We start from the raw sequence: 57254 nt of genomic DNA, 5'->3' as shown, positions 1-57254 counted from the left end.
GCGATGCGGTAGATGCAAGTGCCATAGCCTTTTTCATCCAAATCAAAAACTCGGCATTGAATAGCCCAGCGTTCGGCCATAACCTTACGCATGAGGGTGCGAATAAAGCTAAGTCGGCAGGCGTGCAGGCTGCCAAGGCGCTCTAGTTGCATGACTTCGCTGGCAGGTCTTCGCGATACGCGGCCGGTTTCTGGGCGTGGATTATCGGCTTGCGTGCTAACAATTCGCTTAACGGCGGTCATACCTCGCTCCTCTTTTCTGGGGCTAGGGCGTGCTCAAGGAATGATCGCCAATTACCGCCCATTAAGGCATCGACTTCCGAGGGGGTAAATCCGCGATCCCGTAGGCCCTGCTCTATTTTTGGGAAGTCCGACACTCCGCGCAACCAACTCAGCGATGCCGGCCAATCTGGTTTTTCCTCAGAACCTTCGCCGTAATCCATCACTCGCGCCCAATTTCCATTGCGCATCCACGTCAGAACCTCAACCGGTTGATCTTGGCAAAGGTCAGTGCCAATGGCTAGATGTTGGACACCCATAATTTCGACCGCCTCTGCCACCATTTCGGTGAACTGCTCTAACGTGGTCTCTGAGCCATTGGGTAAATGAAAGGGGTAGCAACTAAAGCCCATCAGTCCGCCTGATTCCGCAAGCGCCCGCATTACCCGATCTGATTTGTTGCGCGCCGTTTGTCGGGCGGTTTGTGGGTTTGCATGTGAGACCACTGTCGGGCGGCTTGAAAACTCAATCGCCTCGAGCGTTGAGCGCTCGGCGGTATGCGAGGTATCAACCACCATGCCAACGCGATTCATTTCTCGAATTACTTCGCGTCCAAACTTGGTAAGCCCTGAGTCTTGTTGCTCCGCATAGCCTGTACACAGCAACGACTGGTTGTTGTACGACAGCTGCATGATATGAACATTGAGCTCCTTGAGCACAGAAACTAGGTCGACCGAATCCTCGATGGGCGAACAATTTTGAAGCCCTAAAACGATGCCTGTCCTTTTTGTTGCTCGAGCATAGTCAATATCCGCCGCGCTTCGAACGGGTACGATCAAGTCGGCATGTTCTACGAAATAGCGGTGCCAGGTGCCGATGTTGGCAAGAAGCTCGCGGGTATTTTCCCAGTATGTGGCGGTCACATGGACTGCATCGAGCTCTGCTTCGCGCATTTGCTCGAAGATCCGGCGGCTCCAATTGCAGTACTGCAAGCCGTCAATTCTGAATCCGCTAGCCACGGCCCCATCCTTTACCAGCCTGCACATAGCTGGTTTTAACCTGAGTATAAAATTCGCGGGCATATTGTCCTTGCTCACGCGGGCCGTAACTCGATTCGCCACGGCCGCCAAATGGCACGTGATAATCGGTGCCGGCGGTTGGCAAGTTAACCATTACACACCCAAAGCGCGCGTTCCGACGAAAGGTATTAGCCGCTGCCAGCGATTGGGTGATGACTCCGGCTGTCAGCCCAAAGCGTGTGGCATTGGCTGTGGCCAGTGCCTCGTCCGCATCTTTTACACGAATCACGCAGGCAATTGGGCCGAACATTTCTTCTTGATTGATCGTCATCTCATTACGCGTTTGGGTAAATAAAGTGGGCTGTAGATAGTGGCCGCGATGTTCGAGTTCGAGTGCCTGTCCCCCAAAAACCAGTTCGGCACCTTCTTTTTTTGCGGTCTCGATCCATTGCAGATCCCGATCAAACTGCGTTTGATCAACGACAGGGCCTATTTCTGTGCCCTCGGCTAGTGCATGGCCTACTTTGGCTTTAGCTAGGCGCTCACTGAGTGCTTCAACAAAGCGGTCATGCATGCCCGCTGTCACGATTAAACGTGATGAGGCGGTGCATTTTTGTCCGGTACCTGAATATCCGCCGGCAAATGCGGCTTGCACGGCAATATCGAGGTCGGCGTCATCAAGCACAACGAGCGGATTTTTTGAGCCCATTTCCATTTGTACGCGGGTCAGGTTTTCCATTGCTCGGAGGCCAACTTGACGACCCGTCTCAACGGAGCCGGTAAAGCTGATGGCATTGACCTGTTGCGAGCCGACTAACGCATCGCCGACCTGACTCCCGGCACCCATGACCAGATTAAAGGTGCCCGCAGGTATTTCTTGCCGCGACATAATCTCCGCGAAATGACAGGCGCTAGCAGGAACCAGATTAGCGGGCTTCCAAATGACGGCGTTGCCAAATGCTAATGCAGGCGCAATCTTCCATACCGCCGTCGCCAATGGAAAGTTCCAAGGCGAAATTACCCCTACCACGCCAACCGGCTCGCGTTGCGCGAGTACCTCAATGCCTGGGCGCACCGAATCGACGACATCACCCATCTGCCGATGTACTTCAGCGGCGTAATAGTGAAAAAACTGCCCGGCCCGATAGACTTCACCTTTGCCCTCAGCCAGCGGCTTGCCTTCTTCCCGAGAGAGTTCGCGGCCGAGCTCCTCAGCGCGTGCAATCAACTCGTTGCCGATGTTCATGAGCACGTGATAGCGCCCTTCAAGGCCAGTTTCAGCCCACTTCGGCTGAGCCGCAGCCGCAGCGGCAATGGCAGTTTCTGTTTGTGCGGCGCTGGCCTGCGCAAAAAGCCCCAGTGAATCATCAAGATCAGAGGGATTGCGATTATCGATGGTCTGGCTGCCGGGTTGCCATTCACCGGCGATGTAATTGCTGTAGTGCTGTTCGGTCATGAAAAAACTCCTTCGCTGAATAGCTTCATGCTGTGTAGCAAACGGCGTAAAGTAAAGCTGATTTTAAGAATAATTCGATAAGTAGTGCTTATCATTATAAAAAGGACAGGCATGTCTATTAAGATCCATCAGCTTCGCTACTTCCTTTTGGTTGCTGACCATCACAGCTACAGAGCCGCGGCCAGCCTGGCTGCGCGCAGCCAACCCGCAATTTCGCAGGCGGTTCATGAGTTGGAGGCATTATTAGGACAGGCACTTTTTGAGCGCGGCCGAAAAGCGGAGCTCACGCCATTTGGGCGGGAGCATTATCCGGCGATTCGGTCGCTGGTGGATCATCATGACCGCACGTTGCAGGCGCTTTTTGACAGTGCGGAGCGCAAAACAGGCCAGGTCGCTCTGGCATCGATCCCCTCGTTTGCGGGGCGCTATCTGCCGGGTATGCTGCTGCGCTTTGCGGACAGCCACCCTGAAATCTCGGTTGCGGTAGAGGATGGCACCGCGATTTATGTGCAAAGGCGTGTGTTGGACAGGCAAGTCGATTTTGGTATTGGCACCGATGCGGAGCTGAGTGATGAGTTGAGCTTTCAGCCGTTAACTGAGGATCAAATGGGTATGGTCTGCCACATCAGTCACCCATTGGCACAGCAACCAGGGGCTTGTCGCTGGGAATCATTACGACCGTACACCCTTATTACCAACGGGACTTTTCGGCAGCTACTAGATCCGGCGGCCGTCGATATCCTGCAAAGCGCAAGGTTTCATGTGCCTAATATTGTGTCATTGCTAGCGCTGGTGAGAGCCGGTTTGGGTGTCACCCTATTGCCTCAGTTAGCATTATTTGGCCAAGATGAGGCGCTTGTTTTCCGTCCACTTGAGGCACCTGCCGTGACCCGCAGCATCGGCCTGATTCATTTGCGCAACCAAACACCTCGCCCCGCTGTGCAGGCTTTAATGGACGCCGTTCGGCATCTTTAAACGAGATCGTTAGCTGACCTCACTCAATGCGTTGACTGCAACCGCGCAAATCTTAAATTCTGGGATTTTCCCGAAAGGATCTAGCGCGGGACTCGTCAGCAAATTAGCCGCTGCCTCACGAAAATGCATGGGGAGGAACAACGTGCCCGGCGCGACATCACGCGTAAGCAGGGCCTGTACTTGCACCGAACCCCGTCGAGACGCCAACTCAACCCACTCTTCATTGGCCACGCCAAGTTTGCGCGCGTCATCTGGGTGCAACTCAACGCGTGCTTTCGGTGCGATGGCATCGAGCGCTCTGGAGCGACGTGTCATGACACCCGTATGCCAATGCTCAAGCTGTCGCCCCGTGTTGAGGATGAAAGGATAGTCGTTGTCAGGCAGATCTGGCGCGGTGCCAAGCTGGGCAGGCACGAAGCGGCCGCGCCCAATGGGGAAGGTGTCCGCAAATAATAATCGTTCACCTTGAGAATCGGGGTGAGGGCAGGGATACCAACGCCCTGTTTCACCGATATTCGTATGACTTAGGTTAGCGTACAGCGGAGCGGCTTTAACAAACTCATCAAAAACCGCCGATTCATCAGGATAGTTCCAATCATGCCCCATCCGCTGTGCCAGATCGCGCAGAATATGCCAGTCCTGCCGCGCCTCGCCGGGGGGTTGGCGAACCGGCTGACTTTTTTGAACGCGGCGATCGGTGTTGGTAAATGTGCCGCATTTCTCCATAAATGCAGAGGCTGGCAAGATGACGTCTGCAAACTCAGCGGTTTCCGTAATAAACAGATCCTGAACCACCAAAAAATCCAGACTGGCGAGCGCTTCGCGCACCCGATTAATATCGGGGTCTGATAAGAACGGATTCTCGCCCATGCAGTAAAGCCCGCGGATATCACCCTCAAGTGCAGCATGGGTGATTTCGGCAGTCGTCAGACCGGGCGTATCCGGCAAATCCACACCCCATAAAGACTCAAACCGCTTGCGTACCTCAGCGTCGGCAACCGATTGATAACCCGGGTAATACATCGGAATTAGCCCGGCATCGGAGGCACCTTGCACATTATTTTGGCCTCGCAGCGGGTGCAAGCCTGTGCCAGGACGTCCGATATTGCCAGTTAATAGCGCCAATGCAATCAGGCAGCGCGCGTTGTCTGTCCCAAAAACATGCTGACTGATGCCCATGCCCCAAAAAATCATGGCACTGCGTGCCTGTCCTAATTGTCGCGCAAAGGCAATAATCTCTTCCGCCGGCACACCGCTTAAGCGCTCGCCGACCGCTGGCGGGTATTCCTCAACCATCGCTTTGAGCTCGGCAAAGCCTTCTGTTCGCGTTTCGATAAACGCCTTGTCATGCAGATCCTCGGCAATGATGACGTGCATTACCGCGTTATAAAACGCCACATCCGATCCTGGCTTGATTTGGCAATACTGGCTGCAATAATCCGCAATGCCTGGTCGGCGGACGTTCACGGCGAGCAAATCGGTGCCGGCTGCCGCGGCTTGTTTCATAAAACTCGCGGCGACGGGGTGGTTGGCGGTTGGGTTGCAGCCAGCCAAAATTGCGACTTCGGCATTTTCGATATCACGTACGACATTGGTAACGGCGCCCGAGCCAATGCCTTCAATCAGGGCATATACCGAAGAGGCATGGCAAAGCCGCGTGCAATGATCGACGTTATTCGTTCCGATGACTGTCCTCATAAATTTTTGAAATAAATAGGCCTCTTCGTTAGAGCCCTTCGCCGAACCAAAGCCGGCCATTGCATGGGGCCCCCCATTTGTACGTACGCGGGTAAAGCCCTCGGCTATTCGTTCGAGGGCCTCCTCCCAGGAGGCCTCGCGAAAATGCGGCATGACTTCGGTGTAATCAACAATCCCACCGGCTTTGCGTGGCCCGCTGCTGTCAATTTGACTGAACTGACTGAGCGGCCCGCGAGGGTAGGCAGATTCGCGTCGGATCAACGGCTTGGTTAGGCGTTGCGGGTGAGCCGCGTAATCAAAGCCATACCGGCCTTTAACACAGAGCCGCTCGGCATTAGAGGCGCCGTCACGCCCACGCGCATAGTGAATGGTGCCATCGGCGTCTACCCCATAGCTCAGCGCACAACCAACGCCGCAGTATGGACAAAGCGTGGGAACCTCGGTGATGCCCGCAAGGGCAGCAGCTGACTCGCTTGGGTTAAAAGACTTCATGAGGTTTCCCCTAGAAACTGATGAGTGAGCGCACCGGTTGGACAAACGGCAACGCACTCGCCACAAGACACACAACTGCTTTCGGCCATTGGTACATCCAGATCAAAACCGATGCGTACCGAATGCCCTTTGCCGGTGCGCGTAATGACATCGTTGTGTTGAATATCATCACAAGCCCGAACACAGCGATCGCAAAGAATGCAGGCTTGATGATCGACAGCGATAACCGGTGAGCTATCGTCCTGTCCGCGGGGTGGGTTACTGCTGCTTTTGGCATCGGGCCACGGGAAATCGCTCACCTTGAGCTCGCGTGCTAGCGCGTAAAGCGAATCGTCTCCTGTGGTGGCCTCACGCCTGCTCTGCTCGGGTTGATCTGAGAGCATCAACTCGGTGAGTATCCGACGATGGGCAGTAATTTCAGTATTTGCGGTGATCACGTTCATGCCGGCTTCGACATGCCGGACGCAAGCCGCCGGTAAGGTGCGCTCACCGACGTCAACCGCGCAAATCCGACAGACGCCAACGGGCTCTAGGCGAGGGTCATGACAAAGAACAGGGATCTCGATTCCGTAGCGGGCGGCGGCCTCCCAGATCGTGGTTCCTTCGGGGACAGTCACTTCAACCCCGTCGATGGTTAAGCTGACATCACTCATTAGTCGGCCTCCGGGGTTTGTCCGCGCAGCGGTTGAAGCGAGGGTTCATCGGGAAAGCGTTTCAGGCCATCTACTAAAGGCAGCAACGCCACTTGTCCTAAGCCGCAAATCGACGTGCGCATGAGGGTTTGGTGCAACTCAGCCAGTTCGGCATCTATCGCATTGGGCTGATGATTTAACGCGGCATCGGCTAATTCCACCCCCTTATTGGAGCCCACCCTACAGGGTACGCATTTGCCACAAGATTCGTTGCGGAAAAAACGTGCCTGTCCCAATAAAACCTCCGCCAGATTACGCCCTGTCCCAACCACAAATAAGGCGCCGGTGCCCAGCCCGCTGCCGGCTTGGCGCAGATCATCAAACGTCATCGGGGTTTGCGCGGCAGAGGCGGGTAAAAAGGGTGTGGAGGCCCCGCCAGGAGAAAACGCCAATAAGTCTCGGTTATCGGCCATGCCGCCACAATGCTCTATGGCTTCGGCTACGGTTGTGCCCCACGGCAAACAAAGCACTTGTGGGTTTTTTACATCGCCCGACACGCTCACATACTTTAGGCCGGCATGCTCGCCGATACCTTGTTCGCGCCACCAGGATGCACCGCGCGCCAGAATCGTACTGACCGCAGCAAGGGTTTCAACGTTGTTTATCAACGTTGGCCCGCCATGCAAGCCGGCAGTGGTGGGAAACGGAGGTTTATGTCGCGGTTCGCCACGCCTGTCCTCCAGCGCCTCGAGTAAAGCGGTTTCCTCACCGAGAATATAGCCACCAGGCGAGATAAACAGCTCTATATCAAAGTCATGCCCCGGGCCAATTGCATCGGACCCGAGCACACCATCGGCTCGTGCCTTGTTTAAGGCTTTGGTGATAGCCGCCCGCGCCCGCTGATATTCATGGCGTAAATAAATAATGCCTTGGCGTGCCCCGATGACCGCTGCCCCGATCAAAATGCCCTCAATTACCAAGTGCGGGGCATGCTCTAAAAGGTGCCTGTCCTTGAAAGTGCCCGGCTCACTTTCATCCGCATTGCAGATGACTGTGCGGGGTTCGCCCTGAGCGGCGCGGGTGAATTGCCATTTGCGTGCGGTTGGAAATGCCGCTCCGCCAAGACCTTGTAGGCCGGCGGCATCAATTTCGGCAATGATCTCTTCGGCCGGGCGTTTGAGCCATTGAGCGGCCGTTGAATAATGCGCCGCTGTATCGGGGTAGGGATCGGTCGGCAGATGCTCTGAAATTGAGTGCCTGTCCTTAATATCCCAAGCATCGATATCGGCATGGTCTGGTAAAGGGCCTGGGCTGTCATTCAGAGCAGCGGCAGGCGCACAGTCGCACAGGCCAAGGCAGGAGACCATTTCGATTTCAATGTCATCTCGATCGCCGAGCGCATCTTTGAGTGCTTTAACCGCGGCTTCGCCTTTTAGCCGACAAGGCCCATCGCGACAGATTTGTAGCCGATTGGGCGCGCCGGGGGTTTCCCGAAACACCGGGTAAAAGCTGCGCAGCCCCTCTAGGCGATAAAGTGGCTGTCCCCACTCTGCTGCTAAGGCCTTTAATGCCTCATCAGAAACCGCCCCTTGTGTCTGCTGGATGTGCTCAAGGGCGTTTAATAGCCGATGTTCTGCCTTGTTTTCCATATGCTCAGCATGCCACGGACCTTTAAAAGAGTCCCTCGATTTCACCCATTTCGTTAATATCTATCGCTGCTGCTGCTGGATTAGCACCGAGCCCAGGCATGGTTCGGATGTCTCCGCAAAGGGCATAAGCAAACCCGGCGCCTGCCGAAAGGCGCACTTCGCGAACCGGCATTCGCCAGCCTGTTGGCGCGCCAGACAGGCTGGCATCTGAAGACAGCGAAAGATGCGTTTTTGCCACGCAAACGGGCAGGTGCCCAAAGCCTTGCGCCGTGAAATGCGCCAATTGGCGTTTGGCTACCGCTGAGCAATCGACCCCATCAGCACCATAAACGCGCTGCGCAATGGTCTCGATCTTATCGGTCAGCGCCATTTCACTGGGGTAGAGCATTTCAAAATGGCTCGGTTCTTCAGCCGCTTCCACGACCGCTTGAGCAAGCACCGCTGCGCCGGCGCCACCGTCTTTAACGTGGGTGCAAATTTCTACACGCGCGCCCATTTCACGGGCGACCTCGGCAATCACTGCATGCTCACTGTCATAGTCGGTTGGGAAAGCATTAATCGCGACCACAACGGGTACGCCGTGCAGCCGTAAGTTCTCAATTTGCTTGCGCAGGTTGGATGCACCGATGCGCACGTCATCGGGATTTTCGGTCAGCATACTATCGGGCAACGGCTTACCAGCCACCACCCGATGTTGACCGGAATGCACTTTAAGACCCCGCACGGTAGCGACGAGCACCGCAGCATCGGGTTGCATGCCCGAGGCACGACATTTGATGTTAAAGAATCGCTCAGCACCCATGTCTGCACCAAAGCCGGCTTCGGTGACTAAATAATCGCTGCCATGAATGCCAATTTGATCGGCCACGATCGATGAGTTGCCATGTGCAATATTGCCAAATGGTCCGGCATGAATAAGCACCGGTGTGTTTTCAATCGTTTGCATCAGGTTAGGCTTCATGGCTTCTTTGAGCATGACCGCCATCGCACCAGCGCAGCCAATATCTTCTGCGGTGACAGCCTCGCCGCTAGGTGTCCAGCCCACGACTATCTGCCCCAGCCGTCGGCGCAGGTCTTCAAGTGAGTCGGCCAAAGCGAGGACAGCCATCACTTCGGAGGCCGCCGTAATATCAAATCCGGTTTCACGAGGTAGGCCATTGGCTTTGCCGCCAAGCCCGGTCACGATATGTCGCAGCCCGCGGTCGTTGATATCTACAACGCGACGCCAAGCCACCTGATTGAGATCCATGCCGCTGGCATTGCCGTGATAGAGGTGGTTGTCCACCATGGCCGATAGCAGATTGTGCGCGGCAGTCACCGCATGAATATCGCCCGTTAGATGCAAGTTAATGCGCTCCATTGGCACCACTTGGCTCCAACCGCCGCCCGCAGCGCCACCCTTAATTCCGAATGTTGGCCCCATCGAAGGTTGCCGCAACGCAACCGTTGCCGTTTTGCCAATGTGATGAAACCCCTGTGCTAAACCCACGCTGGTAGTGGTTTTTCCCTCACCAAGCGGGGTGGGGGTGATGGCGGAAACCACAATGTATTTTGCCTTTGGTCGCGATGCCTGTCCTTTAATTGCTTCAAGCGGAATTTTGCCCACATGATGGCCATACGGCTCGATGATGCCCGGCGGCAGACCCAGTCGCTCAGCGATTTCGGCGATTGGTTTGAGTTGCGCTTGGCGAGCGATCTCCAAGTCACTGGCCAGCGGGCGAGAGGTGGTGGGGAGAGGTGAGATACTGGCCATGTTTGATGCGCTCCTCGCAGTGGTTTTTGTCTTGTTATTGATTGGCCGAGTATGTGAATGCCTGTCCTTCTGTGGTTTTCCGAGAGCGGCATATATGCCGGCAGTAACGACAACTCACTGAGCTATCAACCGTTTTTGACGCCTAGGCGACAAAAAGCGTCGTTTTAAAAAAAGCGGGTGACAACGTGGGGCCAGACGATCCAGAATGCAATTAGTCAATGCCAGTAGGAGCATTTTGATGACAGATTCAGGGCTGCCCTATCGCGTCGCGTTTCTTCTGGTACCCGGATATTCCCAGCTCGCATTTTCATCGGCCATTGAGCCTTTGCGCATGGCCAATCAGCTCGCGGGCGTTGAACATTACCAGTACCACCTCATCTCTAAAGATGGCCGCCCGGTGGTTGCAAGTAATAGCGTGCGAACAGCTGTTGATCATCCTATGGGGCAAGAGCCAGCGGTTGATTTGGTGATCGTCTGCGGCGGCGTTGATATTGAGACGCAAAGTGATCGCGAGATGCTGGCCTGGCTGCGCCGACTCGCTAGACGTGGCACCGCGCTCGGTTCAGTTTGCACAGGTGGTTTTCTATTGGCGCAGGCGGGGGTGCTGGAGGGCTATCGTTGCACACTGCATTGGGAGCACATCTCAGGCATCTACGAGACGCTGCTGTTTCCGCGCACAATCTTTACCTCTGAGCTCTTTGTGATGGATCGTGACCGGCTGACCTCCTCCGGGGGCATGGCGCCACTCGACATGATGCTCAATTTGATAACGCGTCAGCATGGTATTGATCTGGCCGAGGCAATCTCTGAAGAATTTATGCATGAGCGCATTCGCGAGTTTAGCGAGCGTCAACGCATACCTCTGCGAGTGCGGCTGGGCACCAGTCAACCCAAACTGGTTGAAGTGGTCACCCTCATGGAGGCGAACATTCACGAGCCCCTCTCATTGGATGAGCTCGCATCGCATGCCAATACGTCACGACGTCAGCTCGAGCGGTTATTCAGACGTTATCTGGGCTGCACGCCAACGCGATATTATCTGGAACTCAGGTTGACTCGCGCCCGCCAGCTTTTGCTGCAAACCGATATGCCAATCACCGATATTGCAATGGCTTGTGGGTTTGTCTCGCCACCACATTTCACCAAGTGCTATCACGATCGCCACGGGCATTCCCCAAGTGCGGAGCGACGAGCGCGGCGCGAGCGGCTGACCGCCGGCCCCCCTGAAACCACCGCCGCGGTGCCAGATCACGATTTTTAAGCGCTAGCGCTAGCGCTAGCGCTGCCGCTGCCGCTGGCGCCGGGCTCCAGCCGATCGAGGCTTGCCTCAAACCAGCGCCAAAGATAATGCGCCATGCTGCGCCGAACCCAAAGCGTTATGGTGGGTGTCTGGTTAGCGTGGCCATCAGCATCCGGCTCGGCCAGCTCGGCCAGCTCGGCCGGGTCTGCCGGCTCGGCCGTTATAATCACCGAAACCTGCGCTAAGCGCGTTTGGAGGCATCGCCCCGGTGTTAGCTCCTGGGCTAGATCGAGCGAGGTGCCGGCAGCGAGCAAGTGCAAGGCCTGATCGCCGCTAATCTGCAGCTTAACTAGCCCATGCCCTACTGAAACTAGGCTACCGCGATTGGACAAAAGCCCCTCAACGTCAGCGGCCTCTGCCTCAAAGGCCTCAAGCAGCCACTCATCGGGGCTGAGCCACATCAGCCGCGCCTGCTTATTAGCTGCCACCTGATTAGGCGTGGTCGGCAGCTCTAGCCCCAGCTTTTTGCTGACGCTATCGCTAAGCCATTGTGGGTTGCCCCGTAAATTATAGGTGGGTGTCTTGGATGCAGGCTCAGCCTGAACACTCACCCCAAGATGTGTGCGCTGTGCCTCAATCACGTTGCCGGCCTCCTTCTGGGTCGTATTGCACAGGCTGAGTGATTTCTACTGGGATAACGCCTGCATCGGCATCCCAGGCATACAGTGACTCGCCATGTCGTGCTCGACCCCCGTTCACAAATCCCAGTGCAAACGCATGCCCAAGTCGTGGCGCGAAATAACTGGAGGTGACCCAGCCCTGCATAGCAACCGGTGGCTTGGCGGCGGGATCTTCGATAAGTTGCGCGCCTTCTGGCAGCACCTTTGTTGGATCTTTAGGCCGCAGCCCAACCCATTGCGGGCGATCTGGCCGTTGTAGTTCAGAACGCATCAATGAGCGCTTGCCTAAGCAATCCTTACGCGCACTGATCATGCCTTCCATGCCGAGGTCGAGAGGGCTAATTGAGCCATCCGTGTCTTGGCCAACAATAATGAAACCTTTTTCGGCACGTAAGACGTGCATTGCCTCGGTGCCATAGGGCGTTGCGCCAAACGCTTCGCCCTTGCGCATGACCATCGCCCAAAGTTCAGCGGCCTCATTGGCTGGCACGCTCACTTCAAAGCTCATCTCGCCACTAAAGCTAACGCGCTGTACGCGTGCGGGCACACCATTAACGGCGCCTGTCCTTAAACTCATAAAAGGAAACTGTTCGGTCGACAGATTGATGTCTGTCCCGATAGATTCCAGTAACTCGCGGCTTTTGGGGCCGGCTAAAGAAATCGTGCCCCAGGCATCGGTAACGGAGGTGAGGTAAACCTCAAGATCTGGCCATTCGGTTTGTAGCCACTGCTCCATCCAGCTGAGCACTCGGGCGGCACCCCCAGTGCTGGTGTACATTAAATAGTGCTGCTCACCAAGCCGCGCGGTTACGCCGTCATCCATCACCATGCCGTTTTCATCCAGCATCAGCCCATAGCGGCAACGACCAATGCCAAGCTTCTGCCAGTTGTTGGTGTAAACCCGCTCCAGCAGAGTTATCGCATCTGGCCCATGAATCTCGATTTTGCCCAGTGTGGAGTAATCGAGCACGCCAACCCCTTTTTGGGTGGCTAAGCACTCGCGGGCAACGGCGGCGTCCATGTCTTCGCCGGCCTTTGGATAATAGCGCGCGCGTTTCCACTGGCCGACATCTTCAAAAACTGCGCCAGCCTGCACGTGCCACTCATGCATGGGTGTCTGTCTAATGGGCTCAAACAGTTCACCCGTATCCGGGCCGACCAAGGCACCGAAGGTTACCGGGGTCCAGGCGGGTCGGTAGGTGGTAGTGCCGATTTCTGTTGGGTGTTTATTAATGAGCTCGCCAACAATGCCGAGGCCAATAATGTTGCCAAACTTGCCCTGATCGGTACCAAACCCAAGAATCCCATAGCGTTTGACATGCTCAATAGAGCGATAACCCTCCCGCAAGGCAAGCTCGATGTCAGTGGCCTTAACGTCGTTTTGCATATCAACAAATGCAGGGCCTTTGCCTGCCACACGCCACAACGGCTGCAGTTGTGATGGGCCTGGCTCGGCGTGACTGACCTCTGGCAGCGATAAGTCAGTGCCCGCTTTGCTACCCAGTTCTGTCGCAAACTCGCGGGCAACCTCACTGCCTTGGGTGAGTGCTGTGGCAAAATCAAATGCGCCGGCCATAGCACCAATCGCCCTTACGCCCGCGAGATCATTTTGCGGAACAAACGTGGCAAGTGCTTCATCCCACTGTAATTTACCGCTGGCATGAGAGTGTAAGTGCACGGACGGGTTCCAGCCGCCGGAGAGCGCTAGCAAATCGCAATCCATCCGTGTGAAGGTGCCATCAGTTTGCCGCACGGTGACGCCACTAATGCGCTTTTTGCCGGTGGTGTCGCAAACCTTCGCGTTGTATATCACAGTGGTCTGCTCGGGCAGCATCGCCTTGGCAGCTGTGCCCGCGCTGGCCCGTGAATCCACCACCGTGACTTGCGCGCCGGCATCTAGCAGGCAGCGTGCGGTGGCATAGGCGGAGTCGTTATTGGTAAAGACCACCGCCTGCTTGCCGGGCAAAACCGCATAGCGTTCAATGCTCTCGCGCACCGCAAAGGCCGTCATAATGCCGGGGCGATCATTATTCGGCAGCACAATGGGCCGCTCAATCGCACCGGCTGCCAAAATGAGTCGCTGGCAGCGAATTTTCCAAAACCGCTCACGAATAGGCGCATTGGGCCGCTGTTCTCTTACCCGCTCGATGGCACCTAAAAAATGATGATCGTAATGCCCAAACACTGAGGTCGACGGTAGCAGTTGAATGTTTTCTGCCGCATGCAGAGCAGCGAGTGTTTCTTCAAGCCAGGCATTGGCAGGTTGGCCATTGAGCTGGGTTCGGCTAGCCAACAAACCACCGCCCCACAGGGCTTGCTCATGCGCAAGCACAACGCGCAGGCCTGTGCCAATTAATGAAGCCGCCGCCGCAAGGCCGGCAGGCCCGCCGCCTACGATCATGACATCGCAGTGGAGGTCACGCTTTTCGTACAAATCTGGATCGGGACCATCCGGAGTGAGCCCCATGCCGGCAATTGGGCGAATGAGCTTTTCATATCGCTCCCACCATCCTTTAGGACCCATGAAGGTTTTGTAGTAAAAACCCACCGGCATGAGCTTACTGCCCAAGCTGAGCGCAGACAGCAAATCATGCTCAAGGCTTGGCCAGCCATTGATGCTGCGGGCGTTCATCCCCTCAGTGAGCATGACTTGTGTGGCGCGTTGGTCGGCCAGCGTGCTAGGCCCCTCACCAATTTGGAGCAGCGCATTGGGCTCTTCTGGCCCGCGGCCCATGATCCCGCGTGGGCGGCGCAGTTTAATGCTGCGCGTGACAAAATGAATGTTATTTGCCAATAGCGCTGAGGCCAGCGTGTCGCCGGCATAGCCCGTCAATGGCTTGCCATTGAAGGTAAAGTTCAACGGCTTGCTGCGATCAATGACCCCGCCTTGATTAAGCCGACACGTCATGACGACTCCTCATCCATTGGCCAGGTGCGACGAATGGCGTAACTAACCGTATGCCGCTCTGCTTTAAACCAACGCCGACAACCGTGGGCATGACACCATTGCTCCTCGTGCCAGCCTTTGGGGTTGCTGCGCATAAACAGATAATCGGCCCAGGCGGCATCATCCAATGCCTCTGGGTCGGTGGGTCTTTCAATGTTGGCCTCACCACCGTAGGTGAACTCGCTTTCATCGCGTGGCCCGCACCACGGGCATGTGATCATTAACATATCAATGTGCCACCGCTGCGGCACCGTGTTCATCCACAAGCGCCCCACTGTGGAAGCGCTCAAGAGAGAACGGTGCGTTAATTTCATGAGGCGTGCCGGTGGCCAGCGTGTGTGCAAACACCCAGCCAGATCCGGGCGTGGCCTTAAAGCCACCCGTGCCCCAGCCCACATTAAAAAAGAGTCCATCCACCGGCGTGCTACTGATAATGGGGCTAGCATCAGGGGCGGTATCTACAATGCCACCCCAGTGCCGAAGCATCCGCAGTCTGCTAAAGATGGGGTATAGCTCGATGAGGGCAGACAAAAAGTGTTCCATTGTCTGAAAGCTGCCTCGTTGACCATAGCCAGTATAGCTATCTACGCCGGCACCAATGACAAGCTCACCTTTATCAGACTGGCTGACATACACATGAATGGCGTTCGACATCACCACGGTGTCTAAAATGGGTTTGAGCGGCTCTGAGACCAATGCCTGCAGCGGGTGACTTTCGATGGGTAAGCGAAAGCCCGCCATCTCCGCCAGTACCCCGGCATGTCCTGCTACCACCACGCCAACGCGATCCGCTTCGATGACTCCACGCGTGGTCTCAACGCCAGTGACCTTGCCGTTGTCGCGGCGAACGCCGGTGACCTCGCAGTTTTCGATAATATCCACGCCTAAACTATCGGCGGCCCGTGCATAACCCCAGGCCACAGCATCATGCCGGGCAATGCCGGCGCGCGGCTGCCAAGAAGCCCCTAGCACTGGATAGCGAATATCGGGCGATGTGTTAATGAATGGCACCAGCCGCTTCACGCCAGCCGTATCCAAGACTTCTCCGTCTACGCCGTTGAGCTGATTGGCGTTCACTCGGCGGCGAATGTCACGCATGTCTTGTAGGTTATGCCCAAGATTCAGCACGCCACGCTGCGAGAACATCACGTTGTAGTTGATGTCCTGAGATAAGCCTTCCCACAGCTGGAGCGACTTTTCATACAGCGCCGCTGAGGCATCCCACAAATAATTGGAGCGCACAATGGTGGTGTTGCGCCCGGTGTTACCCCCGCCAATCCAGCCTTTCTCTAACACGGCCACATCACGAATGCCGTGAACTTTGGCAAGGTAATACGCCGTGGCGAGGCCATGGCCACCACCACCCACAATGATGACTTTATACCGCGGCTTGGGTGTGGCTTCGCGCCAGGCGGGCTTCCAACCACGATGGCCACCGAGAGCGTGTCGCGCCAAATTAAAAATTGAATAGTTCTGCATACCTTGCACGTTAGTCGAGGGCGGTCAGGGGGTTATTGTCAAGACGACCTCAACTTATCTCCTCACGACAGTCTGCCGCGAGTTGACGCTCCAGCACAATTTGCCGTCGCTTACAGTCGCCTTCATTAGGGCAAGTCCGGCTAGCCTGCAGTAATGGTCATCACGGTAAGGAGCAAGGTCAGATGACACTAGCAGCGCCACGCTACGAGCTAATTCCCATTCGCGGCATGCTGGAGGAAGCAGAGCGACTGCCGGCAGGCGCCACGATTACGGTGACTTGCTCGCCCAAGCATGGCATTGAGCGCACGCTTGAGGCGAGCGTTGAGCTGGCCAAGCGCGGGTATGTTGCGATTCCGCATATCGCCTCACGGCTAGTTCGCGATGAATCTCATCTTGAATTGATACTGCAAACCTTAGCGCAGCATTCACTTAACGAGGTGTTTGTGGTGGGTGGTGATGCGCCCGCACCGGTGGGTGTTTTTAACGGGGCGGTTCCTTTGCTAGAGGCGATGGCGGCAAGCCCACTGCGGCCGGCCCGCATTGGTGTAACGGGTTACCCCGAGGGGCATGCCGAGATTAGCAATGACGCCTTAGAGGCCGCGTTAATTGCCAAACGGCCTTACGCCGATTATTTGGTCACTCAGCTGTGTTTTGACTCTGCACCCATCCTGCAATGGTTAACGGACATCCACCAAAGGGGCATCGGTTTACCCGCGTGGATTGGTTTGCCTGGGGTGATGGACCCACGGCGTTTATTGAGCATTTCGTTAAAGATTGGTATTGGCAGTTCTTTGCGAGTGTTAAAGCGCAATCAGGGCATTACCCGACAGCTGTGGAATGGCGCGTATGCGCCAGATCATTTGATCGATCCGTTGCTCGATGCGCTGGTTGAGCCGGGTGCCCCACCGGTGTGCGGCTTCCACCTGAATACCTTTAACCATGTGGCGCCTTTGTTAGATTGGCAGGCAAACCGATTAGCTGAAACTGCCTGAATACCGCGTTTTTGGGGTTGCAGGCTGCGCGGGATAGTGGTCGAATCGCCGCATGGAACATCTTGAACTTTTGCAACAACTTCAAACCTTGGCGATCGGGTTTTCGATCGATCTCGCCATTGCCATTGTCATTCTCATTGTTGGGCGGTGGTTATCACGGCTAGGCCGTAAGCTCACCACCCGTGGGATGGAGCGTCTAGGGGCTGACCCTCTGGTGGTTCGTTTTGCCGGTTCCGTTGTGGGAATTTTAGTGCTGGTGGCTGCGCTGCTGGCAGCAATCAATCAGCTTGGTGTTCAAACCACTTCTTTACTGGCCATCCTGGGTGCTGCCGGCTTGGCAGTGGGGCTTGCGCTGCAGGGGTCTTTGTCAAACTTTGCAGCCGGCGTGTTGTTGCTTAGTCTTCGCCCCTATCGCATGGGCGATTACATCGAGGGCGCGGGTGTTTCAGGCACGGTCGATGAGTTGCAGTTGTTTACGACGGTTTTAAACACGCCTGATAATCGGCGCATCATCATTCCAAATAGCCAAATGATGAATGGCACCATCATTAATTACTCAGCGCACCCAACGCGGCGTGTCGATTTAACCGTTAGCGTGGGTTATGACGCACCGGCAGAGGAAGTTAGTCGAGTGCTTAATGATTACATTAAGAGCGACAAGCGGATTCTTGCTGACCCGGAACCTTTCGTGCGCATGAGCGCTCATGGAGACTCAGCCGTCGAGTGGACGTTGCGGGTGTGGGTCAAAACCGATGATCAGTGGCCGGTTTACTGGGACTTGGTAGAAGGCACGAAGCGTTGTTTGGATGACGCAGGTATCGCCATTCCTTATCCGCAGCGCGATGTGCATGTTTATCAGCACAAAGCTGACTGAGCTGCTTTAACGATGGATTCGCTATCCACGCCGAAATAGGCGCGCAGCGCTTCGCGACTATCTGATCGACCAAAATCATCGGTGCCTAGCACGGTAAAAGTAGCGTCTAAATACGGCGCCATGCGGGCAGGCCAAGCCGACACATAATCGCTGGCAGCAACAATCGGAATATCGCCGCTCAGGCAGTTGCTGATGCGGCTTTTTTCGGGTGTGCCGGCTTTGCGGCAGGCCTGAGCGTCACGCTCAACTTCGCTATAGCTTGTTGCGCTCCAGACTTCTGCGGCAATTCCCATTGCCGCAAGCTTTTCGGCGGCTTTAATCACCTCAAGTAAAATGGTGCCAGAGCCAATTAGGCGAACTTGTGGTTTGCTTTTGCCAGTTGTTGTTTTGCGATAGCAGTAAAGGCCGCTCAATATATCTTCAGGTTGCACATGATCGGGCAATGCGGGCTGCGGGTAGGCTTCGTTCATCACGGTGAGATAGTAAAAGACATCGCGCTGCTCGATCAGCATTTCACGCATGCCCCGATCCATGATTGTGGCAACCTCATAAGCAAACGCAGGGTCCCAGCTTCGGCAATTGGGGATGGTTGCCATGAATACATGGCTGCTGCCGTCTTGGTGCTGCAGTCCTTCCCCATTTAGGGTGGTGCGCCCAGCGGTTGCCCCGAGTAAAAAGCCCCGCGCACGTTGTTCTGCTGCTGCCCATATTAAGTCGCCAATGCGCTGAAAGCCGAACATCGAATAATAGATGTACATGGGCAGCATTGCCGTGCCATGGGCGCTATAGGCCGTGCCCGCCGCAATCCAAGAGGCCATCGCGCCGGCTTCTGAAATGCCTTCTTCAAGCAGCTGCCCTTGCGCATCTTCACGATAGGTCAGCATGGAGTCAGCGTCTTGCGGCTGGTATTGCTGCCCTTGTGGGTTATAGATGCCGATTTGACGAAACAGGTTGGCAATCCCAAATGTGCGTGCTTCGTCTGCAACGATGGGCACGATGCGCGGGCCAAGTTCGTTATCGCGCAGCAGGCCGCTTAGCAGTCGCGCCCATACCATGGTGGTGGAAAGCGCGCGTTCGGTTGCTTGCAGAGCAAATGCGCCATATTTCTCCAGCGGTGGAATGGCAATCGGTTCAGCGGTTTGCTGGCGTGCGGGCAAGTATCCGCCTAATTGCTCACGGCGATGGTGCAGATACTGCATCTCGGGGCTGTCAGCGGGTGGGCGGTAGAACTGCAGCGCTTTCACCGCGTCATCATCAAGCGGTAGGTTAAAGCGATCGCGAAATGCCAGCAGGGCTTCTTCGTCCAGTTTTTTTTGCTGATGACTGGTCATGGTGCCTTGGCCCCAATGCCCCATGCCGTAGCCTTTTTTGGTTTTTGCCAAGATTACGGTGGGCCGGCCATTGCGTTGCATCGACTGCAGGTAAGCGGCGCTGATTTTAATTGGGTCATGACCGCCGCGGCGAAGCCGGTCGATTTGGTCGTCCGTCATATGCGCAACCAGTGCCTGCAAGCGTGGGTCTCTGGCAAAAAAGTGCTCGCGATTAAATTGCCCATCGGTGGCAGCAAGCGTTTGAAAATCGCCATCCAGCGTTTTATCCAGGTACTCGGTGAGAACGCCCTCATTATCGCGGGCAAAAAGGGCATCCCAATCAGAACCCCATAGCACCTTAATCACATTCCAGCCGGCGCCACGAAATAGCCCCTCAAGCTCTTGAATGATTTTGCCATTGCCGCGCACCGGCCCATCCAGTCGCTGCAAATTACAATTAATAACAAACGTGAGGTTATCCAGCCCCTCACGCGCCGCAAGCCCAAGCGCACCCAAGCTTTCAGGCTCATCCATCTCACCATCGCCGAAGATGCCCCAAACATGCCTGTCCCCACTATTTGCTTTATCACCCGCTAGCCCTCGGGCTGCCAAATAGCGCATAAATCGGGCTTGATAGACCGCTTGTAAGGGGCCAAGCCCCATTGAGCCGGTGGGGAATTGCCAAAAATCCGGCATGAGCCAGGGGTGTGGATAAGAGGACAGCCCCCCACCGTTAACTTCGCGACGGTAGTGATCAAGCTGAGACTCGCTAAGGCGCCCTTCTAAAAAAGCGCGCGCATAAACGCCGGGGGCTGAATGCGGTTGCAGGAATACCAAATCCCCCGGGCCGTCGTTAATGCTGGCACGAAAGCAATGGTTAAAGCCGACCTCAAACAGATCGGCGGCCGAGGCATAGCTGGCGATATGTCCGCCTAAGCTTGGGTCTTGGCGATTTGCCCGAACCACCATCGCCAGCGCATTCCAGCGAATAATGGCGCTAAGGCGTTCTTCGATAGTGATGTCGCCCGTAAAAGGCGGCTGGTCCTGAGGGTTGATCGTGTTGCGGTATGGGGTGGTTAACGGCAACCCTGGGTCAACACCCATCCGCCCGGCAGCGCCGACTAGCGCCTCAATTAAATGCCTGGCCCGCGACCCTCCATCGGCCGCCACAACAGCCTCGAGCGCCTCCACCCACTCCTGCGTTTCGGTGGGGTCGAGATCGGAGTCAAAAAAGTGCCTGTCCTCATTAATCATCCCCCTAGCGTAGGCCATCTCATCTGGCATATGCTTCTTATTTAGAGGGTGAAGTGAGGTTTTAACAGAATATTATGCTGAAATTTAACCTTGATAAGGCAGATATACGTATTTTAAACGAGTTACAGGATAATTCTCGCATTACGAATGTAGAGCTGGCCAAGCGGGTTAACCTAACGCCTTCACCTTGTTTGAGTCGTGTGCGCGCGCTTGAAGAGTCGGGAGTTATCGATCGTTACACCGCCGTGCTTTCGCCAGAGGCGCTGGGTTTGAATGTGAATGTGTTTATTCATGTGAGCCTTGATCGGCAGGTGCGTAACGCCTTAGAAGATTTTGAATCGTCGGTTCGCGCCCTGCCCGAGGTGATGGAGTGTTATCTGATGACCGGTCAGTCAGATTATTTGTTGCGCGTGCTAGTGGCCGATGTCAATGCGTTGGAGCGACTGATCGTTGATCGGCTAGCGAAGATTGAGGGAGTGGCCAATATTCAATCGAGCTTGGCGCTCAAGGTGATTAAATCTGGAGCGCGGCTGCCCATTGCGCCGTCAGAGGCTCAGCCAACCAAGCGCTAACCGACGGCGCGGGCGGCGGCCCATTGCACAGCCACTGCTTGAGTCGATCGGCCAGCGCGGCATCGTCCCTAGCGGGGTAGAGGCAATGCGCAGGATACTGGCTTGGGTAAACCAAATGATCCGGCGCCAGCGGGGTTGCCCCGGCACTAACCGCCTCAAGCATGGCTAGCCCCTGAAATTCGTGCTCTGCAGTGCTAATGACAATGCCTGCGCGTTGCAGCAGCGCAACATACTCAGCTCTTGGCAGCCGTTCATTGGCAACAATGCACTCCCCTAGTCGTGCTTCGATGGACTCAAGTGCGGGCGGCTTGGCTTTTGGGCGTGGCCCCAGCAGGGCAAGCCTAAATTCAACGCCCTGATCAGCCAAGGCGAATAACGCCTTTGCAAACCGCTCTGGTGCTTTGTCGTGCTCCCACCGGTGGTTCCACACAATGAGTTTCTGATCACGGGGTTGCGCGCCATCGGCTGGCCGTAAGTTTTCGATTGGAACAGGTATAACGGAGCAGCGCGCAGCAAGACGTGCCGGGATACCTGTTGGCACTTCGTCAGGAAAACGAGCCAGTAATTGCTCAACGCCATCTAAATAGCTTTGCTGATTCCATGCAGAGTTAAATAGCAGTCGATCGGCCGCAAGCCCCGCGTAAAGCTGAATCATTTGCGGCTCGATGGAGCCCTGTTGTTGGGCGGTTTGCGGATAGGCAAATTGATTTTCATGAAAATAGAGCAGGGTAGGGAGTTGCGCTAAAGATGGGCAGAGCCCGCGAAGCGTTGCTAGATCCACCATCGACGTGGCTAGCACTTGATCAGCACCGTCTACGGCACTGTCAATCTGATCAAGCCAAGAAAGCGGATTGCCTCGAATGCGCCAATTAAACCAACGTCCGGGTAGCTCAAGTACCTCCCAGTGTCGGTCAGTTAGCGCCTGCTGAAGCCAGTCGGCCCACCAAGCATGACTGTCCGCTCGATAAGCTGAGAGTAGCAATGTGCGCGGCAAAGTGGTCATGCGAGTCTTTCCTACGAGTCTTCCCTTGATGCGTTCAACCGGCTAATCTCGAGTAAAACAACAAAGTACAAAAGGAGCGAGCCATGAAGCGTCGGTCTTTTGTAAAGGCATGCGGTGCGGGTGTTAGCTGTGCCGCTTTAGCGGCGAGTCTACCGCATGCTTTGTCCGAAGCGGCAGCAACGCTGCGTCGCTATCCGCGTGTTCAACTGATGAACGATAACGGTCAGCCCCTCAAGGCCAGTGCGCTGAGCGCCGGTAAACAATGGGTTTTTGCCTATCCATTTAAGGCAACTCCGGCATTTTTAATTAATTTGAATACGCCAGTTGAGCCGGTAGACGGCCTAATAACAGAGGCTGGCGAGCCCTATCAGTGGCCAGGCGGCGTAGGGCCGGGGCAAACGGTCGTGGCTTATTCGGCGATATGCGCGCACAAATTGGCACATCCCACCCCCTCGCTAAGCTACATCAGCTATCGTCCGGCCCGCGATGGTGAAAATCACTCGGCTGGATTGATCACTTGTTGTGCGGAAAACAGCCGTTACGACCCCGCGCGTGGCGCTGCGGTTATCAATGGCCCAGCTCGGCAGCCATTGGCCACTATTTTGCTTGAGCATAATCCTGAAGACGACTCGCTCTTTGCGATCGGTACGGTCGGTGGTGAGGTGTTTAATCGCTTCTTTGATGAGTTCTCGCCACGCCTGCAGCTGGAATACCCTAATGGGGATGCGATGACGCTTGCTGACACGCAGGCAGTTGCGACCCCCCTAGAAGCTTACTGCGACAACGTCATGGGTTGCTGATAGGCGCGTAGCTGCTCGATAAACCAAGTATCATCAAGCGTGGCGGCAATTTTTAAAGCCGTGTTACCACTAAAATCTTCAGCATCAACCGGCACGCCAGCCTCCAGTAAGCGTGTGGTAATGGCTTTTTTCTGTCCATCAACCGCGCGCATCAGCAACGTCCATCCGTACACATCTCTGGCCATTGGATCAGCGCCTGCGCTTAGCAGTGCATCCAAAACATCACTATGCCCTTTCACCGTAGCAAGTAATAAGGGCGACCAGCCGTGACGAATTTGTAAATTAGGATCTGCCCCGGCTTGGAGCAAAATTTTGAGTGCGGCATGCTGACCTTCGACAGCTGCATACATGAGCGCCGTGCCGTCTTTTCGATTAGGACGATCCACCGCGGCCCCAGCCGCAAGCAGCGCATGGATCATCTCCTCTTCCCCCGCTTCCGCAGCCCACATTAATGCGGTTTTGCCCGCAAACTCTCCGCTTTGTGTGGCCGCTTCGGCAGAAGCGCCGCTGTCTAGCAAGGTGTTGACTTCGGTCAGATTGCCGGCGCGGATTGCCTGTATGAGCGGTGTAGACGTTTCTGCCGCAATTTGGCTAGCCGTTGCGGCAAACAACGCCAAAAATAAAGTTAAAGCGCGTAAAATGGAGGAATACATCGGATATTTCTCGGTCCGCGAGTACTTTCGTTGTTGTCTATCATCAGTATGCCAAGTCAGGGTAGAGGAACAAATGGTTGTGTATGTGAATGGTGAGCAGCATGCGCTCCCCAAGCCAATGACGATTACTGAACTACTCGACCAGCTTCAGATTAAGCCTGGGCGTATTGCGGTTGCAATTAACCGCCAAGTGGTGCCGCGCAGTGAGTACGCGCAACAAACCGTTCAGGCAGATGACCAAGTCGATATTGTCCAAGCCGTCGGTGGCGGCTAGGCGGCGGCTAGGCGGCTGTCACCAAATTTGTTTTAGGAGTTTTTATATGACCACGCAGTCCGTTGCCCCGGATGATCCTATTGTTATTGCCGGCCGTGCTTATCAGTCTCGCCTGCTTGTTGGCACAGGGCGATATCGCGATCTTGACCAAGCCCGCGAATCTATTATTGCCAGCCAGGCCGATATTGTGACGGTCGCCATTCGGCGTTTAAGTACCGTTGCGGAGGGCAGCGATTTACTGCCAATGCTCGAGTCGCTTGGGGTGACTGTCCTCCCCAACACGGCAGGCTGCTTTAGCGTAGAAGACGCCGTTTATACCTGTCAGCTTGCGCGGGATCTTTTAGAGGGACAGGCACTTTGCAAACTCGAAGTTTTTGCCGATGACAGCCTTTATCCGGATGTGCGTGCCACGGTGGCGGCGGCTGAGGCGCTGGTTGCTGATGGCTTTGAGGTCATGGCATACACCAGTGACGACCCGTTAATCGCTCGCGAGCTTGAGGCCATTGGTTGTGTGGCCGTGATGCCGCTGGCAGCACCCATCGGCTCGGGTTTGGGCATTTGTAATCCGGCGGCTATCCGGCGAATTGTTGAGTCGTTAGAAGTGCCTGTCCTCGTAGATGCCGGCGTTGGCACGGCTTCAGACGCCGCGTTAGCTATGGAGTTAGGGTGCGATGCGGTGCTGCTGAACACCGCGATTGCGTATGCCGGTAATCCGCCGTTAATGGCCAGTGCGATGCGGCATGCAATTATTGCCGGCCGCCAGGCGGCGCTATCCGGGCGCATGCCAAAACGCGAGCTGGGTATGCCCTCATCACCAACGCAGGGGACGGTTGGCTAAAATGAACGAGCTTGATTTAACGCCTTGTTTGACTGGGGCTCTCCCCAAATAAGCGGAAATAATCAATCGCAAACTGCCCGGCATGTGAAAAACCTAATTCTGCGGCGATGATCTGGATAGTTGTTTTGTGAGTGCTGGTTTTTATTTTTTGACGAGCGGCATGCAGTCTTAGGATACGAGCATGAGTAATGGGTGATCGGCCCAGTAATTCATGGAACGCATAAAATAAAAGACGACGGCTGGAATACGTACCCTCACAGAGCTCTGTGACACTAGGTGGCTGATGTAGACGGCTACGAATTAAGTCTTCGGCTTGAGAGACAATTCGTCGGCGATTGGCAAGTGACGATCGAAGGGGCCGAGGAGCCCCGCCTGATAGTGCTGTAGCGATAATGTAGCCAGCAAGATTCTGGTCACTGTTCTCACGTCCGGCCCATGGCGATGTTCGCTCAGATAGTAGTTGCGTTAACAGTTGATCAAGTTGCTGTGATGCCGATGGTGCTTTTTGACGAGCCCAGTGCTGCATTACAGACTCGGGCGTCATGGCATGTTCAGAACCAATAATTCGCTCTGCCAATGGGACTGAGATAGAAACCGCTTGCTGATGATGCCCACCATGGGTTTGCTGAAAAATTTCGCCGCCAGGGTTAAGAAATAAAAGATCGCCGTTTTCTAGTGCCTGTCCACGATAACGCCCATGGGCTGAGCGGCTCGTAATTGGTGTAAGGGTCCAAAAAGCGGTAGAGCGCTGACCTGATAGGACCATGGCCCGATTGCCTGAACCACCATAAATAAAGCAATCTCCGATGGTTGCTGAGTGGATGGAAAACGTTCCCCGCCCTGACTCGGATTGGGTAACTTCAACATTGACGACCGCCTTTAATGCGGCTTCAAGTTCCTCAACCGAGGTTAAACGGGTTGGCGGGTGATACAAGGCACAGCTCCGCGCGGTCGCGATGCCTCATAACGATACGTTAACGCGTGTGGAAGTCATTACCCGAAATCCTGCACTTTTTTGACTACGTTTAGCGAACATTGTTGGCTACCCTTGGGGCGATTTTTAACCCGAGAACGCCTAAAGGTGAGGGAACCCAATGACTAAGAACATGGTTAGGGCAGCCGCATTTATTTTGGCTGGTGGATTATTTTCGGCCGTCAGTGCTGAGACTCCTCCGCCATTTCAGGGCCCTGGAGTCGAGACTGAAACGGGGCAAGCTCTCTATCAGCTCCCCCGCGATCATGCTTGGCACGGGGGCGAGTTCTACCAGAAGAATGACTTTAACGAGTGGCATTACATCACCGTCCTCGGTCGCGACGTAGATACCGACGAGCGTATTTCGGTGTTCTGGGTGCCGTTGAGTCAAGGCTGGATGGAAGAGGATGGCCACCCGCTACATAACGTGCTATTTGCTTTCCATAATCTTGATACTGGCGAGTTCCACACCGCCCTTCTTTATGTGACAGGGCCAATGGAGACGGAAGGCTCAGCGCCGAACGCAGAGGACTTCAACTTCCGTTATGAGATTGATGACGGCATGAACGGGTTTGCCACGGCTTACGACTATCCGACTGAGACATGGCAGTTTTCCGGTTATAACAAAAAGGAAGACGAGTGGAATGCCCCTTTTGAGCTTGATATGACAGCAGAGGTTCAAGAGCCAGGATACGTCCCTATGGCCTACTGGGGGCTAGAGAGCATCGGCTTTGATCCGCAACAGCGCCAAAATCCAGAAACGATGTACGGCCTGACCTACTACTACACGGCGCCAAATATGGCCACATCGGGTGAGATCGACATTGGTGGCCGTACGGTTCGATTTGAAGGCACAGGATGGTTTGAGCATCAGTGGGGCAACTTCCGGAATACACTGCAATACCGTTATTTCTGGGCTTGGTTCCGCTTCGATAATGGCGACTTAATGACGTTCCGCCAGTACTACGAGGGCTTGAACTTCCGTAACCCACACTACGAGGTCAACCGTTATCTGTTTATGGATGGCGATACCTTTGAGCGCAGCTACCATTTTGGCCCGGCCTTCAAGCTGATTCCAGAGCGGATGTGGACATCCGAGAAGTCCGGCAAGGAGTATCCTTGGTATGGTCGGATTGAAACACCCCAAGGCACCTATTGGTACGAACCAACCATTCCCGAACAAGAGGGTATGGGTTTTGGTGGGCCATACATTGAAGGCGTGATTCAGCTGCGCGAAGGTGGGCCTGATGGACCGGTGGTAGCAACTGGCTTTACCGAAATGATCATGCTCACCGACCCATATCCGGATGGTTCTGATGGGTCGCTCGGGCCGCCGATCTCACGCAGCTTGCCAGAAGATCCAAATGGTCCGTGGAAACCGTGGAAGCGGGATAACGGAGACTAATTTGTGCCCCCTCAAGCTAGCCGTTGGTCTTCTGCCAGTGGTCATGCTAGCGGGGTGCGCAAGATCCGATGTGATAGATGGGGTGCCGTCAGTCGGCGCCCCATCGACTTTTATGGGTACGCTGCCATGTGCTGATTGCCCCGGCATCGATTACCACCTCAACCTGCTGGATGACGGGGTGTATTTTTTACAAACAACGTACCAAGAGCGTGAAGATGGTGTTTTTGATGATATTGGCCGTTTCTTTTTTTCATCTGACGCTCAAGCATTGGCGCTCCATGGTGATCATGATCAACCCCTATTTTTTGAGATCGTCACGGTTGATAAGCTGCAACTGCTTGATCGCTCAGCCCGTAAAATCGACTCAGAGCTCAATTATCAACTAACTAGGGCACCCCATTTTGAGCCCATCGAGCCGCAATCGGTCTTTGAGGGAATGTATCGGTACTTTGCGGATACGGGTTATTTTCGCGAATGTACGACTGGCAAGCGGCTGATGGTGGCGGCAGAGGCTGATAATCGGGCGCTCGAAGAGGCATACCTTGCGGCTATAGACAATCCTAGCGCCGATGCGCTTGTTCGTCTTGAAGGGCGTATAAGGCAGCAACCATCAGCTGAAGGGGTAGGTGCGGTGTGGGCACTGCTGCCGAAGCGATTCATCGAGTTGCAACCAGATCAAATCTGCTCTGATCCAGTGAAGCGTGCAGAGCTTAAAAATACGCAATGGAGGGCGCTCCCGCCGTTACGATTCCAGCCCCATCTGTTGTTGCGTGATGATGGCAGCCTGGTGGGGTTTGATGGTTGCAATCGCATTATCGGTCGCTATGAGTTAAGGGGCTTTTCAATCCGGTTTTTAGGAATGGCAACTACCAAAATGAGTTGCTTTGAGGGCATGGAGCAAGCTGCTCGGTTCATGGAAGCCCTTGAGAGCGTGCGGCATTACAAAATTATTGGGTCACGACTTGAGATGCTGGATCAATCTGGCAACCTAAAGTTAAGTTTTGAGGGCATTGAAGTTGAATAAATCCCCGTTGGTAAAAAAAACGCGCATCACATTGAATAGCGTGTTTGTTAGCTCGCTAATTCTGGTTGCTGCATTCGGTGGCTGGGGCTTAATTGATCCTGACGGTATGAGTCGGACGTCGCTGGATTTCACTAGCTTTATGCTGACGGGCATTGGCTGGTACTGGTTGCTGATTAGTACCGGGTTTTTAATCCTTGCCGGGTTTTTGGCTTTTGGGCCTTATGGAAGCATCAAGCTGGGCGAAGATAACGAGGAACCTGAGTTCTCGACGGTCTCTTGGATTGCGATGCTGTTTGCCGGAGGGATGGGGGCAGGCCTTATTTTCTGGGGTGTCGCCGAGCCGCTCTATCATTTTCGCGAGCCCCCGGGCATGGCGGGCGAGACGGCTGAAGCGGCTAGGGCGGCCTTCGCATTAACCAACCTGCACTGGGGTTTGCATGCATGGTCCATTTACGGGATTTGTGCCATGGTTATTGCCTACTTCACTTTTCGTAAAAAGAAAAAGCCCCTTATTTCTACGCCCATTGAAGCGCTGTTCCCGGGGGTTAACGGGCAGCGTTTGGGGCAATTGGCAAATATCTTAGGGGTTTTTGCTGTGGTGTTCGGCTTGGCTGGCTCCTTGACCATGGGAACCCTACAGATCAGGGCTGGGCTTGGAGAACTCCTTGGCACGCCGCTAACCTTTAATATGTCACTTGCGGTGATGGCGGTGATGTACCTCACGTATATGACTTCGGTATCGGTGGGCGTCGATCGGGGTATTAAGCTTCTGTCGAATATTAATATGGCGGTTGCTGTGCTGATGGTGATTTACATTGCCGTCTTTGGCCCCACGGCGTTTATTTTTGAGACGCTCGTCGACTCATTCGGCACTTACTTTACCCAGCTGCCTTTTCTTTCTTTTCACTTGATGCCGTTTGAGGGCCTTCAGGGATGGACGGCAAACTGGACGCTAACCTACATGATTTGGTGGTTAGCATGGGGGCCTTTTGTTGGGATTTTTATTGCCCGAATTAGCCGAGGGCGGACAATTCGGGAGTTTTGTGCTGGCGTCATACTCGTACCTACCTTGTTTTCGTTGTTTTGGTTTGCTGTTTTAGGCGGTGCTGGCGTATTTATTGAACTTTTCGGTGGTGGCGGGATTGCTGAGCTGGTGTCCCAAGATGTGAGTCGGGCATTTTTTATCTTTTTGGAATTTTTCCCCCTTGGGCAGCTGCTTGGCTTTGTGGCTTTGTTTTTGATTTTTATATTCCTAGTCACCTCTGCTGACTCGGGAAGTTTTGTTCTCTCGATGATGACCAGCGACGGACAGCTCAATCCACCGCTGCCATACAAATTGGTGTGGGGCACTCTTGTTGCTGTGTTAACCGTTGCCACGCTATTCAGCGGCTCTGTTGAAGTTGCTAAGGCGATGGCGGTGACTGGCGCTATCCCGTTTTCGGTTGTGCTGTTGCTGCAGGTTGTTGGCTTTCTTAGAACCATTCGCACGGAAAGGAACCGCTCGTGATTCGGGTACGTAAACTACTGATTAGTTTTATTTTTATTCTACTCCTAGTCGGGTGTGGTGATAATAGAGAGCCATTGCAGATCGGCGGCAAACAGTCCGTCGAAGACCAGATTATTGCTGAATTAGTGGCCGAGTTAGCCGAGGCTGCAGGTATCCCAGTTCAGCGGCGTATCGGTTTAGGCGATAGTCGGCTCATGCTAGAGGCACTCAAGCGGGGCGAAGTTGACCTTTATCCCGAACATACAGGCGCTGGATTCGCATTGCTTGGATTTACACCGCCTACCGATGCCGATGCCGATGCCGATCCTGAGGCGGCTCTTGGGTTTTTGGCGGAACGCTATGCATCGCTCGGGCTAGCGTGGAGTGAGCCATTGGGCTTTGAAAATGAGCCAGCGCTTGCAATGCTTGGTGAACGAGCAACCTCCCTTGGTATCCGTAACTACTCAGACCTTGCGCGGTACGCAGAGCAGCTGACTTTGGGAATAGATAGCGATTGGAGAGCCCGCCCCGTGGATGGCCTTGGCCCCCTTGGACGGCGTTATGGGATGCAGTTTGGCAAGGTCCTAGAGGTTGATTCGCGTGATTATTTGCAGCTTTACGATCATCTGATCGATGGCGAGGTCGACGTTGCTCTGATCCGTTCAGCAGACCCTCAGGCGGCGCTGTTTGATGTTCGCGTGCTTGAGGATAACTTGGGATTCTTTCCCCGTTATGCTGGTGCCTTGGTTTATCGAGCGGAAGCGCTAGAGCGATTTCCTGCACTAGAAGGCGTTTTTGAACAGCTGGATGGCGCAATTGGGGATCAGCAAATTAGCGAGTTGATTAGGCGGGTCACCATTCGTGGCGAAGATCCTCGAGAAGTGGTGCGTGAGCAACTGATTCAGCTTGATTTGATTGATGGAGAAATTGGTGAGCGCAATCGTCAGGCCCTAAATCTAGCGGTTTCGCTTTCCGCCAATGCTGATGGTGAGGCTGGTACGATTCTGCGGCAGTTACGCCGGTCATTTCCAACCAGCACGGTGAACTTAATTCAGTCGAAAGATCCGCTGAGCGCCGTTGAGGATGCCAGCGCGCGCATTGCACTGGTGAGTGCGCCAGCATTCTTTTCACCCGGCTCTATCGATTCTGCAACCGGGCAGCCGCCATTGCGTCAAGGCATTGAGGCGGTGGCTTTAGTTGGCACCAGCTTTCTGCACACCTTTGCTTTGCAACCCAGCATTACGCGTCTTGAAGATGCCACGGTAATTGTCACGGGCCCGGAAGGGTCGAGTAGTTTTCGAGCGGCACAGTCGATTATTGATGGCTTGCAGCTAACTGCCAAGCTTCAGCCGGTGGAAGGTGATTCGCCTGTATCATTGGCTGATGCATTGGTTGATAGCGGTGCAGACGTTGCCATTCTGATGCAGCCGGTTGGCAATTCCACAGCTTTGGCATTGTTGCAGCAAGGTCTGCCGCTAATGGAAGTGAGTAACTGGATTCAGGCAAATAACCGAATTGTGTTTCCTTATCTGCAACCTGCAACGTTATCGCCTGCTGACTACGCGCGATTTTTCCCAGCTCAGGATGGTGATGATGTATCGATTTCCGGGTTTCGTGAACCCATCGAAACGCTCTCTACGCAACTTGTGTTAGCAGCACCTTCTCCTTTAGCGACAGCCAGACTTTCAACAACCCAGGGGCCAGGCGCAAGCTTTGTGCCGCGCGCGCTTCCTTTAACCGATCAGGTGGTTGGGCGGATTAATGCGGCTACCGCGAGTAGCGAGGATATTTACCCCATTCTGCCGCAGGCGCGAGCGCTATCTCCTCAGCTGCCGAAGCCGCCCGAGCCACTGAACCCCTCGCCAGCAACATCGGCTTTGGCTATGCTGGCACTAGTCCTACTGATATGGCTTGTTTGGCTGCTGGTGCGACCCATTAAATCAGGTTAAAAATCTGGAAATCTGCTTATGGCTGTCCGTTTTCTCATAACGCTTTTTTTGACCCTCGGATGCGTTTTGATACAGCTGCAAGGAATCAGTCACGCGGCAATTAAAAGTGAGCGCTTAATGCCCTGGTCTGGTGATCTAGATGGCATGGTCGAGCGCCGGGTAATTCGGGTGCTCGTACCCTACAGCCGCACCCTCTACTTTCTGGATGGGCCTGAGCAGCGCGGTATTGCCTACGAGATGATGCGTGATTTTGAAACGGAGCTTAATCGTCAACTCGGTAATCCGCATTTGCGAACGGTTGTCGCCTTCATTCCAACAACAAGAGCGCGGTTAATTCCCGCCTTGGAAGAAGGTTTGGGTGATGTGATCGCAGCCAACTTGACGGTGACGGATGCCCGTAGTCAGCGGGTAGCCTTCACTACGCCTTTGGGTCGGGATGTGCGTGAACTGTTAATCAGTCATAAAAACGCGGCCGTGCCAACGGACTGGGATGGGTTAGCGGGGCAAACGTTAATGGTCCACCCTGACAGCAGCTATTTTGAGCATCTGCTTGCGGTGAATCGTGATCTAGCGGCTCGCGGCAAGGCGGTCATTAACATTACAGAAGCGCCGGGGCATTTCGAAACAGAGGATATTCTGGAAATGGTCAATGCCGGCATCGTCGATTACACCATTGCTGACACTTATCTAGCGACTCTATGGAAATCTGTTTTTGAGCAAATTCGCGTTCACCCAGATTTGGTGTTGAGCCAAGGCAATACGATTGCGTTTGCGGTGCGCAAGGGTAGTCCTGCGCTTAAAGACGCCCTTGATCAATTTCTGGTCACGCGCCGCACGGGCTCGTTACAAGGCAATATCCTGATTAACCGATATTATCGAAATTCTAATTTTATTAAGGATGCAACGGACGAAGCGGATCGAGCGCGCTTTCTTGGCTTGGTAGACTTGTTTCGAAGGTATGCCGATGAATATGATTTAGATTGGCGAATGTTAATTGCTCAGGGCTATCAAGAGTCCCGCCTAGATAACACGGTGGTAAGCCCTGCGGGCGCAATTGGCATTATGCAGCTACTGCCTTCCACTGCCGCTGACATGGGTGTTACAGATCCAACGGTGCTTGAAGACAACGTGTTAGCTGGAATCCGCTACGTGCGGTATCTAAAAGATGAATTCTTCAATGATCCAGCATTAGATGCATCCCAGCGGTTGCTATTTGCGTTAGCGGCCTATAATGCAGGCCCGGGCCGTGTTCGCCAGTTACGTCAGGCTGCCTTGGAGCGGGGCTTAGACAATAATCGTTGGTTTGATAATGTTGAGCGGCTTGCCGCGGAGAGAATTGGTCGCGAGACTGTGCAATATGTAGCCAATATCTATAAATATTATGTGGCGTATCAAATAATCCTGGAGCAGATACTGCCGCTTGACTCACCAAACTGAATTATTCAGCCGTCTCCCTTGACCCACGGCGCTGCATCGGGTTGAATACACGGCTTCCCCGGCCAGGTAGCTCAGTCGGTAGAGCAGAGGACTGAAAATCCTCGTGTCGGCGGTTCGATTCCGTCCCTGGCCACCATCCTTTCTCAGCCACGTGGCGTGACATGCATCTCCAAACCCGTCGCTTTGAATACAGCGTTCAGCGTCTTCAATGTTGGATTTCCCTTCGCAGAGAGCGTCCGATATAAGGTTTCCCTCGATAAATTAGACTGCAACGCAACGTCTTTAAGACTGCTACGAGCTTCGACTACTTTACGGAGCGCAAGTAGATACACCTGTGGGTCGTCATCCTCCTGCGCAGCGTTTAAGTACTCCGCTGCAAAATCAGCATCCTGCAATTGATCCTTCAACCATAGATCATGTTCGGTCATTTCTCGCATCTCAGGAATTCCTCTGTTGCCATTCTTGCCATAGGCGTTTGGCACGCTGGATATAAGATCGTTGTGACTTCTTGGTACCTCCACAGCACAGAAGTACCGCCTGCTTATTAATCATCGCGAAATAAACGCGATAACCGGGTCCATAATCGATTCTCAGTTCACGTACGCCGTCACCGACAGACTTGCAATCACCCAAATTACCCAATTCGATTCGCAGCAATCTCGCGGCGATTCGGGCACGCGCTCTCTGATCTGAGAGTTCGTCGACCCACTCTTGGAATAAGTCAAAGCCCTGGGGGTTAATGTAATGACGAATGGTCCAGATTCATAGATTGTAGCTTTTAAGCTAATTCTGTCAACGAAAACTGAGCCAATCGAGAAGCTCGCCTCGTTAGCGACAGCCGTATCAACCGTTACCCAAGCACCATTTGGGATATTTGACGCATAGGGTTTGCCCCGTTTCATAATCAGCGATGCCTTTCCGCTATGCGCTTTATCCAGCAGTGCGGGCAACTGACGTCGAGCGCCTTGTAACATATCTGTAATCGCATATATACGCTTTAGCGAATATACTGCCCGTTCATTGTTAAAGGGGTAGTTACATGGCGCATTACAACGTCTTATTTCTTTGTACGGGCAATTCGGCTCGTAGCATTCTTGCGGAGTCTATTTTAAATCACATCGGTGGCGATAAGTTTACCGGCTATAGTGCTGGCAGCTTTCCGGCCGGTCAGGTCAATCCATTTGCTATCCGTATGCTTGAGCAGATGAAACTGCCTACCGATGGGCTTCATAGCAAGAATTGGGAAGTTTTCTCGGGGCCTGATGCGCCGCATATGGATTTTGTGTTTACGGTTTGTGATTCGGCCGCTGCAGAGCCCTGCCCGGTGTGGCCCGGTCAGCCGATGACGGCGCATTGGGGTATGCCAGATCCAGCGGCGGTTGAAGGTAGCGATGAAGAACGGCTGCGTGCGTTTCGAGAGACGTTTGTGGCATTGAGAAGCCGAATCGGTCTTTTCACTAATCTGCCGATTGCTTCGCTGGATCGTCTCAAACTGCAGCAGCAGTTAGAGGATATTGGCAGTAGCAAGCCTGAGGATGGCGCGTGATGACAGTGGCAAGCGCATCGGCAGCCGCGCCAGTTATTACACCTGTGGAGTTTATGCGGCTGCTTGCGGATGAAACGCGGCTACGTGCGCTGTTGCTGTTGGAGCAGAAAGGTGAGCTGTGCGTGTGTGAGCTAACTGAAGCGCTAGAGGTGAGCCAGCCAAAGATGTCGCGGCACTTGGCGCATCTGCGCGATGCGGGTGTTGTTGAGACTCGCCGGGCTGGCCAATGGATTCATTATCAACGGTGCGAGTCGCTGCCCGCATGGGCGCGTCAAACATTGGCGCATCTGGCAGCAGAGCTTGCGGCAGAAGAACCCTATTGGGCCGATAGCAAGCGGATTGTTCGCGCCATCGCCCGCAACCGAAGTGAGTGTAAATAATGAGTGCGCAGTGTGATGTGACAGGCCGGCGTGCCGCCGGTGAAGTAATGGGCGTGTTTGAGCGCTACCTGAGCGTTTGGGTTGCGCTCGCCATTGTGGCGGGAATCACCCTAGGCAAAGTCTTCCCTGGTGCGTTTGAGGCATTGAGCGGCTTTGAGGTGGCTAACGTTAATTTAGTGGTGGCTGTCCTTATTTGGGCGATGGTCTACCCGATGATGATCAATGTTGACTTTGCTTCGCTCAGCCATGCAGGGGAGCGGCCAAAGGGCCTGACAATTACGCTGGTTATCAATTGGTTGATTAAGCCTTTCACGATGGCAGGTTTAGGGCTGTTGTTTTTTGAAGGTTTTTTTGCCGGCCTGGTGCCACCGGATGACGCTAAGGCCTACATCGCCGGGATGATTCTGCTGGGTGCAGCCCCGTGCACCGCCATGGTGTTTGTTTGGAGTCAGCTTACCGAGGGTGATGCCACTTATACGCTGGTGCAGGTGGCAATTAATGACATCATCATGATTTTTGCCTTTGCCCCGCTGGTTGCCTTTTTGTTGGGTGTGGCAGAAGTGATTGTGCCGTGGCAAACGCTTTTACTGTCTGTTGGCCTATACGTCATCATTCCGCTCATTGCCGGTGCCCTAACGCGGCGGCATTTTATGGCAAAGGGCGGGCAAGATGCAGTGGATCAGTTCACCGGCCGTATTAAGCCAATCACCGTTATCGGTTTGGTAGTTACGGTATTGCTGCTCTTTGCATTTCAGGGTGAACGGATTCTGGCAAATCCGTTAGTGATTGTCTTAATCGCGATTCCATTGATTATTCAAAGTGTGGGTATTTTTGGTCTTGCCTATCTGTGGGCTCGTGGCTGGAATGTGCCGATTGCCATTGGCGCCCCTGCTGCCCTTATTGGTACGTCTAATTTCTTTGAGCTTGCCGTGGCAGTTGCGATCAGTTTGTTCGGCTTAAACTCGGGTGCCGCTTTGGCTACTGTTGTGGGTGTCTTGGTTGAGGTGCCCATCATGCTTGCGCTGGTCAAACTCGTGAATGGCTCGCGGCGTTGGTACGAGCGCACAATGGCGGCATAAGCACGCAAGCTGACTTGTTGGTCTGATCGAAGGGGTGCAAAATGCACCCCATGCATAGCGTTCTGCCACTTCTTGGCATTTTTGCGGTTTTTTCGCCGGCATTAATGCTTCCAGGGCCCGACTTTGTGGTGGTGGTTAGAAATACGATTGCACGCGGCAAGCGTGCGGGTGTTTTAACCGCCTTCGGGATTAGTATCGGGATTATCTTTTATGCCTCATTAAGTGCCTTTGGGCTCTCGGCGCTGCTCAACTCTATTGCATGGTTTGAGTGGGCGGTGCGGGCGGTTGGTGCATCGTTTTTAGGCTACTTGGGCGTTCGGCTTTTGCTGGCACAAATGCCAGACAGTCAATTGGAGCAGGAGGCACCCAAGACTCCGGCGGGGCCAGATAATCCGGTTTTGCTTGGTTTGTTGGTTAATCTGACTAATCCCAAGGCGATTATTTTCTTTGCCAGTATCTTTGGTGCTGCCATTCGGCCACAAACTCCGTTTTGGCTGTTGTTGATGGTGGTGTTAGCGGTGGGAGTGGCTGGGCTGTTTTGGTTTTCTATGGTCAGCATACTTACTGCTTCAACAGGCTGGCTGATTAGGCTTGAGGACTATCAGCATTGGATCGAACGCCTTGCGGGTGTGGCATTTTTGGGTTTTGCGGTAAAAATCGTATTCGATTTAATCCAACAATAAAGAGGGCGCTTTGACCCTATTCCGCGGTAACCGGCACGAATCCACTGAGCTCAGCCACCAAAGACTGCTGTGCTGGGGTTAAGGGCTGTTTAGCGGCCCGCAGAACGTAGTGAATGGTGGGAGGTGATTCCACGGCGCCGGCATTAATCCAATGACATTGATCTGCGGTCATAAAGCTTTCGTTCATTAAGGCCACACCAAAGCCAGCACTCACCGCCGCCCGCACGCCAGCGATACTGGCACTTTGTAGCACTTCCTCGTAGGCGATGCCGGCCTCATCGAGCAGGCTGGTGGCAATTTGGCGGTAAAAGCATTTGCTGCCGAATGTTACTAAAGGCAGCGGGCCCTGCTCAGAAAAGCCACTTTCTGTGGCTTGGACAAACTGCAGCGCTTCACTCCATAGATGAAAGTCGTGTTTTTTAAGGTCTGCCTGCTCAACGGGCATTACGGCTAAGTCAATATCGCCGGCTTCAACCCAGTCGGCCACTTGCAGTGAAGAGGCAACCCGTACCTGAAGTTGAATGCCAGGATGCGCCCAGCGAAAACGGCCTGCGATATCTGCAACACGGCTGGTGGCCACATCATCGGTTGTACCTAGGCGAATAGAGCCGGTGAGTGCGGAGCCACGGAACCACTGCACCGCCGCATCATGCGCAGACAGAATGCGATCGGCGTATTCAATCAGTTCTTGGCCCTGTTGAGTGGGCCTGAGTACGCGGCCTTCGCGACGCAGCAAGGTATGCCCGAGTCGCTCTTCTAAGCGGCGCAGCTTCCAGCTAACAGCAGACTGTGTGAGTGATAAACGCTCCGCCGCCATGCTGATATTTCCGGTTTCCACAACCAGTTTTAGCGCCCGCAACGATTCGGTATCGAGTCTCATTTTTTAACTATGACAGAAATTTTAAAAAAGAAGAATAATTGTCATTAGTGTCATAGCAAAAAGGCTGGTTAAACTCGCGGAAAATAAAGCCTAGGAGGCGTTATGTTTAAGCAAATTCAACCAGTTGAGTTCGTGGTTATGCCAGTGGCAAGCACGGGTGGGGCGAGTGAGTTTCGCCAAAGCATGACGCCGCATCCCTTGGTTTATCAAGAGCTGCCACATGAGCCGCATTTTGGTATTTACAATGGCCGTTTGCGTTCATTGTTTTATGCCAAGGCCGATATGGAAACCTTGTATTGGCAGTTACGCCGACAGGTCATGATGTCGCATACAGGCGAGCTGCCAACAGAAATTCGTGGGCCAGACGCTGAGCGCATGCTCAATCGTGTTTTTACGCGCGATGTCAGCAAAGTTCGAGTGGGCCGCTGTAGCTACCAAATTGCCTGTTATCCAGACGGCGGAACCGTTATGGACGGTGTTTTGATGCGCCTTGATGAAGATCGTTTTTGGTACGTACAAAGCGATGGCGAATTTTACGGATGGCTGCGGGCACAGGCCGAAGGGTACAACGTAGAAGTGTTCCAACCGGGCATTTGGGTTAGCCAAGTACAGGGGCCGCGCTCACTGGATGTGCTCAACGCCGTTGCCGATGATGGCCTGCCGGAGCGCTTTCGTTATTTTGATATTGCCCATATCCACATTGATGGACAGCCAGTGGTGATTACCCGCACGGGCTTTACCAATGAGTTGGGCTGGGAATTTTATTTAGAGCCTGGTGCGGATGTTTTTGCGATTGGCGAGCGCATTATGGAAGCGGGCAATGTATACAACATGCTGACCACTCCAGCCGAGGTAACTAACGCCCGGCGTATTGAAGGCGGTTTACTTTTTGCCGGTACGGATTTCGATGACACCGTTACCCCGTTTGAGGCAGGGTTTGGTGCAATGGTGGATTTGAATAAGGGTGATTTTGTGGGTCGTGAGGCCTTATTGAAGGCCGATCCACGCCAACGCACTTGGGGGCTGACCTGTGCTACAGGCACACCACGGCATGGCGATGGGCTTGCGCAAAATGCGCAAGCTGCCGGCCGGGTTACCAGTGCCGCTTGGTCACCCACTTTAGAGTGTGGCATTGGTATTATCCGGCTGAACAATCCAGAACTCAGCCCGGGAGCAGAGCTAGAAGTGCTGTGTACCGATGGCGCAATGCATCCTGCGGCGGTTTGTGAGTTGCCATTTTACGATAAAGCCGGCGATATTCCGCGCGGCCGCGCCACTTTAGAGACACCGGCGGTGGTGGCCTAATGAGTCCAGCAGTCAAAGCTTCTGTCCAAGGTTTTTCGATTGAATCGGTACCGCAAGATGCCGCGCGTATTGATGATTTTCGCTCGCACTTACCTGAAGGCACGCGGGTGTATGTTGCCTGGCCGCCCAAGGCAACGCCGGATGTGATTGTTAATGCAGCCGCTAAACTCAATCAGCAGGGAATGATTCCGGTGCCACATGTGGTGGCGCGGCGGGTTGAGTCTGAGGCGGTACTAGAGCGGTTTATTGGTGAGCTGGCCGAAAAAGCTCAGGTTGATCATCTGCTATTACTGGGTGGTGATCCGCCCGAGCCAGTTGGGCCTTATGCAGACGCAGGCATGCTATTGCGTAGTGGTTTTCTGGAAGCGTTTAACATTAAAACAGTCGAGTTTGCAGCCCACCCAGAAGGCCATCCAGTCATGCGTGGGAACATCCCCACCGAGGTGCTGAGCGCTAAGTTTGATGCAGCCAAAGCGGCGGGGATTAAGGTGCAGGCGGTTTCGCAGTTTGTGCTAGATCCGATGTCGATTATTGATTGGCACCAAACAACCTATAGCCCAATGGCCGGCGGTACACCCTTGCAAATTGGTATTCCGGGGGTGGTAAGCAGCAAACGCTTATTACAAATGGCTAGCGCCTGCGGTATGGGTGAGAGTTTAGGCATGCTGCGCAAAAGCGGCCTTCGTTTGGCGAAAACCGCCTTTGGTAATGCGAGTACCGACAGCTTGGTTAACGCACTCTCGCCCCTGGTCAATCGGGCAGCGGATGTGTCAGGTTTCCATTTTTATTCGTTTGGAAATTTTGAAAAAACTGCCGCCTGGGCTAAAGCGGCTGCTGCCAATTAATTGTTGAGCTGTTTGCGTAGCAGATGCTTTTGTATTTTGCCCGTGGCCGTACGCGGAATGTCAGCAAACACAAAGTGGCGCGGCATTTTGTAGCCGGCTAGATGCTGGCGACAATGAGCGATCAGTGCTTCCTCGTTAACCGTTTGCTCGGGCATACGCTCGATAAAGGCACAGGGCGTTTCGCCCCATTTCTCATGGGGCATGGCTACCACGGCGGCCACGGCAACGGCGGGGTGTTTGTACAGGGCATCTTCAATTTCAATAGACGATATATTTTCACCGCCTGAGATGATGATGTCTTTCGAGCGATCTTTCAGCTCGATATAGCCATCGGCATGCATCACACCGAGATCACCGGAGTGGAACCACCCTCCGGCAAATGCCTCCTCGGTGGCGCTGGGGTTTCTAAAATAGCCCTTCATGACCACGTTGCCACGAAACATGACCTCGCCAATCGTGCGGCCATCTGCCGGCACGGGTTTTAGCGTATCGGGATCGAGCACCTTTAGCTGCTCTAGCGGTAAATAACGTACCCCTTGGCGGGCTTTGTAGGCGGTGCGCGCATCGGCATCGAGGGTATCCCACTCGCTATGCCATTCATTCACCACGGCCGGGCCATAGGTTTCGGTTAGGCCATAAAGTTGGGTCACGTTAAATCCAGCGGCTTCCATATCCGCCAATACTTTTTTGGGTGGCGGTGCGGCGGCGGTAAAAAATTCCACAGCATGGGGGAGTTTGCGGCGTTGCTCGGCTGGCGTCGATACCAGCAATGACATGACCGGGGGTGCGCCACACAGGTGAGTTACTTTATGTTCCGCTAGCGCCTGCCAGATGGGCTCTGCGCGCACCTCGCGCAAACAGATATGCGTGCCAAATAATACCGATAGGGTCCATGGGAAACACCAGCCGTTGCAGTGAAACATCGGCAACGTCCAGAGATAGGTGGAATGCCGCGGCATGTTGGCCACAAGCGCGTTGCCCTGTGCCAGTAAATACGCGCCCCGATGGTGCGAGACCACGCCTTTGGGGTTGCCCGTGGTGCCTGAGGTGTAGCCAATAGAAATGGCATCCCACTCATCTTCGGGCATCAGCCATTGAAAGTCCGGATCGCCGGTGGCAATAAATTGCTCATAATCTAAATGTTCAGAATCGGCTGGGCTGTCGTTAATAATCAGCTCCGGCGCTACATCACTCAGAGCTAATGCCGCCTGCGCAAGTGGCAGCAGGGCCTGATCAACGATGAGTATTTTGGATTGAGCATGATCGAGCTGAAAAGCAATGGTGCTGGCATCTAAACGTGTATTAATTGCATGCAACACGGCCTGACACATGGGTACGCCATGGTGAGCTTCTAGCATGGCCGGTATATTGGGGAGTAGTACGGATACGGTATCGCCACGGGCCATGCCAGCTTTTGTAAGGGCCGAGGCAAGCTGGCAGGAGCGCTGATAAAACTCGGCGTAACTAAAACGCTGATCGCCGTGGATGATTGCGGGATGATGCGGCATTACATCGGCGGCACGCTGCAGAAAAATCAGCGGTGTTAGCGGCTGATAATTTGCTGCATTACGCGGCAGCTCGTCGTTGTATGCGGAGTTCATTGGTCTTGCCAGTGTGGCGTGCGTTTTTCGACGAACGCGTTAATACCCTCTTTGGCATCCTGCTTGAGCATGTTTTCTACCATAATCTCAGAGGTATAGGCATACGCTTCGGCTAACGGCATTTCGCGCTGGGCATAAAACGCCTTTTTGCCGGTGGCCAGCGTCATGCTCGACTTGCTGGCAATTTTTGCCGCCATTTCCATGGTGTAGGCAGTGAGCTCTTCCGCTGCAATAACGCGATTAATTAGCCCATGCTGCATTGCCTCTTCAGCACTGAGCATATCTCCGGTTAGCAGCATTTCCATGGCCGCTTTATTGCTGACATTCCGAGACATGGCCACCATGGGCGTTGAGCAAAACAATCCAATATGCACCCCCGGCGTTGCAAAACGTGCCTCAGGGCCAGCGTAAGCCAAATCACAACTGGCAACGAGTTGGCAGCCAGCGGCCGTGGCAATCCCGGTAACCTCGGCAATCACCGGCTTGGGGTGATTAACAATGGCTTGCATCACAGTCGCACAATGGCCCATTAAACGGGTAAAGAATGCTCGCCCCGCGTCATCATGCTGCCGTGCTTGGGTGATTTCTTTTAAGTCATGACCAGCGCAAAAGGCAGGGCCGGTAGCCGCTAGCACAATCACGCGAACTTCAGGGTTGCTTGCGGCGGCCTCTAGCGTGGTCTGCAACGTATCGAGCATCTGCTCAGATAATGCGTTGCGACGGCTGCTGTCGTTTAGGGTCAGGCGCAGTACGCCGTTATCGTTTTGCTCAGATAATAAAAGCATTATTTTGCAAGCTCGATGCTCGGGCAGCGATCCATAACCACTTCAAGCCCAGCAGCGCGAGCCACCTCCTCCGCTTCGGTATTTTTTATTCCTAATTGCATCCATAACACTTTCGCATTGATGTCGACGGCTTGGCGAGCAATTTCCGGTAGCTCAGCAGGCGGTCTAAACACATCCACCATATCCACCGGTTGGTCGATATCTTTGAGCGTGGGGTAAACCTTAAGCCCATCAATTTCCGTCAAATCAGGGCGTGGGTTCACGGGAATTACCTCGTAGCCTCGGGCTGTGAGGTCTTTTAACACCCGGTAGCTAGCTTTGCTGGGGTCGGCACTGGCGCCGACCATGGCGATGCGCTTAACCCACCCTAAAATGCTCAGTGCTTTATTCTCTGTCATCTTCAATCAATGCCGTTTCAATTTTAATTTCAGACTCCAGCGTGCGATGTACGGGGCATTTATCGGCAATCTTTAAGAGTTGTTCACGCTGATCGGTGGTTAAGTTACCGGCTAGAAAAATGCGCCTTTGAAACACATCAATACGTGCCCCCTTTTCGCCACAACTTTCGCAATCAGTGCGGTGCGCTTTTTCGTGGGTGACATCGGTATACACATGGTCTAAAGGGATTTTTTTACGCCTGGCGACCATTCGAATCGTCATGCTGGTGCAAGCCCCAAGGCCAGCGGCCACCAGTTGGTAGGGGGATGGACCGCGGTCTGTGCCACCCATTGCGGTGGGTTCATCCGCCGTGAGTACGTGCTTGCCAGAGACATTAATCGTCTGCCGAAAGCCCTCAGCACTCACCTCTGAGACGCGTGTAACACCCTCAGGCGTATCGCTATTGCTTGACGCTATTTCGGCAAGTTGCAGATACCGCATCGCCCAGGCCCCAATCACATCCGCTGTGTATTCCGCATCTTCTGCCCGGGTAATCAGATGATCCGCAGCATCTAAGGTGATAAAGCTTTTAGGATGCATTGCCCCGGTAAAAAGCTCAGCGGCATTATCAATGCCAACCGTAGCATCCCGTGGTGAGTGCAGTATCAGCAAAGCGGCATTGAGATGTTTGAGCGCGTCATCAAGCTTGCTCGTTGTGATGTCGTCAAGAAACTGCCGCTGAATGATGAACGGCCGTCCGTCTAAATCGACCTCCGCCTCACCGGTTTTTTGGATGTTTTCAAGCTGTGCGGCGAAGTGCTTAGAGACATGGCTGGGGTCGGACGGTGCACCGATGGTGACCACGGCGCGTGCGCTTTTAATATCGGGTGCCGCCTTAATGACGGCCGCGCCACCTAGCGAATGACCAACCAGTAATTGTGGGGCGCCGACGGTGCTTGCCAAATGGGCAGCGGCTAAGCGTAGATCTTCAACATTAGAGGTGAAGTTGGTATTAGCAAATTCGCCTTCTGAGTGCCCGAGCCCCGTAAAATCAAAGCGCAACACGGCAATGCCTTGCGCGGCCAGCCGCCCTGCAATGCGGCGTGCAGCGGGGATGTCTTTAGAGCAGGTAAAGCAATGGGCAAATAGCGCCGTTGCGCGTATCGGGCCATCGGGCAGGTCGAGTCTTGCATGGAGCGTTTCACCGCTATGACCGGTAAAGCTGACTTTTTGTGTGCTCATGTTGACATAGTGGCTTTCATGAGCCATCGAGTAAAGCCGCTATTGGCGTACACTCAATTTATGAAAATAGGTCTATTAAGAGCGTTTGCGCTGGCCATTGTCTTATTAGCAGGACAGGCATTCGCACAAACCTTCACTCCGGCCGAGATTATTGACTGGGAGCAAGAGGTGTTTGCCGGCCCGGTTGAATACAGTTTGGCAACGGTTGATGGGCAGCTAGCGGTGCAGGCAGATTGCCAGCCTGGTGGTGCGGTGGCCCTTTACCAGCCAATGGCGATTGATTTAAACCAAACGCCCATTTTGGAGTGGTCTTGGCGGATTGAGCATGCCCATCGAGGTGAGCACGATGAAACCCGCCGCGCGGGCGATGACTACGCTGCGCGAATTTATGCCGTGCGCGATGGGGGGCTGTTCGCCTGGCGCACAAGGGCTGTTAATTATGTGTGGGCGGCCAATCAGCCCGAAGGCGCCACCTGGCCCAATGCATTTGCTAAGCAAGCGCAAATGCTTGCGATTCGCAGTGGCAATGAAGCAGCTGGGCAGTGGCTCACAGAGCGTCGTCACTTAGCGGATGATTTTGCTGCTTTGCATGGCCAAACCGCGGATCGGTTAGACGGTATTGCCATCATGACCGATTGCGACAATATCAATCAGCCAATCCGGGCTTATTACGGCTTAATAAAGGTGATCAGCGATGAGTAAAGCCCATGACCTAGTCATTATTGGTGGTGGCGTAGGGGGGCTGGTCACCGCCAGCGTAGCAGGCCAACTGGGGCTCGATGTGGTTCTGATAGAGCGTGAGCCTGTGCTGGGGGGCGATTGTCTGAATGTAGGCTGTATTCCCAGTAAAACCCTAATTCGCAGCGCCAAAGTGGCGCATACCGTAAAAAACAGCGCAGCATTTGGGGTGGTGGCCACCGGCGGCGATGCAGATCTTGGGCAAGTAATAGCCCGCGTTCAGTCTGTGATTGAAACGATTCGTGTGCATGACGACCCCGAGCGTTTTCGTGGCTATGGGGTGGATGTCCGGTTTGGTGAAGCGGCTTTTATTGATGCCCATACCGTTGAGGTGAATGGCGATCAGATCAAGGGGCGGCGGTTTGTGATTGCCACGGGCTCTCGGCCAGCCGTGCCGCCGATCTCTGGGCTCAATGAGGTGCCTTTTTATACCAATGAGAGCATTTTTGAGCTTAAAACACTGCCGAAACGGCTTGCGGTGATTGGGGCCGGGCCCATTGGCTTAGAGCTGGCGCAGGCATTTAGCCGTCTTGGCGCTCAGGTCACGGTTTTTGAAGCAGGGGCGCGGATTCTGCCTAAAGATGACCCAGCGTTGAGCCAAATGCTACTGGAGGTGCTGCGCCAAGAAGGTGTGGATGTCCAGCTTGAAGCAACTATCGATCAGATCGCGCAGCAAGCGGGCAACATAGTGCTTCATTTGGGACAGGCATCGATTGAGGTAGACGCGCTGCTTGTTGCGGCAGGTCGGCGGGCTAACACCGAGGCGTTGGCGCTGGAGAATGCCGGCATCACCTGCCCTGCCAGCGGAACAATCCAAGTTGATCAGCGTCTACGCACTACACAGCGGCATATTTTTGCTTGCGGCGATTGTGTGGGCCCTTATCCCTTTACCCATATGGCGGAATATCAGGCGGGTGTGATTATTAGCAATGCGATTTTTAGAATGCCTAAAAAAGTCGATTATCGCGCAGTGCCCTGGGTAACTTACACCGACCCTGAGCTGGCTCAGGTTGGGTATACCGCTGAAGCTGCCGCCGCGGCAGGTATCAATTTTCAGACGGTACAGTTCCCTTTTGCCGAGGTGGATCGTGCACTGGCAGACGGCGCAACAGCCGGTGAGCTTAAATTGCATGTGGCAAAGGGCCGTATCATTGGCGCTAGTCTTTTAGGGCCGCATGCGGGTGAGTTAATCCATGAGATTGCCTTAGCGGTTAGCGAGCGGATACCACTGCGTAAAATCGCGAGTCTAGTGCACGCCTACCCCACCTTGGCACAAATTACCAAGCGCGCCGCGGGCAGTTATTTTTCACCGGCGCTGTTCTCACCCAAAACCCGGCTTTTTGTTAAGTGGATTAACCGGCTACTGCCATGAGCATGTTGACCAAACGCCTGCTCGTTTTTGCATTGGTTATCGCCGTGATAACGGTGGGTGTCTTCTATCGGGGGCAGCTCGATCAGGCCATGCTTGCCGAGACGATCGATGGCTTAGGGGTTTGGGCCGTTATTGTTTTTATTGCAGCGTATGCGCTGGCTGCTGTGGCGTTTTTGCCTGGGTTAATTTTTACGATTACCGGCGGGGCCGTGTTTGGTCCGGTGGTCGGCACGGTTTATAGCTTAATCGGTGCAACGTTGGGCGCCACATTAGCTTTTCTGGCCGCTAAAACGGTCTTGGGTGACTGGGTGGCTGCCAAAGCAGGCCCGCGTGTTAACCGGCTTCAGCAGGGGATTGATCGGGAAGGATGGCGCTTTGTGGCACTGGTGCGTCTTGTGCCCCTGTTTCCGTTTAATCTTTTAAACTACGCGCTGGGGTTAACGCGTATTCGCTTGTCAGTTTATGTTGTTACCAGTTTTATCGCGATGGCCCCGGGTGCGCTTGCCTATGCCTGGGTGGGGCATGCCGGGCGTGAAGCGTTGGCGGGGCAGGGTAACTGGGTTCAACCGGCCCTAATTGCGCTAGCGCTCATCGCGCTGGTGGCATTTATTCCGCGCCTCATACAAAGTTTGCGTAAGGAGAAAGCTCCGCTATGAATCAGCCTGCTTTAGACAAGCCGTATTTTTTGGACCCGGCAAAATTCCGTGATCCTGCGCGCACGGCTAAAGGTGAACCAAGAGCCTCGGTTACCCTAAAAAAGCTTGAGACGCTGTGGATTAATACGGGCACTTTATGCAACTTGGAATGCCGCAACTGCTATATCGAATCTTCGCCAAGTAACGATCGGCTGGCCTACATCACCACCAATGAGGTGGCTTTTTATCTTGATGAAATCGCAACCCACCAGCTTGGCACGCAGGTGGTGGGTTTTACTGGGGGTGAGCCGTTTTTAAATCCGGATATGCTCGATATTCTTGAGCTGACGCTTGAGCGTGGCTTTGAGGTGCTTCTGCTGACCAATGCCACAAAACCCATGCTGCGGCCGCGCGTTAAAAAGGGCTTGTTGGCTTTGCACGCAGCGTATGGCCATCAGCTGACCCTGCGGGTTTCTATCGACCATTTTGATCCGACCTGGCATGAGGCCGAGCGCGGCGCAGAGACTTTTGAGCCGGTGATTGAGGGGCTGCAATGGCTCACCAAGCAGGGGTTTAAGGTGGATATTGCGGGTCGGCTTTTTGCCGGTGATGACGAGATGACAATGCGGCAAGGGTATGCCGCATTATTTGCCGAGCGTGGCATTGCGTTGGATGCGATGGCAAAGCAAACATTGGTTTTGTTTCCGGAAATGGATGCCCGCCTCGACGTGCCAGAGATCACCACTGAGTGCTGGCAAAAGTTAAACGTGCATCCTGATACGATGATGTGCGCAAGCTCACGCATGATCGTTAAGCGCAAGGGTGCAGATCACCCGAGTGTGGTGGCGTGTACTTTGCTACCGTATGACGAGCGTTTTGATTTAGGGCATACATTGGCGCAAGCGGCAGAGACCGTCGCGCTTAATCATCCGCATTGTGCGCAGTTCTGCGTATTGGGCGGGGCGAGTTGTGGAGGGAACTGAGTGAATCTTTATCGACTATTACAAGAGCGTGCGGCTGATAAACCCGTTCGGGTGGGTCTGATCGGCGCGGGCAAATTTGGCTCAATGTTTTTAAGCCAGGTACCCAGCACGCCCGGCCTTGAAGTGGTGGCCATCGCAGACTTAGATACCGATCGGGCACGCACGGCTTGCCACACGGTGGGATGGTTGCAATCGCACATAGACGCCACGGTGTTTTTGACCGACGGCATGGAGCTCGTTAATCGCGATGATATCGATGTGGTTATTGAGGCAACGGGGCATCCAGCGGCCGGCATACAGCATGCGCTGGCAGCCATTGAGGCAGGCCGACATATTGTGATGGTGAATGTTGAGGCCGATGTTTTAGCTGGGCCGTTGTTGGCCAAAAAAGCGCGTGAGCGGGGCGTTGTGTACTCCATGGCCTATGGTGATCAGCCCGCTCTAACCTCAGAGATTGTGGACTGGGCGCGAGCCGCTGGCTTAGAGGTGGTGGCAGCCGGTAAAGGCACAAAGTATTTGCCGGCTTATCATCAAGTGACCCCCGATGATGTGTGGTCTCATTACGGCCTTTCTGCCCAAGAAGCCGCCGCGGCGGGGATGAACCCGCAGATGTTTAATAGCTTTTTAGACGGCACCAAATCAGCCATCGAAATGGCGGCCATCGCCAATGCGTGTGATCTAGCAGTGCCTGATGCGGGGCTGGCTTTTCCGCCCTGTGGAGTTGATGACTTAGCGCATATCATGCGACCGCAGTCGCTAGGTGGTGTGTTGCCTCAGTCAGGAGTCGTTGAGGTGGTCAGTAGCCTTGAGCGTGATGGCCGCCCGGTTTATCGGGATCTGCGCTGGGGTGTTTATGTGGTCTTTAAAGCGCCTAATGACTATGCGGCCGCCTGCTTTCGGCAATACGGCTTGCCAACGGACAGCACCGGGCAATATGCCGCGATGTATAAGCCCTTTCATTTGATTGGGCTGGAATTAGGGATCAGCGTGCTCTCTGCGGCGTTGCGTGGCGAGCCAACGGGGCAGACCCGCGCGTGGGTTGGCGATGTGGCCGCGGTGGCAAAGCGAGACTTAAAAGCGGGTGAGACGCTGGATGGTGAAGGCGGTTACACCGTGTGGGGGCAGTTAGTTTCAGCGCGCCGCAGTGCAGCGGAGCATTTGTTGCCGATTGGCTTAGCACATGGGGTGTCTTTAAAAAATGACGTGCCCCGTGGCCAAGCCGTCACGCTGGCAGACGTGAGCTTACCGAATAACCAAGCTGTGCAAATTCGCCAAGAGATGGTGGCGCAGTTTTCTAACTAAGCCTAAAGATCAAAATGAATCTGAATGTTTCCGGCAATTGAATCGCTGCTTGAGGCGTCGTCTGACTCAATGTAGTCGACAGCGCCAACCACACGCAGCCGGTCGCTTACCGCCCACTGCAGGCCGGCGCCGAATTCATGCCGATCGCCGCCATGTTCGGTTGTGATGCTGTCACGCTCGTCATAACGCACTACATCTTCACCAGAAAGGCTTCGCCAGACGTTAAAGCGCAAAAATGGGCGCAAGGCCCCTTTTTCTCTGGCAAGCTGGGCGCCACCGCGGGCAATACCGGCGGTTGAGTAGGAATAATTGATCTCCGCCAGCCCATCATTGAGTGATTCCCAATCGATGCCAGCCCCCATGAGCTGTAGGTTAGGCGTAATGGCCCAGTGTTCGGTAAGCTCGATGTAGTGGCCGACTTCTGCCGAAGCAACCCACCCAATGCCCTGGGGTTTGGTGGTCTCTCCCTCTACCGTTTGAGCCGTTCCCTCCAGCCATTGGGCACCAAGCAGAAAATCCCAATAGGTATTGTTGGCGGTAACGTAGGTTGTATAGACACCTACTGAGCCGAGGTTCATATCTAAGCTGCCAGCCGGTTGATTGGCAATGCCGCCAATTAATCCTGAAGCATCACCTTCAACGTGCCCGAGGCCAAGCAAAGTGCCCCAGCGATGATTGCCGCCATCAGAATTGTGGGTGACTGACCAATCACGACCGATGTTGGCGGCGTAAATCGTGCCATCAAAGGCTGGCTGGCCGGTGCCTGACCAGCTTCGGTCCCAGTCTTTCGTGCGCAGACGCGCCCAAACTTGGTGCTGGTCGCTTTGCCCGAGCTCGCCAAGTCCGCCGCGGCGGTCATGGAAAGTGCCATAGGTAATTTTGACTAAGTCCCGTGATACAGCGGGGATTTTTGCCTTCAATGGCACGCTTGCCCTTAAGATCGGCACGGCCTCAAAAACGGCAGGTGTTAGCACGGCGCCGGTGTCATCCACAGTTTCTTCTTGCACAAGCTCTAGGCGCGAGGTGCGCAAATACCAACTTTCCTCACTGCCCGCTGTGGCGCCGCCTTTGTATAGGCGGTACTCGTAGGCGCCCACTTCCAGCACTTCGCTGAGCTGAAAAGCCCCTGCTTGGCTAGTGGCACTGCCGGCAGCCTCAACCACTAAAATGCCATCCCCTTGCGTGGCTCCACCAGTACCGCCTTGGTTATTTACGATCAAGGTGGTGGTGCCGCCAATCTGGCCGTTTTCTACAACCAAACGATCAGTTGCCGAATCATCTCCGCCCAAAACGGTATTGATGACTAAGCTGCCGTTGATACCGGTGTAATTGCCGGTAATGGTCAGGGTGTTTCCCGGGCCGCTGCCGGTTAAATCAATCCGCCCGCGGTTAATCACGTTAGCCCGACTGCCGCTAACCGATTGTATTCGTGAGCTGGCGGTGCCCGGCATGGCGACCACTTGGCTGGTGGCATCAATCTCTAGCGTGCCACCGCGGGTGCCAGAATCACCTAGGGTCAGGTTACCGTCTAATTCCAGCCGCGACCCGCGACGCAGTTCGATACGCTCCCATTCTAAGAAGCGACTTATTCGCTGCACCCGATGATTTTCAAAAATAAGGATGTCATTGTCTTGGCCGCCACGAACCTCGCCGCCAATCGTGCCACCGGAAATGCGCAGTACATCTTCACCACTGCTTAAGCTGACAAAGCCGCCGATAGTGCCGCCGGTAATGGTGATGGTGTCGTCGCCAAAACCGGCAGATAGGTTGTTATCAATCGTGCCATCGGTCATGGTGAAAAGGTTATCGCCAGCACGTAGTGCCACCGTGCCAATCCGTCCGCCGCTCAAAGTTCCCTCATCACCCGCGTTAAAGGTGCCAACAATACGTCCGCCGGTCATCGTGAAGGTGTCAAAACTGCCGCCTTGGTCAAGGCTTTGAATTTCGCCTCCCGTCATTTGAAAGTCGTCGATGCCATCGCCTTGGTTAACATCACCCGCCACGCCGTCGGTGATTGTTAAGGTATCGTCATCTGTGGTTTGAGTGATGTCGAAGTTGGCATCGGTTGGAGTAAGAGCTCCACCATCAACACTTAACCCGTTTTCGGTAAGTACGGCATCTTCGCCGGCGGACTGCGCAGCAATTGGCGCAACAAGCCATAAAAACCCGATAATGGCGGCTTGCGTGCTTTTACCTAAGAAATAGTTCATGCCAACAGTTTGGCGGGTTGGTAGCTAGATCGAAATCACATAATTACGGTAATGATCGACGGGGGCTAGCCAGCATCTCCAGCAGCATGTGCGGCACGGTGAGGGCGGCTAGGGTGATGAAGACCAGCCTAAGCAAGATATCGTCGGTGGGCAGCGATAAAAGAAGCGGCGCGCAGGCGGCCACCAACCCATACGTTGCAAGGGTAGTAGGCGCAAGCGCTTTAAACCGTTCGCGCCAGGTGGTGAGCTCTAGGTCTCTGGCAACCAGCAGCAAATGCCGAGGGCTATGCAGAAAACAAAAGTACGCAATGAAATAGGCCAGTGGGTGTAGCACCCAAGCCGCTGCAATAAACAACAATGGGTCACGCCAGTCAGATAGGGCTCGGTTTGGCGCACGCCATAACCCAAGGGTTAAAAGGGCACCACCGATTGCCAAGGTAAATGGTGCGGCCGTTAATAACGGACCCGTGTGCATGGCGCCTAAAGCGTTAAAGATCGGCTCAACAGCGGCGGGCTGAAGGGCAAGAGGTAGCGAAAGCAGCCATAATCCATAGCCAAGCCCACCTAAGCGCCCAAGACGTGGGGCAACGTCATCTCCAAAATGCAGTGCTGAATAGAGAAGAAATGCCGCCAGTGCCGTGGTGGGCGCCTGTACCCATAGCAATACAACCAATGCACCGATGAATAGATAAGCCACAATGAAGGCAGCAAGGCGGGGCAGGCTATGAAGCGAGAGCTCTTTTTTTGCAACGAGGGTATCGAAGCTGCCATGGGGTAGGCCCAAAATGGCCACTGCAATGGCTAACGCCAGATAAAGCGTTGCTTCGCCAGGCACAGCAGCCAGGCCAAGGGCCAGCGCCAAACCAAATAGGAAGAGATGTTGAGCGGGCGGGCGTGTGCTGGTAGCACTCGTGTTCATGTGGTTTTTAATCCTCGTATCAGGGCGGCTTTAAGCAAGGGCCTAACCGGTAGTGCCGACATCACTGATAGTAGATCTTCCGCCTTGGGCTGTCCCATTAAAAACCGGATTAGCGAATCGGGTGCTGTGCGCTCAAATAAACGCATAAACCGATCTGGCGCTTGTTCAGGTGCTTGCCATAAAGACTCAAGAAACACGCCATCAAGCCAGTCCATTAATCGGCGGCGCTGCGGAGCAGTTGGCCCTTTTCCTGTCAGGATACCTTCTGCACATTGATCAGCCCATGTCTGTATTGCATGAAAGGCATACCCCGTGGCGGGCCGCATGCTGCCACCGGCAGTGCCAATTTTAAGCCACTGTTGATGGTGATAACTGGCAATCGGTTGCATCGGTAAGTGCCCCTGCTCTTGACGATGAATCGTTGCGGTGGATAACCCGCGCAAGCTGAGCTGCTCATCTAAAAGCGTGTTGAGGGTGTCGGTATTAGCCGGCGTAGGCGTGAATTGGGTGATTTCAACCAGGCGATGATTGGCTGTCAGCGGTAGCTCGTAGACAAAAGTCACCAGCGCGCTGCTGCTGGGGATGAAATCCATGATACGAACGGTGTTGGGATCACTATCAAACTTGCCGATTACTTCTCGACCCACAAAGCTCTGCCACAACCACGGCCGTTGTATGTGAATAGACGGTGGCCGAGAATCGAGCACGTAATCGGCATGAAATTTCTCGCCAGTGTTTAGCTCTAGGGCCCATTGATTGTTACCAAAGCTGGCGCTTTTGAGTGATGAGCCCTTAAACAGCTGCCAGTCAGTTCGGCGCTGTGCGGCCTGGAGACTGATTGTTTGAACGCCGCTAGCACTGAGCATTTCATAGGCATACTGGCCGTTACGCACCACTTCTTTGCCGCGGTGGCTAACTGCCCAGCGCGGCCAGCGGCGCGTGGCATGGTCAGAAAACGCGTGCTGTGTAAGCGGCCATCCGCACCAAGTTTGGTCATTTTGGGGTAGCTCACGAGGCTCAATAATGGCAATGCGGCCTTTGTAGCTCGGCTCAAGCCGCATAATTAGGCTCATGGCCGCTGCGCCAAACCCGATAAAGGCCAGATCAAACGAGGGCATCGCCAGTGCCAATGAGTGTTCGCCAGGTAACGCCCGCCCGTTGCCTGGTGTTTAAAGACACACGGCCATCCCAGTAGCGGCAGCCGTTTTTAGCCACTTGAAGGCCAATAGCGCGATAAAGCTGTGTGGCCACTTTAATGGCTTGGCGATTACGCCATGGGATTAGCGCAAAGCCGGGCGCGGCAGCGGCATAGTAGTTTTCGGCAAGCGCGATGAGGCGTTCAATGGCTGCGCTCACAATTGCGCGCTGAGTAGGGCTGGCACTAGCAATTTCTGCTGGAGAGAGGTCATTCACCCATTCTGCGGGTAGGTAGCGCCGGCCCTGCTGGGCATCTTCTAAAACATCGCGTGAAATGTTGGTGAGCTGCATGGCAATGCCCAGTGCAATTGCCGCGTCGGCTCCACGTTGTGGGTTGGCACCGAGTAGCGGGCACATTAGCTCGCCCACCGTGCCGGCAACTGCATAGCTGTACTCGAGTAACTCAGCTTGCGTTTCGATTTGTTTGCCATAACGGCTTTCTTGGCTTGCGCTGGTGGCGAGTGTGGCTAATGGCGCTAGGGATAGATTTCGACGCGTGGCCATCTCTGCAAACCCGTCGATTGGCAGGCAACTTGGGTCGTTTGCTTCAAGGCCGTGCTGCAGGGCCTCAAGCGTTTGAGTTTGGTCTTGTTGCTCGTCAGCCAAGTCATCAATCAGACGGCACGCCGCATAGAGGATGGCAATATCGCGCGCATCATGGGGGCGTAAAAACCGGCTGGCAAGGTAGAAGCTGCTGCCATGCTTTGCCAGCACCTCACGCGGGGTCATCCCGTTTCTCCAAACCTCTCCGGCAGTAGGCGATCAAGCACTTTAGCGCTGGAGAGTACCCCCGGTAGGCCGGCGCCGGGGTGGGTGCCCGCGCCAACTAGATACAGATTACGCAACCCCTCAGCTTGATTATGAAACCGGAACCAGGCCGATTGCCTGAATAAAGGCGCAATACTAAATCCGCTGCCATCAACGCTTTGATAGTTTTCTCTAAAATCTTCAGGCGTCATAAAGAAAGGCGAGCGCACATGCTGACTAAGATCTGGCATGATGGATTCTTCAAGGGCTTTAATAATGCGCTCTTGCAGCTTAGGCCCTTCAACAGCCCAGTTGATATCGGCCTGTAAATTAGGCACTGGCGCTAAAACATAAAAGCTATCATGCCCTTCTGGCGCAAAGCTTTGGTCGGTTGCCGTAGGGCGGTGTAAATACAAAGAAAAATCTTCTGCTAGGATTTTGCGATCAAAAATATCTTTAAGCAGCTCGCGATAGCGCTCGCCTAACCAAATGGTGTGGTGGGCAATCGAGGGATACTGCCGATCTGTGCCAAAGTACAGCACAAACAGGCCCATTGAAGTTTTAGCGAGCTTTTGCTTGAGCTTTGCGACGCGCGGTGCGGGCTGCATGAGCTCGCCATACAGGTGCATGGGGTCAATATTAGACACATAGGTATCGGCCGTTAGCCGGCGCCCGTCATCTAAAGTAATACCCTTGATCTGTTTTTGATCTTGCTCAATGGCGACCACGCTGCGGCCATTTTCTACCTTAACCCCCTGTCGCTCGAGCAAACCGGCCATGGCATCAACCAGCGCACCGGTGCCACCCATTGCAAAATGCACCCCCCATTCGCGCTCTAAATAATGAATGAGCCCATAAATACAGGTGGTATGGAAAGGATTGCCACCGACCAGCAGCGGCTGCAGCGATAGGGCCTGACGCAGGTAGGGGTGTTTAATATGACTGGAAACCATGGTCCACACGCTGCGGTTAATTCGCAGACGCAACAGATGCGGGATTTGCCGCAGCATAAAGCCCGCGTTATGAAACGGCTGGTCACCGAGTTGTTTAAACCCAATGTCAAACAGCGCTTTGGATTCTGCTAAAAGTTTGTGATAACCGGCTACATCATCCGGGTTAAAGCGGGCAATTTCCGCTTCCATCCGCTCGATGCCTGGGCCGTAATCGAATAGAGAGTTATCGGCAAACCGAAAGCGATACCAAGGATCGAGTGGTTGCAGGGTTAGGTGATCGCTGAGTGTTTCCCCAAACAACGAGAATAGCTCAGTAAAAAGAAATGGTGCGGTAATGACGGTTGGGCCGGCATCATGCCGATATCCGCCGCGCTCAAAGACTTGCGCTCGACCGCCAAGGCGAGGACACCGATCAATAATCGTGACGTCATGCCCGCGTGCTCTAAGCCTTAAAGCAGCCGCAATGCCGCCAAAGCCACCACCAATAACCACGGTTTGCATACTGCGCATTATGCGCTGCGACGCGCTTTTTGGGCAAGCTGATTGCTAAGGTATGAAATCTCTGTAGCCAGCGGTTCTGGCATCGATTGATTGAGTTTGTTAGCGCGAGATAACGCGGCATTAACATGCCGCAGGCAACGGTTATAAGCCCATTGCGCATCGGTGGGTTTAACCCGCGAGCGATGATGCCACATGGCATGTAGCCCATGCGGAGGATCAATTTTATTGGCGCTGCTACCGATGGGTTGGTCATCAAGATCATCTAAGATCTGATAGGCAAGGCCCAGCGCTTCGGCCAGTGGGCGGCATGGAGTACCACCAATCTCAATGGCCAGCTCGATAAGCGGAGCGGTTTTACGCTGAGTTGCATCCAGATAATCACGAACTCGCCAGTGGCGGCTTTGGGTTGGCGTTGCCAACTCTAAGCTTTGCCCGCCAATGACACGCGCGGCGTGTTCAGCGAGTGACTGGGTAATTTGTCGTGCAACGTCGGCGTGTTTAATCGTCGTAGCCGCTTTAAATGCAGCGGCTAAGAATAAATCGCCGGTGCACAGGGCAACGTCTGGCCCATATTTGGCCCAAACGGTTTGATGACCGCGGCGAAAAAGATCGCGATCGCTAATGTCATCATGAATAAGTGAAGCGTTATGCAAAAACTCGCACGCACTGGCGGCGGCAACTGCATCGCTGGTATCAAGGCGTAAAGAAGCGCTGGCTAAAGCCAACTTGGCCCGCATGCGACCCCCACCCGTTTGTAGGTGATAAAGACCGGCTTCCTGTGCGGGGGAGCTATTTAGGTCGAGTAATAGATCGACCATGAAGTGGTCGACTTTTTCCAGCAAGTCATTGCTGGTGGGCATTATCGCTGCCGCAATAAGGCTGAGATCTGGAGCATTGGCCATGGTCGGTCACCCTAATGCTGGGTTATCAAGGCGCCTGGCGATAATGCCCGCCAGACGCCTTAACAACATAAGCTTACTCAGGTGATCGGAATTCCGATCAGGCCTGGGTATTTCCCTCTGCCTCGGACTTGCGAATTGCAATGGCGAGGATAAGGATGCCGAAGACGGCCTTAGCAACGATGTCAGCGATGGTGTAACCCACCTCAACCGCCGTAATTGCCGCACCGCCCGTGAACCCGATTAGCGGGAACAAGAACACGATGGGGTAGAACAACCAAGAGATAACAACCAAAGTTGCTGCTCCGTTGATCAATCCACGCACGTTCTCAGGCTGGTTGCTGATTGACCCTTTCAGGCCGACCACCAGCTGGTAGACGATGTAGATGAACGGAATCATCGACAGAACCCAGAAGGTGAACCGAGTGCCAGAAGCCTCTGCCACTTCACCTGGGTAACCCAGAATAATCATCAGTGCTGCAGCACCACCAAGCCAAACACTCTTAGAGATGGTTTCGTCACGCGCTAAACGCATTACCAAAATCAGCTCGATGAGCAGCAGTGGAACAGTCAGCAGCCAGTCAACATAGCGATATGCTTGGTTGAATGGTGATCCGGTCACTTCGATGGAGCTGCCGACAACCGAAAAGGCGGCCTCCCATGAAAGCATGATCTGCAGATAGTGATAGGCCGCAATGGCGGTAACCAAACCTGAGATAGTGACGGCCATACGATAGGCCGGAGCAACGTGGCTACGAGAGAACCACAGAAACAAAGTAGCGGCGGCCATTACCGCTAAACCGAACGAAAACGCGTTCTGTACAAAGGTGTACTGGCCTAAACTTAAACTGGCGAGATCCATGATCTACCCTCCTGATTAAAATCACTCCGAACAGTACGCTCACGCTTGCGTGGGGTCAATGCCCTTTTTTGGGGCACGCATGAATTTTAGCAGCGAAGTTGTGCGATTCAACTTTACCCCCCCCCCCCCC

Annotated in this window: 53 protein-coding genes and 1 tRNA gene (1 of these 54 running past the window's edge); 25 read left to right on the top strand and 29 right to left on the bottom strand. The window is 54.3% G+C overall.

Annotated features, from left to right (window positions below; genetic code table 11):
* The 3 genes in view from GH984_RS11135 to GH984_RS05800 are tightly spaced (each overlapping or abutting the next) and all read right to left on the bottom strand, a layout consistent with a single transcriptional unit that may run on beyond the window.
* On the bottom strand, nucleotides 1-242 hold the beginning of the coding sequence (locus GH984_RS11135; RefSeq protein ID WP_253939147.1) for a hypothetical protein. The gene continues 1504 nt to the left of window position 1, outside the view; only the first 242 of its 1746 coding nucleotides appear in the window; it begins with the start codon at nucleotides 240-242; its stop codon lies beyond the left edge, outside the window.
* Nucleotides 239-1237 (bottom strand): dipeptidase, encoded by a 999-nt coding sequence (locus GH984_RS05805; protein WP_369691960.1) that lies wholly within the window; start codon nucleotides 1235-1237, stop codon nucleotides 239-241. Before GH984_RS05805 ends, GH984_RS11135 begins: the two co-directional genes overlap by 4 nt.
* On the bottom strand, nucleotides 1230-2693 hold the full coding sequence (locus GH984_RS05800; protein ID WP_153719280.1) for an aldehyde dehydrogenase family protein: 1464 nt from the start codon (nucleotides 2691-2693) through the stop codon (nucleotides 1230-1232). Before GH984_RS05800 ends, GH984_RS05805 begins: the two co-directional genes overlap by 8 nt.
* 111 nt (nucleotides 2694-2804) lie before the next feature.
* Here GH984_RS05800 and GH984_RS05795 point away from each other — a divergent pair, with 111 nt between their 5' ends.
* Complete coding sequence (locus tag GH984_RS05795; RefSeq protein ID WP_153719279.1) at nucleotides 2805-3668, top strand: LysR family transcriptional regulator; 864 nt, start codon at nucleotides 2805-2807, stop codon at nucleotides 3666-3668.
* A 9-nt stretch (nucleotides 3669-3677) separates the two neighbouring features.
* Here the strand turns inward: GH984_RS05795 and fdhF are convergent, their stop codons facing one another.
* From fdhF to GH984_RS05780, 4 genes are read right to left on the bottom strand one after another with little or no spacing between them, the layout of a single operon-like run.
* Nucleotides 3678-5858 carry a formate dehydrogenase subunit alpha gene (fdhF, locus tag GH984_RS05790; RefSeq protein WP_216643628.1) on the bottom strand — a complete coding sequence of 727 codons (2181 nt, stop codon included), beginning with the start codon at nucleotides 5856-5858 and terminating at the stop codon, nucleotides 3678-3680.
* Nucleotides 5855-6511 carry a 2Fe-2S iron-sulfur cluster-binding protein gene (locus tag GH984_RS10810; RefSeq protein ID WP_216643627.1) on the bottom strand — a complete coding sequence of 219 codons (657 nt, stop codon included), beginning with the start codon at nucleotides 6509-6511 and terminating at the stop codon, nucleotides 5855-5857. Before GH984_RS10810 ends, fdhF begins: the two co-directional genes overlap by 4 nt.
* Nucleotides 6511-8139, bottom strand: a complete 1629-nt coding sequence (locus tag GH984_RS05785) for an NADH-ubiquinone oxidoreductase-F iron-sulfur binding region domain-containing protein (protein WP_153719278.1) — start codon at nucleotides 8137-8139, stop codon at nucleotides 6511-6513. Before GH984_RS05785 ends, GH984_RS10810 begins: the two co-directional genes overlap by 1 nt.
* A gap of 22 nt (nucleotides 8140-8161) precedes the next feature.
* Nucleotides 8162-9892 carry a formate--tetrahydrofolate ligase gene (locus tag GH984_RS05780; RefSeq protein WP_153719277.1) on the bottom strand — a complete coding sequence of 577 codons (1731 nt, stop codon included), beginning with the start codon at nucleotides 9890-9892 and terminating at the stop codon, nucleotides 8162-8164.
* 238 nt (nucleotides 9893-10130) lie between these two features.
* Here GH984_RS05780 and GH984_RS05775 point away from each other — a divergent pair, with 238 nt between their 5' ends.
* Complete coding sequence (locus GH984_RS05775; protein ID WP_153719276.1) at nucleotides 10131-11153, top strand: GlxA family transcriptional regulator; 1023 nt, start codon at nucleotides 10131-10133, stop codon at nucleotides 11151-11153.
* On the opposite strand, the gene GH984_RS05770 is transcribed toward GH984_RS05775, so the two are convergent.
* Genes GH984_RS05770 through GH984_RS05755 form a run of 4 tightly spaced genes read right to left on the bottom strand, consistent with a single transcriptional unit; the run spans nucleotide 11150 to nucleotide 16238 of the window.
* Complete coding sequence (locus GH984_RS05770) at nucleotides 11150-11773, bottom strand: sarcosine oxidase subunit gamma (protein WP_172973184.1); 624 nt, start codon at nucleotides 11771-11773, stop codon at nucleotides 11150-11152. The two genes, GH984_RS05775 and GH984_RS05770, sit on opposite strands and share 4 nt — an antisense overlap.
* Nucleotides 11766-14720 (bottom strand): sarcosine oxidase subunit alpha family protein, encoded by a 2955-nt coding sequence (locus GH984_RS05765; RefSeq protein WP_153719274.1) that lies wholly within the window; start codon nucleotides 14718-14720, stop codon nucleotides 11766-11768. Before GH984_RS05765 ends, GH984_RS05770 begins: the two co-directional genes overlap by 8 nt.
* Nucleotides 14717-14986, bottom strand: coding sequence for a sarcosine oxidase subunit delta (locus tag GH984_RS05760; RefSeq protein ID WP_153719273.1), 270 nt, complete (start codon nucleotides 14984-14986; stop codon nucleotides 14717-14719). The genes GH984_RS05765 and GH984_RS05760 overlap by 4 nt, the downstream gene beginning before the upstream one ends.
* Nucleotide 14987: 1 nt before the next feature.
* Complete coding sequence (locus tag GH984_RS05755) at nucleotides 14988-16238, bottom strand: sarcosine oxidase subunit beta family protein (RefSeq protein ID WP_153719272.1); 1251 nt, start codon at nucleotides 16236-16238, stop codon at nucleotides 14988-14990.
* Between the two features lie 182 nt (nucleotides 16239-16420).
* Here GH984_RS05755 and GH984_RS05750 point away from each other — a divergent pair, with 182 nt between their 5' ends.
* On the top strand, nucleotides 16421-17230 hold the full coding sequence (locus GH984_RS05750) for a methylenetetrahydrofolate reductase (RefSeq protein ID WP_153719271.1): 810 nt from the start codon (nucleotides 16421-16423) through the stop codon (nucleotides 17228-17230).
* A gap of 52 nt (nucleotides 17231-17282) precedes the next feature.
* Nucleotides 17283-18104, top strand: coding sequence for a mechanosensitive ion channel family protein (locus GH984_RS05745; RefSeq protein WP_153719270.1), 822 nt, complete (start codon nucleotides 17283-17285; stop codon nucleotides 18102-18104).
* On the opposite strand, the gene aceE is transcribed toward GH984_RS05745, so the two are convergent.
* Entirely contained in the window at nucleotides 18086-20686 is a 2601-nt protein-coding gene (gene aceE / locus GH984_RS05740; RefSeq protein WP_253939146.1) for a pyruvate dehydrogenase (acetyl-transferring), homodimeric type, read from the bottom strand. The two genes, GH984_RS05745 and aceE, sit on opposite strands and share 19 nt — an antisense overlap.
* A 56-nt stretch (nucleotides 20687-20742) precedes the next feature.
* Between aceE and GH984_RS05735 the strand changes: the two genes are divergently transcribed.
* Nucleotides 20743-21240, top strand: a complete 498-nt coding sequence (locus tag GH984_RS05735) for an Lrp/AsnC family transcriptional regulator (RefSeq protein ID WP_153719268.1) — start codon at nucleotides 20743-20745, stop codon at nucleotides 21238-21240.
* Here the strand turns inward: GH984_RS05735 and GH984_RS05730 are convergent.
* The gene (locus tag GH984_RS05730) at nucleotides 21182-22243 is read right to left on the bottom strand and encodes a tRNA-queuosine alpha-mannosyltransferase domain-containing protein (protein WP_153719267.1); all 1062 of its coding nucleotides are present in this window, start codon (nucleotides 22241-22243) and stop codon (nucleotides 21182-21184) included. The genes GH984_RS05735 and GH984_RS05730 overlap by 59 nt on opposite strands.
* An 83-nt stretch (nucleotides 22244-22326) precedes the next feature.
* Between GH984_RS05730 and GH984_RS05725 the strand changes: the two genes are divergently transcribed.
* A complete protein-coding gene (locus tag GH984_RS05725) occupies nucleotides 22327-23043 on the top strand; it encodes a twin-arginine translocation signal domain-containing protein (RefSeq protein WP_153719266.1) in 717 nt (238 codons plus the stop codon).
* Here the strand turns inward: GH984_RS05725 and GH984_RS05720 are convergent.
* Nucleotides 23016-23696 (bottom strand): ankyrin repeat domain-containing protein, encoded by a 681-nt coding sequence (locus GH984_RS05720; protein WP_153719265.1) that lies wholly within the window; start codon nucleotides 23694-23696, stop codon nucleotides 23016-23018. The genes GH984_RS05725 and GH984_RS05720 overlap by 28 nt on opposite strands.
* 73 nt (nucleotides 23697-23769) lie before the next feature.
* Between GH984_RS05720 and thiS the strand changes: the two genes are divergently transcribed.
* Both thiS and GH984_RS05710 read left to right on the top strand, forming a co-directional pair.
* The gene (thiS, locus tag GH984_RS10775; RefSeq protein ID WP_172973183.1) at nucleotides 23770-23970 is read left to right on the top strand and encodes a sulfur carrier protein ThiS; all 201 of its coding nucleotides are present in this window, start codon (nucleotides 23770-23772) and stop codon (nucleotides 23968-23970) included.
* A gap of 46 nt (nucleotides 23971-24016) precedes the next feature.
* Entirely contained in the window at nucleotides 24017-24808 is a 792-nt protein-coding gene (locus GH984_RS05710) for a thiazole synthase (protein WP_153719263.1), read from the top strand.
* Nucleotides 24809-24824: 16 nt separating this feature from the next.
* On the opposite strand, the gene GH984_RS05705 is transcribed toward GH984_RS05710, so the two are convergent.
* A complete protein-coding gene (locus GH984_RS05705) occupies nucleotides 24825-25742 on the bottom strand; it encodes a helix-turn-helix domain-containing protein (RefSeq protein ID WP_153719262.1) in 918 nt (305 codons plus the stop codon).
* A 160-nt stretch (nucleotides 25743-25902) separates the two neighbouring features.
* Between GH984_RS05705 and GH984_RS05700 the strand changes: the two genes are divergently transcribed.
* From GH984_RS05700 to GH984_RS05675, 6 genes are all read left to right on the top strand, one after another.
* Entirely contained in the window at nucleotides 25903-27186 is a 1284-nt protein-coding gene (locus GH984_RS05700; RefSeq protein ID WP_153719261.1) for a lipocalin-like domain-containing protein, read from the top strand.
* A 1-nt stretch (nucleotide 27187) separates the two neighbouring features.
* A complete protein-coding gene (locus GH984_RS05695; protein ID WP_172973182.1) occupies nucleotides 27188-28210 on the top strand; it encodes a copper resistance protein NlpE N-terminal domain-containing protein in 1023 nt (340 codons plus the stop codon).
* Nucleotides 28203-29717 carry a BCCT family transporter gene (locus GH984_RS05690; protein WP_216643626.1) on the top strand — a complete coding sequence of 505 codons (1515 nt, stop codon included), beginning with the start codon at nucleotides 28203-28205 and terminating at the stop codon, nucleotides 29715-29717. The genes GH984_RS05695 and GH984_RS05690 overlap by 8 nt, the downstream gene beginning before the upstream one ends.
* Complete coding sequence (locus GH984_RS05685) at nucleotides 29714-31645, top strand: glycine betaine ABC transporter substrate-binding protein (RefSeq protein ID WP_153719259.1); 1932 nt, start codon at nucleotides 29714-29716, stop codon at nucleotides 31643-31645. The genes GH984_RS05690 and GH984_RS05685 overlap by 4 nt, the downstream gene beginning before the upstream one ends.
* Nucleotides 31646-31711: 66 nt before the next feature.
* Nucleotides 31712-33082: an MltF family protein gene (locus GH984_RS05680; protein ID WP_172973181.1), complete on the top strand. Its 1371-nt coding sequence runs from the start codon at nucleotides 31712-31714 to the stop codon at nucleotides 33080-33082.
* A 60-nt stretch (nucleotides 33083-33142) separates the two neighbouring features.
* Nucleotides 33143-33218: transfer RNA gene (locus GH984_RS05675), tRNA-Phe, on the top strand.
* A 7-nt stretch (nucleotides 33219-33225) separates the two neighbouring features.
* On the opposite strand, the gene GH984_RS05670 is transcribed toward GH984_RS05675, so the two are convergent.
* Both GH984_RS05670 and GH984_RS05665 read right to left on the bottom strand, forming a co-directional pair.
* A complete protein-coding gene (locus tag GH984_RS05670) occupies nucleotides 33226-33510 on the bottom strand; it encodes an addiction module antidote protein (protein WP_253939145.1) in 285 nt (94 codons plus the stop codon).
* Between the two features lie 10 nt (nucleotides 33511-33520).
* Nucleotides 33521-33823, bottom strand: a complete 303-nt coding sequence (locus GH984_RS05665) for a type II toxin-antitoxin system RelE/ParE family toxin (protein ID WP_369691991.1) — start codon at nucleotides 33821-33823, stop codon at nucleotides 33521-33523.
* A 298-nt stretch (nucleotides 33824-34121) separates the two neighbouring features.
* On the opposite strand from GH984_RS05665, the gene GH984_RS05660 reads away from it, so the two are divergent.
* Genes GH984_RS05660 through GH984_RS05645 form a run of 4 tightly spaced genes read left to right on the top strand, consistent with a single transcriptional unit; the run spans nucleotide 34122 to nucleotide 36770 of the window.
* Nucleotides 34122-34628: an arsenate reductase ArsC gene (locus tag GH984_RS05660; RefSeq protein ID WP_153719257.1), complete on the top strand. Its 507-nt coding sequence runs from the start codon at nucleotides 34122-34124 to the stop codon at nucleotides 34626-34628.
* The gene (locus GH984_RS05655) at nucleotides 34628-35008 is read left to right on the top strand and encodes a metalloregulator ArsR/SmtB family transcription factor (protein WP_153719256.1); all 381 of its coding nucleotides are present in this window, start codon (nucleotides 34628-34630) and stop codon (nucleotides 35006-35008) included. Before GH984_RS05660 ends, GH984_RS05655 begins: the two co-directional genes overlap by 1 nt.
* Entirely contained in the window at nucleotides 35008-36087 is a 1080-nt protein-coding gene (arsB, locus tag GH984_RS05650) for an ACR3 family arsenite efflux transporter (protein WP_153719255.1), read from the top strand. The genes GH984_RS05655 and arsB overlap by 1 nt, the downstream gene beginning before the upstream one ends.
* 50 nt (nucleotides 36088-36137) lie before the next feature.
* The gene (locus GH984_RS05645; protein ID WP_172973180.1) at nucleotides 36138-36770 is read left to right on the top strand and encodes a LysE family translocator; all 633 of its coding nucleotides are present in this window, start codon (nucleotides 36138-36140) and stop codon (nucleotides 36768-36770) included.
* Between the two features lie 16 nt (nucleotides 36771-36786).
* Here the strand turns inward: GH984_RS05645 and GH984_RS05640 are convergent, their stop codons facing one another.
* Entirely contained in the window at nucleotides 36787-37650 is an 864-nt protein-coding gene (locus GH984_RS05640; protein ID WP_153719253.1) for a LysR family transcriptional regulator, read from the bottom strand.
* Nucleotides 37651-37752: 102 nt separating this feature from the next.
* On the opposite strand from GH984_RS05640, the gene GH984_RS05635 reads away from it, so the two are divergent.
* Together GH984_RS05635 and GH984_RS05630 are read left to right on the top strand one after the other, a co-directional pair.
* Complete coding sequence (locus tag GH984_RS05635; protein ID WP_153719252.1) at nucleotides 37753-38955, top strand: aminomethyl transferase family protein; 1203 nt, start codon at nucleotides 37753-37755, stop codon at nucleotides 38953-38955.
* On the top strand, nucleotides 38955-39800 hold the full coding sequence (locus tag GH984_RS05630) for a methylenetetrahydrofolate reductase (RefSeq protein WP_153719251.1): 846 nt from the start codon (nucleotides 38955-38957) through the stop codon (nucleotides 39798-39800). The genes GH984_RS05635 and GH984_RS05630 overlap by 1 nt, the downstream gene beginning before the upstream one ends.
* Here the strand turns inward: GH984_RS05630 and GH984_RS05625 are convergent.
* The 4 genes from GH984_RS05625 to GH984_RS05610 are packed head-to-tail and all read right to left on the bottom strand — an operon-like array spanning nucleotide 39797 to nucleotide 43806.
* A complete protein-coding gene (locus GH984_RS05625) occupies nucleotides 39797-41401 on the bottom strand; it encodes an acyl-CoA synthetase (RefSeq protein WP_172973179.1) in 1605 nt (534 codons plus the stop codon). The genes GH984_RS05630 and GH984_RS05625 overlap by 4 nt on opposite strands.
* The gene (locus GH984_RS05620; protein ID WP_153719249.1) at nucleotides 41398-42186 is read right to left on the bottom strand and encodes an enoyl-CoA hydratase; all 789 of its coding nucleotides are present in this window, start codon (nucleotides 42184-42186) and stop codon (nucleotides 41398-41400) included. The genes GH984_RS05625 and GH984_RS05620 overlap by 4 nt, the downstream gene beginning before the upstream one ends.
* Nucleotides 42186-42584 (bottom strand): CoA-binding protein, encoded by a 399-nt coding sequence (locus tag GH984_RS05615; protein WP_153719248.1) that lies wholly within the window; start codon nucleotides 42582-42584, stop codon nucleotides 42186-42188. Before GH984_RS05615 ends, GH984_RS05620 begins: the two co-directional genes overlap by 1 nt.
* Nucleotides 42571-43806, bottom strand: coding sequence for a bifunctional alpha/beta hydrolase/OsmC family protein (locus tag GH984_RS05610; protein ID WP_153719247.1), 1236 nt, complete (start codon nucleotides 43804-43806; stop codon nucleotides 42571-42573). Before GH984_RS05610 ends, GH984_RS05615 begins: the two co-directional genes overlap by 14 nt.
* Before the next feature lie 60 nt (nucleotides 43807-43866).
* Here GH984_RS05610 and GH984_RS05605 point away from each other — a divergent pair, with 60 nt between their 5' ends.
* From GH984_RS05605 to GH984_RS05585, 5 genes are read left to right on the top strand one after another with little or no spacing between them, the layout of a single operon-like run.
* Entirely contained in the window at nucleotides 43867-44508 is a 642-nt protein-coding gene (locus GH984_RS05605; protein WP_172973178.1) for a DUF3047 domain-containing protein, read from the top strand.
* The gene (locus GH984_RS05600; RefSeq protein ID WP_153719245.1) at nucleotides 44501-45916 is read left to right on the top strand and encodes a dihydrolipoyl dehydrogenase family protein; all 1416 of its coding nucleotides are present in this window, start codon (nucleotides 44501-44503) and stop codon (nucleotides 45914-45916) included. The genes GH984_RS05605 and GH984_RS05600 overlap by 8 nt, the downstream gene beginning before the upstream one ends.
* Entirely contained in the window at nucleotides 45913-46572 is a 660-nt protein-coding gene (locus tag GH984_RS05595) for a TVP38/TMEM64 family protein (RefSeq protein WP_153719244.1), read from the top strand. Before GH984_RS05600 ends, GH984_RS05595 begins: the two co-directional genes overlap by 4 nt.
* Complete coding sequence (locus tag GH984_RS05590) at nucleotides 46569-47534, top strand: radical SAM protein (protein WP_153719243.1); 966 nt, start codon at nucleotides 46569-46571, stop codon at nucleotides 47532-47534. Before GH984_RS05595 ends, GH984_RS05590 begins: the two co-directional genes overlap by 4 nt.
* On the top strand, nucleotides 47535-48836 hold the full coding sequence (locus GH984_RS05585) for an NAD(P)H-dependent oxidoreductase (protein ID WP_369691958.1): 1302 nt from the start codon (nucleotides 47535-47537) through the stop codon (nucleotides 48834-48836).
* Nucleotides 48837-48838: 2 nt separating this feature from the next.
* On the opposite strand, the gene GH984_RS05580 is transcribed toward GH984_RS05585, so the two are convergent.
* From GH984_RS05580 to GH984_RS05550, 7 genes are all read right to left on the bottom strand, one after another.
* Nucleotides 48839-51046 (bottom strand): autotransporter family protein, encoded by a 2208-nt coding sequence (locus GH984_RS05580; protein WP_153719242.1) that lies wholly within the window; start codon nucleotides 51044-51046, stop codon nucleotides 48839-48841.
* A gap of 43 nt (nucleotides 51047-51089) precedes the next feature.
* Nucleotides 51090-51965: a Brp/Blh family beta-carotene 15,15'-dioxygenase gene (locus GH984_RS05575; protein ID WP_153719241.1), complete on the bottom strand. Its 876-nt coding sequence runs from the start codon at nucleotides 51963-51965 to the stop codon at nucleotides 51090-51092.
* Entirely contained in the window at nucleotides 51962-53095 is a 1134-nt protein-coding gene (locus tag GH984_RS05570; protein WP_153719240.1) for a lycopene cyclase family protein, read from the bottom strand. Before GH984_RS05570 ends, GH984_RS05575 begins: the two co-directional genes overlap by 4 nt.
* Complete coding sequence (locus GH984_RS05565; protein WP_153719239.1) at nucleotides 53070-53891, bottom strand: phytoene/squalene synthase family protein; 822 nt, start codon at nucleotides 53889-53891, stop codon at nucleotides 53070-53072. Before GH984_RS05565 ends, GH984_RS05570 begins: the two co-directional genes overlap by 26 nt.
* Nucleotides 53888-55372, bottom strand: coding sequence for a phytoene desaturase family protein (gene crtI / locus GH984_RS05560; protein ID WP_369691957.1), 1485 nt, complete (start codon nucleotides 55370-55372; stop codon nucleotides 53888-53890). Before crtI ends, GH984_RS05565 begins: the two co-directional genes overlap by 4 nt.
* Nucleotides 55372-56265 carry a polyprenyl synthetase family protein gene (locus GH984_RS05555; RefSeq protein WP_153719237.1) on the bottom strand — a complete coding sequence of 298 codons (894 nt, stop codon included), beginning with the start codon at nucleotides 56263-56265 and terminating at the stop codon, nucleotides 55372-55374. Before GH984_RS05555 ends, crtI begins: the two co-directional genes overlap by 1 nt.
* Before the next feature lie 97 nt (nucleotides 56266-56362).
* Nucleotides 56363-57124: a bacteriorhodopsin-like gene (locus tag GH984_RS05550; RefSeq protein ID WP_153719236.1), complete on the bottom strand. Its 762-nt coding sequence runs from the start codon at nucleotides 57122-57124 to the stop codon at nucleotides 56363-56365.
* Nucleotides 57125-57254: the final 130 nt, after the last annotated feature.

This window comes from Spiribacter salilacus, assembly GCF_009649225.1.
Lineage (GTDB): Bacteria > Pseudomonadota > Gammaproteobacteria > Nitrococcales > Nitrococcaceae > Spiribacter > Spiribacter salilacus.
This window is presented reverse-complemented; position numbering and strand designations above follow the sequence as displayed.

Excerpts from the sequence above, each read along its gene's own strand:
- GH984_RS10810 (WP_216643627.1), bottom strand. The coding sequence starts at position 6,511 with ATGAGTGATGTCAGCTTAACCATCGACGGGGTTGAAGTGACTGTCCCC.
- GH984_RS05555 (WP_153719237.1), bottom strand. The coding sequence starts at position 56,265 with ATGGCCAATGCTCCAGATCTCAGCCTTATTGCGGCAGCGATAATGCCC.
- GH984_RS05800 (WP_153719280.1), bottom strand. The coding sequence starts at position 2,693 with ATGACCGAACAGCACTACAGCAATTACATCGCCGGTGAATGGCAACCC.
- GH984_RS05720 (WP_153719265.1), bottom strand. The coding sequence starts at position 23,696 with ATGTATTCCTCCATTTTACGCGCTTTAACTTTATTTTTGGCGTTGTTT.
- GH984_RS05750 (WP_153719271.1), top strand. The coding sequence starts at position 16,421 with ATGACACTAGCAGCGCCACGCTACGAGCTAATTCCCATTCGCGGCATG.
- GH984_RS05660 (WP_153719257.1), top strand. The coding sequence starts at position 34,122 with ATGGCGCATTACAACGTCTTATTTCTTTGTACGGGCAATTCGGCTCGT.
- GH984_RS05580 (WP_153719242.1), bottom strand. The coding sequence starts at position 51,046 with ATGAACTATTTCTTAGGTAAAAGCACGCAAGCCGCCATTATCGGGTTT.
- GH984_RS05550 (WP_153719236.1), bottom strand. The coding sequence starts at position 57,124 with ATGGATCTCGCCAGTTTAAGTTTAGGCCAGTACACCTTTGTACAGAAC.
- GH984_RS05655 (WP_153719256.1), top strand. The coding sequence starts at position 34,628 with ATGACAGTGGCAAGCGCATCGGCAGCCGCGCCAGTTATTACACCTGTG.
- aceE (WP_253939146.1), bottom strand. The coding sequence starts at position 20,686 with ATGGCCTACGCTAGGGGGATGATTAATGAGGACAGGCACTTTTTTGAC.
- GH984_RS05575 (WP_153719241.1), bottom strand. The coding sequence starts at position 51,965 with ATGAACACGAGTGCTACCAGCACACGCCCGCCCGCTCAACATCTCTTC.
- fdhF (WP_216643628.1), bottom strand. The coding sequence starts at position 5,858 with ATGAAGTCTTTTAACCCAAGCGAGTCAGCTGCTGCCCTTGCGGGCATC.
- GH984_RS05710 (WP_153719263.1), top strand. The coding sequence starts at position 24,017 with ATGACCACGCAGTCCGTTGCCCCGGATGATCCTATTGTTATTGCCGGC.
- GH984_RS05645 (WP_172973180.1), top strand. The coding sequence starts at position 36,138 with ATGCATAGCGTTCTGCCACTTCTTGGCATTTTTGCGGTTTTTTCGCCG.
- GH984_RS05760 (WP_153719273.1), bottom strand. The coding sequence starts at position 14,986 with ATGTTAATGATCACATGCCCGTGGTGCGGGCCACGCGATGAAAGCGAG.
- GH984_RS05735 (WP_153719268.1), top strand. The coding sequence starts at position 20,743 with ATGCTGAAATTTAACCTTGATAAGGCAGATATACGTATTTTAAACGAG.
- GH984_RS05670 (WP_253939145.1), bottom strand. The coding sequence starts at position 33,510 with ATGACCGAACATGATCTATGGTTGAAGGATCAATTGCAGGATGCTGAT.
- GH984_RS05745 (WP_153719270.1), top strand. The coding sequence starts at position 17,283 with ATGGAACATCTTGAACTTTTGCAACAACTTCAAACCTTGGCGATCGGG.
- GH984_RS05785 (WP_153719278.1), bottom strand. The coding sequence starts at position 8,139 with ATGGAAAACAAGGCAGAACATCGGCTATTAAACGCCCTTGAGCACATC.
- GH984_RS05630 (WP_153719251.1), top strand. The coding sequence starts at position 38,955 with ATGAGTCCAGCAGTCAAAGCTTCTGTCCAAGGTTTTTCGATTGAATCG.
- GH984_RS05730 (WP_153719267.1), bottom strand. The coding sequence starts at position 22,243 with ATGACCACTTTGCCGCGCACATTGCTACTCTCAGCTTATCGAGCGGAC.
- GH984_RS05780 (WP_153719277.1), bottom strand. The coding sequence starts at position 9,892 with ATGGCCAGTATCTCACCTCTCCCCACCACCTCTCGCCCGCTGGCCAGT.
- GH984_RS05765 (WP_153719274.1), bottom strand. The coding sequence starts at position 14,720 with ATGACGTGTCGGCTTAATCAAGGCGGGGTCATTGATCGCAGCAAGCCG.
- GH984_RS05795 (WP_153719279.1), top strand. The coding sequence starts at position 2,805 with ATGTCTATTAAGATCCATCAGCTTCGCTACTTCCTTTTGGTTGCTGAC.
- GH984_RS05615 (WP_153719248.1), bottom strand. The coding sequence starts at position 42,584 with ATGACAGAGAATAAAGCACTGAGCATTTTAGGGTGGGTTAAGCGCATC.
- GH984_RS05775 (WP_153719276.1), top strand. The coding sequence starts at position 10,131 with ATGACAGATTCAGGGCTGCCCTATCGCGTCGCGTTTCTTCTGGTACCC.
- GH984_RS05595 (WP_153719244.1), top strand. The coding sequence starts at position 45,913 with ATGAGCATGTTGACCAAACGCCTGCTCGTTTTTGCATTGGTTATCGCC.
- GH984_RS05605 (WP_172973178.1), top strand. The coding sequence starts at position 43,867 with ATGAAAATAGGTCTATTAAGAGCGTTTGCGCTGGCCATTGTCTTATTA.
- GH984_RS05565 (WP_153719239.1), bottom strand. The coding sequence starts at position 53,891 with ATGACCCCGCGTGAGGTGCTGGCAAAGCATGGCAGCAGCTTCTACCTT.
- thiS (WP_172973183.1), top strand. The coding sequence starts at position 23,770 with ATGGTTGTGTATGTGAATGGTGAGCAGCATGCGCTCCCCAAGCCAATG.
- GH984_RS05725 (WP_153719266.1), top strand. The coding sequence starts at position 22,327 with ATGAAGCGTCGGTCTTTTGTAAAGGCATGCGGTGCGGGTGTTAGCTGT.
- arsB (WP_153719255.1), top strand. The coding sequence starts at position 35,008 with ATGAGTGCGCAGTGTGATGTGACAGGCCGGCGTGCCGCCGGTGAAGTA.
- GH984_RS05600 (WP_153719245.1), top strand. The coding sequence starts at position 44,501 with ATGAGTAAAGCCCATGACCTAGTCATTATTGGTGGTGGCGTAGGGGGG.
- GH984_RS05625 (WP_172973179.1), bottom strand. The coding sequence starts at position 41,401 with ATGAACTCCGCATACAACGACGAGCTGCCGCGTAATGCAGCAAATTAT.
- crtI (WP_369691957.1), bottom strand. The coding sequence starts at position 55,372 with ATGCGCAGTATGCAAACCGTGGTTATTGGTGGTGGCTTTGGCGGCATT.
- GH984_RS05620 (WP_153719249.1), bottom strand. The coding sequence starts at position 42,186 with ATGCTTTTATTATCTGAGCAAAACGATAACGGCGTACTGCGCCTGACC.
- GH984_RS05610 (WP_153719247.1), bottom strand. The coding sequence starts at position 43,806 with ATGAGCACACAAAAAGTCAGCTTTACCGGTCATAGCGGTGAAACGCTC.
- GH984_RS05635 (WP_153719252.1), top strand. The coding sequence starts at position 37,753 with ATGTTTAAGCAAATTCAACCAGTTGAGTTCGTGGTTATGCCAGTGGCA.
- GH984_RS05700 (WP_153719261.1), top strand. The coding sequence starts at position 25,903 with ATGACTAAGAACATGGTTAGGGCAGCCGCATTTATTTTGGCTGGTGGA.
- GH984_RS05590 (WP_153719243.1), top strand. The coding sequence starts at position 46,569 with ATGAATCAGCCTGCTTTAGACAAGCCGTATTTTTTGGACCCGGCAAAA.
- GH984_RS05755 (WP_153719272.1), bottom strand. The coding sequence starts at position 16,238 with ATGCAGAACTATTCAATTTTTAATTTGGCGCGACACGCTCTCGGTGGC.
- GH984_RS05640 (WP_153719253.1), bottom strand. The coding sequence starts at position 37,650 with ATGAGACTCGATACCGAATCGTTGCGGGCGCTAAAACTGGTTGTGGAA.